This is a genomic window from Anabaena sp. FACHB-1391 (assembly GCF_014696755.1).
GTDB classification, from domain to species: Bacteria; Cyanobacteriota; Cyanobacteriia; order Cyanobacteriales; family Nostocaceae; genus Dolichospermum; species Dolichospermum planctonicum.
Genome location: NZ_JACJQS010000016.1, coordinates 1 through 57,671, shown reverse-complemented (window position 1 = coordinate 57,671; position 57,671 = coordinate 1). Strand labels below are relative to the sequence as shown.

53 protein-coding genes, 2 tRNA genes, 2 rRNA genes and 2 pseudogenes (1 of these 59 running past the window's edge) are annotated in these 57,671 nt (G+C 36.6%); 25 read left to right on the top strand and 34 right to left on the bottom strand.

Features of this window, described 5'->3' with window-relative positions:
* The 11 genes from H6F62_RS09900 to rpsP form a co-directional block, all read right to left on the bottom strand.
* On the bottom strand, positions 1–259 hold the 5' portion of the coding sequence (locus tag H6F62_RS09900) for an RDD family protein (RefSeq protein WP_190371934.1). It extends 296 nt beyond the left edge of the window; the window shows 259 of its 555 coding nt (coding positions 1–259); its start codon is at positions 257–259; its stop codon lies beyond the left edge, outside the window.
* 76 nt (positions 260–335) lie between these two features.
* Positions 336–1,028: a DUF3800 domain-containing protein gene (locus H6F62_RS09895; RefSeq protein ID WP_190371933.1), complete on the bottom strand. Its 693-nt coding sequence runs from the start codon at positions 1,026–1,028 to the stop codon at positions 336–338.
* Positions 1,029–1,501: 473 nt separating this feature from the next.
* Positions 1,502–2,659, bottom strand: coding sequence for a GUN4 domain-containing protein (locus H6F62_RS20425; protein WP_199290873.1), 1,158 nt, complete (start codon positions 2,657–2,659; stop codon positions 1,502–1,504).
* Between the two features lie 582 nt (positions 2,660–3,241).
* On the bottom strand, positions 3,242–4,360 hold the full coding sequence (bchI, locus tag H6F62_RS09885; RefSeq protein ID WP_028083523.1) for a magnesium chelatase ATPase subunit I: 1,119 nt from the start codon (positions 4,358–4,360) through the stop codon (positions 3,242–3,244).
* Positions 4,361–4,535: 175 nt separating this feature from the next.
* Positions 4,536–4,607, bottom strand: a tRNA-Thr gene (locus H6F62_RS09880).
* Positions 4,608–4,695: 88 nt separating this feature from the next.
* Positions 4,696–4,778, bottom strand: a tRNA-Tyr gene (locus tag H6F62_RS09875).
* A gap of 158 nt (positions 4,779–4,936) precedes the next feature.
* Positions 4,937–5,713, bottom strand: a complete 777-nt coding sequence (locus H6F62_RS09870; RefSeq protein ID WP_137907632.1) for a DUF6816 family protein — start codon at positions 5,711–5,713, stop codon at positions 4,937–4,939.
* Positions 5,714–5,792: 79 nt separating this feature from the next.
* Positions 5,793–6,200, bottom strand: a complete 408-nt coding sequence (locus H6F62_RS09865) for a ChuX/HutX family heme-like substrate-binding protein (protein ID WP_137907633.1) — start codon at positions 6,198–6,200, stop codon at positions 5,793–5,795.
* A gap of 60 nt (positions 6,201–6,260) precedes the next feature.
* The gene (locus H6F62_RS09860) at positions 6,261–7,211 is read right to left on the bottom strand and encodes a PhoH family protein (protein WP_190371932.1); all 951 of its coding nucleotides are present in this window, start codon (positions 7,209–7,211) and stop codon (positions 6,261–6,263) included.
* A gap of 411 nt (positions 7,212–7,622) precedes the next feature.
* Positions 7,623–8,009 (bottom strand): KH domain-containing protein, encoded by a 387-nt coding sequence (locus H6F62_RS09855; RefSeq protein ID WP_137907663.1) that lies wholly within the window; start codon positions 8,007–8,009, stop codon positions 7,623–7,625.
* 7 nt (positions 8,010–8,016) lie between these two features.
* Complete coding sequence (rpsP, locus tag H6F62_RS09850; protein WP_137907635.1) at positions 8,017–8,277, bottom strand: 30S ribosomal protein S16; 261 nt, start codon at positions 8,275–8,277, stop codon at positions 8,017–8,019.
* Positions 8,278–8,345: 68 nt separating this feature from the next.
* On the opposite strand from rpsP, the gene H6F62_RS09845 reads away from it, so the two are divergent.
* Positions 8,346–8,534, top strand: coding sequence for a hypothetical protein (locus H6F62_RS09845; protein WP_190371931.1), 189 nt, complete (start codon positions 8,346–8,348; stop codon positions 8,532–8,534).
* A 51-nt stretch (positions 8,535–8,585) separates the two neighbouring features.
* Here H6F62_RS09845 and H6F62_RS09840 read toward each other — a convergent pair whose 3' ends face one another.
* Together H6F62_RS09840 and H6F62_RS20920 are read right to left on the bottom strand one after the other, a co-directional pair.
* Complete coding sequence (locus tag H6F62_RS09840; RefSeq protein WP_242025962.1) at positions 8,586–9,848, bottom strand: PatA/PatG family cyanobactin maturation protease; 1,263 nt, start codon at positions 9,846–9,848, stop codon at positions 8,586–8,588.
* Positions 9,832–10,011, bottom strand: a complete 180-nt coding sequence (locus H6F62_RS20920; RefSeq protein ID WP_228036437.1) for a hypothetical protein — start codon at positions 10,009–10,011, stop codon at positions 9,832–9,834. The genes H6F62_RS09840 and H6F62_RS20920 overlap by 17 nt, the downstream gene beginning before the upstream one ends.
* A gap of 68 nt (positions 10,012–10,079) precedes the next feature.
* Here H6F62_RS20920 and H6F62_RS09835 point away from each other — a divergent pair.
* The 3 genes and pseudogenes from H6F62_RS09835 to H6F62_RS09825 all read left to right on the top strand — a co-directional run.
* Positions 10,080–10,295, top strand: a pseudogene (locus H6F62_RS09835) (element excision factor XisH family protein); the annotation flags it as partial.
* Positions 10,296–10,328: 33 nt separating this feature from the next.
* Positions 10,329–10,664 (top strand): XisI protein, encoded by a 336-nt coding sequence (locus tag H6F62_RS09830; protein WP_137907637.1) that lies wholly within the window; start codon positions 10,329–10,331, stop codon positions 10,662–10,664.
* Between the two features lie 63 nt (positions 10,665–10,727).
* Positions 10,728–11,333: a hypothetical protein gene (locus H6F62_RS09825; RefSeq protein WP_137907638.1), complete on the top strand. Its 606-nt coding sequence runs from the start codon at positions 10,728–10,730 to the stop codon at positions 11,331–11,333.
* On the opposite strand, the gene H6F62_RS09820 is transcribed toward H6F62_RS09825, so the two are convergent.
* On the bottom strand, positions 11,326–12,009 hold the full coding sequence (locus H6F62_RS09820) for a Uma2 family endonuclease (protein WP_190371930.1): 684 nt from the start codon (positions 12,007–12,009) through the stop codon (positions 11,326–11,328). The genes H6F62_RS09825 and H6F62_RS09820 overlap by 8 nt on opposite strands.
* Positions 12,010–12,217: 208 nt before the next feature.
* Entirely contained in the window at positions 12,218–12,427 is a 210-nt protein-coding gene (locus tag H6F62_RS09815) for a type II toxin-antitoxin system HicB family antitoxin (RefSeq protein WP_168465420.1), read from the bottom strand.
* 110 nt (positions 12,428–12,537) lie between these two features.
* Between H6F62_RS09815 and H6F62_RS21190 the strand changes: the two genes are divergently transcribed.
* Together H6F62_RS21190 and H6F62_RS09805 are read left to right on the top strand one after the other, a co-directional pair.
* On the top strand, positions 12,538–12,729 hold the full coding sequence (locus tag H6F62_RS21190) for a cyanobactin biosynthesis system PatB/AcyB/McaB family protein (protein ID WP_347238704.1): 192 nt from the start codon (positions 12,538–12,540) through the stop codon (positions 12,727–12,729).
* Between the two features lie 14 nt (positions 12,730–12,743).
* On the top strand, positions 12,744–12,932 hold the full coding sequence (locus H6F62_RS09805) for a cyanobactin biosynthesis PatC/TenC/TruC family protein (RefSeq protein ID WP_236097104.1): 189 nt from the start codon (positions 12,744–12,746) through the stop codon (positions 12,930–12,932).
* A gap of 63 nt (positions 12,933–12,995) precedes the next feature.
* Here H6F62_RS09805 and H6F62_RS09800 read toward each other — a convergent pair whose 3' ends face one another.
* Positions 12,996–13,574: a Uma2 family endonuclease gene (locus H6F62_RS09800; RefSeq protein WP_137907639.1), complete on the bottom strand. Its 579-nt coding sequence runs from the start codon at positions 13,572–13,574 to the stop codon at positions 12,996–12,998.
* A gap of 167 nt (positions 13,575–13,741) precedes the next feature.
* Positions 13,742–14,482: a Uma2 family endonuclease gene (locus tag H6F62_RS09795; protein WP_190371929.1), complete on the bottom strand. Its 741-nt coding sequence runs from the start codon at positions 14,480–14,482 to the stop codon at positions 13,742–13,744.
* Between the two features lie 36 nt (positions 14,483–14,518).
* On the opposite strand from H6F62_RS09795, the gene H6F62_RS21185 reads away from it, so the two are divergent.
* Positions 14,519–14,644 (top strand): hypothetical protein, encoded by a 126-nt coding sequence (locus tag H6F62_RS21185; protein ID WP_277878589.1) that lies wholly within the window; start codon positions 14,519–14,521, stop codon positions 14,642–14,644.
* Between the two features lie 56 nt (positions 14,645–14,700).
* On the opposite strand, the gene ffh is transcribed toward H6F62_RS21185, so the two are convergent.
* Positions 14,701–16,146, bottom strand: a complete 1,446-nt coding sequence (ffh, locus tag H6F62_RS09790; RefSeq protein WP_190371928.1) for a signal recognition particle protein — start codon at positions 16,144–16,146, stop codon at positions 14,701–14,703.
* A gap of 236 nt (positions 16,147–16,382) precedes the next feature.
* On the opposite strand from ffh, the gene H6F62_RS09785 reads away from it, so the two are divergent.
* Together H6F62_RS09785 and H6F62_RS09780 are read left to right on the top strand one after the other, a co-directional pair.
* Positions 16,383–17,312: a DUF4351 domain-containing protein gene (locus H6F62_RS09785; protein WP_190371927.1), complete on the top strand. Its 930-nt coding sequence runs from the start codon at positions 16,383–16,385 to the stop codon at positions 17,310–17,312.
* 36 nt (positions 17,313–17,348) lie between these two features.
* A pseudogene (locus H6F62_RS09780) lies at positions 17,349–18,291 on the top strand (DUF4351 domain-containing protein).
* A 202-nt stretch (positions 18,292–18,493) separates the two neighbouring features.
* Here H6F62_RS09780 and H6F62_RS09775 read toward each other — a convergent pair.
* Entirely contained in the window at positions 18,494–19,180 is a 687-nt protein-coding gene (locus H6F62_RS09775) for a hypothetical protein (protein ID WP_190371926.1), read from the bottom strand.
* A gap of 38 nt (positions 19,181–19,218) precedes the next feature.
* On the bottom strand, positions 19,219–20,268 hold the full coding sequence (locus H6F62_RS09770) for a hypothetical protein (RefSeq protein ID WP_190371925.1): 1,050 nt from the start codon (positions 20,266–20,268) through the stop codon (positions 19,219–19,221).
* 242 nt (positions 20,269–20,510) lie between these two features.
* On the opposite strand from H6F62_RS09770, the gene H6F62_RS09765 reads away from it, so the two are divergent.
* Positions 20,511–21,875, top strand: coding sequence for an ATP-binding protein (locus tag H6F62_RS09765; protein WP_190371924.1), 1,365 nt, complete (start codon positions 20,511–20,513; stop codon positions 21,873–21,875).
* A 342-nt stretch (positions 21,876–22,217) separates the two neighbouring features.
* On the opposite strand, the gene H6F62_RS09760 is transcribed toward H6F62_RS09765, so the two are convergent.
* Both H6F62_RS09760 and psbQ read right to left on the bottom strand, forming a co-directional pair.
* On the bottom strand, positions 22,218–23,387 hold the full coding sequence (locus tag H6F62_RS09760) for an FAD-dependent oxidoreductase (RefSeq protein ID WP_190371923.1): 1,170 nt from the start codon (positions 23,385–23,387) through the stop codon (positions 22,218–22,220).
* A 203-nt stretch (positions 23,388–23,590) separates the two neighbouring features.
* Positions 23,591–24,043, bottom strand: coding sequence for a photosystem II protein PsbQ (gene psbQ, locus H6F62_RS09755; protein ID WP_190371922.1), 453 nt, complete (start codon positions 24,041–24,043; stop codon positions 23,591–23,593).
* 143 nt (positions 24,044–24,186) lie between these two features.
* On the opposite strand from psbQ, the gene H6F62_RS09750 reads away from it, so the two are divergent.
* On the top strand, positions 24,187–24,615 hold the full coding sequence (locus H6F62_RS09750) for a hypothetical protein (RefSeq protein WP_137907644.1): 429 nt from the start codon (positions 24,187–24,189) through the stop codon (positions 24,613–24,615).
* 29 nt (positions 24,616–24,644) lie between these two features.
* Here H6F62_RS09750 and H6F62_RS09745 read toward each other — a convergent pair whose 3' ends face one another.
* The 3 genes from H6F62_RS09745 to H6F62_RS09735 all read right to left on the bottom strand — a co-directional run bounded on the left by H6F62_RS09745 (position 24,645) and on the right by H6F62_RS09735 (position 26,648).
* The gene (locus H6F62_RS09745; protein WP_137907645.1) at positions 24,645–25,760 is read right to left on the bottom strand and encodes a helix-turn-helix domain-containing protein; all 1,116 of its coding nucleotides are present in this window, start codon (positions 25,758–25,760) and stop codon (positions 24,645–24,647) included.
* Positions 25,750–26,088, bottom strand: coding sequence for a killer suppression protein (locus H6F62_RS09740; RefSeq protein ID WP_137907646.1), 339 nt, complete (start codon positions 26,086–26,088; stop codon positions 25,750–25,752). Before H6F62_RS09740 ends, H6F62_RS09745 begins: the two co-directional genes overlap by 11 nt.
* 146 nt (positions 26,089–26,234) lie before the next feature.
* Entirely contained in the window at positions 26,235–26,648 is a 414-nt protein-coding gene (locus tag H6F62_RS09735; protein ID WP_137907665.1) for a DCC1-like thiol-disulfide oxidoreductase family protein, read from the bottom strand.
* Positions 26,649–26,797: 149 nt separating this feature from the next.
* Between H6F62_RS09735 and H6F62_RS09730 the strand changes: the two genes are divergently transcribed.
* The gene (locus H6F62_RS09730; protein ID WP_190371921.1) at positions 26,798–27,514 is read left to right on the top strand and encodes a pirin family protein; all 717 of its coding nucleotides are present in this window, start codon (positions 26,798–26,800) and stop codon (positions 27,512–27,514) included.
* A gap of 49 nt (positions 27,515–27,563) precedes the next feature.
* On the opposite strand, the gene H6F62_RS09725 is transcribed toward H6F62_RS09730, so the two are convergent.
* Positions 27,564–28,460, bottom strand: a complete 897-nt coding sequence (locus H6F62_RS09725; protein ID WP_190371920.1) for a cation diffusion facilitator family transporter — start codon at positions 28,458–28,460, stop codon at positions 27,564–27,566.
* Between the two features lie 231 nt (positions 28,461–28,691).
* Between H6F62_RS09725 and H6F62_RS09720 the strand changes: the two genes are divergently transcribed.
* From H6F62_RS09720 to H6F62_RS09675, 10 genes are all read left to right on the top strand, one after another.
* Positions 28,692–29,042, top strand: coding sequence for a hypothetical protein (locus tag H6F62_RS09720; RefSeq protein ID WP_028090359.1), 351 nt, complete (start codon positions 28,692–28,694; stop codon positions 29,040–29,042).
* 270 nt (positions 29,043–29,312) lie between these two features.
* A complete protein-coding gene (locus tag H6F62_RS09715; RefSeq protein WP_190371919.1) occupies positions 29,313–31,733 on the top strand; it encodes a dynamin family protein in 2,421 nt (806 codons plus the stop codon).
* 44 nt (positions 31,734–31,777) lie between these two features.
* Positions 31,778–32,635 carry a hypothetical protein gene (locus H6F62_RS09710; protein WP_190371918.1) on the top strand — a complete coding sequence of 286 codons (858 nt, stop codon included), beginning with the start codon at positions 31,778–31,780 and terminating at the stop codon, positions 32,633–32,635.
* 218 nt (positions 32,636–32,853) lie between these two features.
* The gene (locus H6F62_RS09705) at positions 32,854–33,381 is read left to right on the top strand and encodes a hypothetical protein (RefSeq protein ID WP_190371917.1); all 528 of its coding nucleotides are present in this window, start codon (positions 32,854–32,856) and stop codon (positions 33,379–33,381) included.
* A gap of 12 nt (positions 33,382–33,393) precedes the next feature.
* The gene (locus tag H6F62_RS09700; RefSeq protein ID WP_190371916.1) at positions 33,394–35,673 is read left to right on the top strand and encodes a dynamin family protein; all 2,280 of its coding nucleotides are present in this window, start codon (positions 33,394–33,396) and stop codon (positions 35,671–35,673) included.
* A 219-nt stretch (positions 35,674–35,892) separates the two neighbouring features.
* Positions 35,893–39,189, top strand: a complete 3,297-nt coding sequence (locus tag H6F62_RS09695; RefSeq protein WP_190371915.1) for a helicase-related protein — start codon at positions 35,893–35,895, stop codon at positions 39,187–39,189.
* Between the two features lie 21 nt (positions 39,190–39,210).
* Complete coding sequence (locus tag H6F62_RS09690) at positions 39,211–39,849, top strand: Uma2 family endonuclease (protein WP_190371914.1); 639 nt, start codon at positions 39,211–39,213, stop codon at positions 39,847–39,849.
* Between the two features lie 95 nt (positions 39,850–39,944).
* A complete protein-coding gene (locus H6F62_RS09685) occupies positions 39,945–43,151 on the top strand; it encodes an N-6 DNA methylase (RefSeq protein WP_190371913.1) in 3,207 nt (1,068 codons plus the stop codon).
* Between the two features lie 228 nt (positions 43,152–43,379).
* Positions 43,380–43,934 (top strand): Uma2 family endonuclease, encoded by a 555-nt coding sequence (locus H6F62_RS09680; RefSeq protein ID WP_137907657.1) that lies wholly within the window; start codon positions 43,380–43,382, stop codon positions 43,932–43,934.
* Positions 43,935–44,103: 169 nt separating this feature from the next.
* Positions 44,104–45,324, top strand: coding sequence for an FIST N-terminal domain-containing protein (locus tag H6F62_RS09675; protein WP_190371912.1), 1,221 nt, complete (start codon positions 44,104–44,106; stop codon positions 45,322–45,324).
* Between the two features lie 135 nt (positions 45,325–45,459).
* Here the strand turns inward: H6F62_RS09675 and H6F62_RS09670 are convergent, their stop codons facing one another.
* Positions 45,460–46,563 carry a metallophosphoesterase gene (locus tag H6F62_RS09670; protein ID WP_190371911.1) on the bottom strand — a complete coding sequence of 368 codons (1,104 nt, stop codon included), beginning with the start codon at positions 46,561–46,563 and terminating at the stop codon, positions 45,460–45,462.
* Between the two features lie 148 nt (positions 46,564–46,711).
* Between H6F62_RS09670 and trmB the strand changes: the two genes are divergently transcribed.
* A complete protein-coding gene (gene trmB / locus H6F62_RS09665; RefSeq protein WP_190371910.1) occupies positions 46,712–47,359 on the top strand; it encodes a tRNA (guanosine(46)-N7)-methyltransferase TrmB in 648 nt (215 codons plus the stop codon).
* A gap of 432 nt (positions 47,360–47,791) precedes the next feature.
* Here trmB and H6F62_RS09660 read toward each other — a convergent pair whose 3' ends face one another.
* From H6F62_RS09660 to H6F62_RS09645, 4 genes are all read right to left on the bottom strand, one after another.
* Positions 47,792–48,376, bottom strand: a complete 585-nt coding sequence (locus H6F62_RS09660; RefSeq protein ID WP_190371909.1) for a Uma2 family endonuclease — start codon at positions 48,374–48,376, stop codon at positions 47,792–47,794.
* A gap of 143 nt (positions 48,377–48,519) precedes the next feature.
* Complete coding sequence (gene psb27 / locus H6F62_RS09655; RefSeq protein WP_190371908.1) at positions 48,520–48,918, bottom strand: photosystem II protein Psb27; 399 nt, start codon at positions 48,916–48,918, stop codon at positions 48,520–48,522.
* Positions 48,919–49,003: 85 nt separating this feature from the next.
* Positions 49,004–50,149: a 7,8-didemethyl-8-hydroxy-5-deazariboflavin synthase subunit CofH gene (gene cofH, locus H6F62_RS09650; RefSeq protein ID WP_190371907.1), complete on the bottom strand. Its 1,146-nt coding sequence runs from the start codon at positions 50,147–50,149 to the stop codon at positions 49,004–49,006.
* A 92-nt stretch (positions 50,150–50,241) separates the two neighbouring features.
* Positions 50,242–50,841: a hypothetical protein gene (locus H6F62_RS09645; protein WP_190371906.1), complete on the bottom strand. Its 600-nt coding sequence runs from the start codon at positions 50,839–50,841 to the stop codon at positions 50,242–50,244.
* Between the two features lie 201 nt (positions 50,842–51,042).
* On the opposite strand from H6F62_RS09645, the gene H6F62_RS09640 reads away from it, so the two are divergent.
* Positions 51,043–52,284 (top strand): glycosyltransferase, encoded by a 1,242-nt coding sequence (locus H6F62_RS09640; protein ID WP_190371905.1) that lies wholly within the window; start codon positions 51,043–51,045, stop codon positions 52,282–52,284.
* Positions 52,285–52,465: 181 nt separating this feature from the next.
* Here H6F62_RS09640 and H6F62_RS09635 read toward each other — a convergent pair whose 3' ends face one another.
* A complete protein-coding gene (locus H6F62_RS09635) occupies positions 52,466–55,072 on the bottom strand; it encodes a cation-translocating P-type ATPase (RefSeq protein WP_190371904.1) in 2,607 nt (868 codons plus the stop codon).
* Positions 55,073–55,415: 343 nt separating this feature from the next.
* Here H6F62_RS09635 and H6F62_RS09630 point away from each other — a divergent pair, with 343 nt between their 5' ends.
* Positions 55,416–57,068 (top strand): glycosyltransferase family 39 protein, encoded by a 1,653-nt coding sequence (locus H6F62_RS09630; RefSeq protein WP_190371903.1) that lies wholly within the window; start codon positions 55,416–55,418, stop codon positions 57,066–57,068.
* Between the two features lie 302 nt (positions 57,069–57,370).
* Here the strand turns inward: H6F62_RS09630 and rrf are convergent.
* Positions 57,371–57,488, bottom strand: a 5S ribosomal RNA gene (gene rrf, locus H6F62_RS09625).
* Positions 57,489–57,571: 83 nt separating this feature from the next.
* Positions 57,572–57,671 (bottom strand): 23S ribosomal RNA (locus H6F62_RS09620); the annotation flags it as partial.

Genomic DNA, 57,671 nt, shown 5'->3' with positions numbered 1-57,671 from the left:
CATTTACGACTTCTAGTACCTTTAAATCAAATGCCCAACGTCCTAAACTTTGTCCCTGATTATTGTAAACTATGACGACGCGAAAAATTAGCCAAGCAAAAATAAAAACAAAGATTTGGGTAAATTGTACACCGATTTGATTATTTCTGACGATAGAACTGAGAAACCATGCGGTCAAGAAGTCAAGAGCTAAGGCCATACCCCGACGGGTAATGTCTCCTTTCTGGTAGTGTCTTTGATTTGCTTTAACAAGAGTCATACCCTTTACATCACAGGTAGTATAGGTAACGTATCATAGAATAAATCATACAAAATCAATATCAATTTATTTAATTCTATTGTAATATGTGTAAACCATGCACTATACCGCCTTCAGAATCAAATCTTTGCTGAATGATAGAAAAAAATCTACTATCTCCCTTTTCAAAATTTCTGAAAATTGCGTAAGCGAGTATATCAGCAAGTTGAATTAGTCTCGAAGCTTTTGAATCTAAAAATAACGGTACTTCAGAAAAATTTCTGATCACACCCCAACTATATCCAATGGTTCTAAAATCAGTTGCTAAAGATTGAATGGTTGTTTCATAAGTAGATTTATCGAAAATGATAATTCCTCTCTGTGTATTATCATGTTTATGAAGCCTGATCAGATATCTATCAAATCTACTAGCAAGTTGTTCAAATGCAACCTCAACAGGATCTTTTGGCGATACTAAAGTCTTTTTGATGACACTTGCGAATAGTCGGTTACTTGGGTGTGACTGTAAAAAAACTTGTAAAATATCTTCAAGTGCTTTCTCTCTATCATTTTTTGGATAGCTTCTCCACTTTCCTCTACCACTTAGCATTGGACTACCGTGTAATTCAACTGATAAAGGATCAGCAGGGTCAAATTTAGCAGCAATTTTATCAAGCTGATCAGAAATCCAATAGCCTTGACGTTCAAACATACAAAATCCAGCCAGTACAAAATATTGCTGGTGTTGGTCATGGGTAGTACCTGACTCGTCTGCATACAGCAAGTACATGGTTTTTATGTATACTTAAACAATAAAAATCAGTCAAGGGTAGACCTAGCTACCACGATCCGAAAAAGTCAGACCTCTTGACTGCTATTCACATTATAGCAGCTATTTTGTTTGTAGGATGACTAATTTTTTATATTTATACACCCGTCAAAACTTTATACACTGTTAAAATTAGAAACCTAATCATACTAATAAAATCAAGCTATTTAACCAAGATACAGCACGTTTAACTTTAACTAAAGTAAAGTACAATACTAAGTTTTTAGGTGTAATGTCTCTATATGCCTATTTAATCAAATATTTCTGTATCAGGTAATACTTTATTTTTTGTAGGTCGGGTTAAGCGACAGTGCAACCCGAGGCTCATGTTGGGTTTCATGCTTCAACCCAACCTACAAACTATGAAATCCCCAAAGCTTAATAAATCGGTTGTTTATTTTTTGATCAGAAATACTTATAATCTTGTGTAACGCTTATGGGTTATAGTCTAGAGAAGAGAAAAGAGTAACCAAAGTGGAATGGAGCGGATCCTTCCGTGGACACACACAACACCACAGTTCCACGAAACTACCTAAAACCTTAGTAGAAGGGAGGTGTCCCTGTGGTGCATCCTTATTAAAGGTGTAACTATCGTAACTGAGCCATTCATTATTTTTTCTCCAACCAACGCGATCACCTAGCTTCTTAAAAGTATCCCAGTCGGGTTCTCCACCTAACTTGCCTCCCAAGTCCAGCCAAATTTGCTTTTGTACAGAAAAACCAAATTTACCATTGCTATATTTTACCCATAATTGATCCATTTTTCGCAATTCCTGTCTGGGAAAATTTTTCACATCTTCAACTCTTAACCATCCTTGCTGTTCTCGTTTAGTTAACTTTTTCATCAACTTCCAAGTTTCTAAATCTGCATCTCGCCATTTTTTTGCTTTTAACAATGCTTCTAATTTTTGAAATATGATACTAATTAAATTCGGGAATTTTTCCGTCGGTATTCCCTGAACTCCATCTCTTGCTAACGCTGATTCACTTATGCCATATTCAGCTTTACCATAAATACCAATTACTTCCCCCTGGTCATTTAATATTGGTCCCCCACTCATCCCCGGTCTTGGACTCCCACTGAAAAATAAATCATATCCCAGATTTTCTCCCCTTCCCCTAGATGTGATTTGGGCTGTAATGAAGAAGTAATTTCGCTGTTGATTATTAGAACTAGAAGGAATAGGAAATCCAGAATTATATACCGTTGCACCTTCTTTAACTGTCCGATAATCACCAATTTTAGCAAAGGGATAATTTTTAGAACTGGTAAATCTAACTAAGGCTAAATCCAGTTTTCCCACAGTTTGAGCGCTTTCCATGGGGTATTTTTGCCCATCATGGGTGATAATTTCATAAATACCATATCCCGCTTTTTTAACCACATGATTGGCTGTCAGCACAGTGTAGGTATTACCATTTTTGGCAATAATTACTCCTGAACCCTTACCATCTAGTCCTCCAATCATGACGGTGATTGGTTTAGCAATATCATTAACCTCTACAGAGGTTAAAGCAGATACGGGTTGGTATTGTACTAAAGCTAGGGTTGTTGTCCCTAGAATTACTCCTAATCCCTGGGAAAATTTCATAGTTCTTTGTCTGTAATAATTGTTTTTTATAATACTATTATTTATAATACCCTTTCTTTCTACTTCACGCAAAGGCGCAAAGTTCTCAAGTTCATAAGTTCTAAAACCTTGTGCGGGCAAGATGCCCGCACCACAAGAGTTTTATTATTAATATCTGTACTTCATAATATCGGAAACTGCTGTAATTAGCGAGAAAGAGCTTCATTTAGCTAGGGTGTGTTAGCGACAGCGTAACGCACCATCATCAATGATTCTTATACATCTGAATATATCCAATAAGTTATTTAAATCATTTTTCAGCAAAAAAGCACAAGTACCCTATATTAGCCTATATTCTCAATAATCTTGAGAATTTTCTCAATAAGTTAACGCAAAAAGTTTATTTCAGAGCTTGCAATTCTCAACTATTTTTTGTAGAATTTTTTTAGATAAAATCTGCATGGGCTTTTTTTAAGAAAAAACATTAATTATCGTCAATGGGTTTTCAATAAATAACGACAATTTTTAACGCCAACCTACTTAATTTGTTAGTTGTTAATTAACGGTTTTAGAGACGTTCCCCAGAACGTCTCCAGATGATCACTAACGCACTCCGGCTTTCATTCCCGCACCGTTTTTTTGTGAGGAATCTTCTGGAAGTTCCACACCAAAAACCCGACAAAAGACCTTTTCTACCTTATAGCCAGTATCAATAGATTCCAAGGGGTCTTTCCGCAAACGGTGACGCAGACATAAAGTAATTACGCGACGAATATCGTCAACTGTAACTTCTGTTCGTCCTTCAAAAGCGGTCAAGGCTTTAGCAGCGCGGTTAGTGACAATATCACCCCGCAAACCATCCACATCTAATTCTGAACAAACTTCGGAAATTTTCACCCGAAAATCATAGTCTAAATTAACTTGTGGTAATAATTCCTGAGCATTGACAATTTGCTGTTGTAATGCTATTTGGGGAGTTTGGTGTTTTTCCAAATATACAGCAGGATTTTGGTCAAATTCCCCTCTTTCTTCCACAATTTGCACCCGTAAAGCTGGTTCTTTAACTGTGTGAATTTCTGCGTGCATTCCAAAACGGTCGAGTAATTGAGGACGCAGTTCCCCTTCTTCTGGGTTTCCTGAACCAACAAGCACAAACCGCGCGGGGTGACGAATAGAAATCCCTTCCCGTTCAACGGTATTCCAACCACTCGCTGCGGAATCAAGAAGAACGTCTACCAAGTGGTCATCTAACAAATTGACCTCATCAACGTACAAAATCCCTCGGTTGGCTTTAGCTAGTAGTCCTGGTTCAAAAGCTTTCACACCCTCAGATAAAGCCTTTTCAATGTCAATTGTGCCACAAACCCGGTCTTCTGTTGCGCCTAATGGTAAATCTACCATTTGCACCTTTTTATGAGCAATGGGAACTTCTAACCCTTGGGCTACTTGTTGACGCACTTCATCACTCATTAAGTCCGGGTCGTTGGGGTCGCTGTTGAAGGGGTCATTGGCAACAACAGGTATTTCCGGTAATAAGTCCGCCAATGCGCGGATAGTTGTAGATTTGCCGGTGCCGCGATCGCCCATAATCATTACACCACCAATTTTGGGGTCAATGACATTTAGTAGCAGCGCCAGTTTCATTTCTTCTTGACCAACGATGGCTGTAAATGGAAAGACCGCACGACGCGCACTCGCACTAGCTTGAGCAGTTGAAGTCACTAAATTACCTTATAATATTTTTGATGACAATTCCTTATTTTGACACATCTGGGGAGATGACGGGATGGGTATGACAGCAAATTTCCAATGGTAGATATTGTTCAAACCCTTAGGTTAACCCTTCTTCGTGGTTCATTCTTTCGCAACTCTTGGGTAAGTTATATGCTTTTTTAAAAGCCCGTGACGAGGATTGAACTCGTGACCTCACCCTTACCAAGGGTGTGCTCTACCACTGAGCCACACGGGCAAAACTGAAACAATTTGTAAATCAAGATTTATATTGCTGTGTATTTTATCATTACACAGCAATTATAATTCCTAACATCCGTAAGAGGTGGGCCGGGCTGGATTTGAACCAGCGTAGGCGTAAACCAACGGATTTACAGTCCGTCTCCATTAACCACTCGGACACCGACCCGTTTGTGTCCCACGCTCAACTATAATAGCAATAGTTTTTAAGTTTGGCAAGGGGTTAGAGAAAATATTTTTCATAAAGCCTAAATCCTTTACTCCAAGCCAGTTTTCCCAGTTGCTCACAAGTACAAGCGGGGTTAAACACCATTTTGACCTGAAACTTCAGCTGGAAGGGAAAAATTCTAAGCGATAGCGATATAATGCTACTGGTCGAGAACCTGCGGTAAAATAATCAGGATCTTGGGGGGAAAGGTAGACAGCGGTAACTTGGTCGGCTGTAATGGTTGGGGAAGAGGTGGAAAGTTTTTGGTAAGCGGTGGTTGATTCTACAGTATTCAAATAGGGACGAGAACCACCTTTAAATAATTGTTGAAAAACTTCGGAAGTGATGAATTGATGTTCTGATATTCTCTCTGTAGCGCGAGCAGTGACAATGGAAATTAATTGACGTTCACCCCGCAAAAATGTAATTTGACGATTAGGAGATTCAGGATCTACCTTGGATGATAATACAGTTTCATCTCCTAAATACGCTCTGGTTAAATTTAAACTATTAAATTCTCTATCAGCTACTAATATTGGTGTTTGATTTTGGAAATAAGCAAGAATTTTTAAACCTGAATTAGTTGGTTTAACTTTCACAAATCTGACTAAAAAACTAATTGGTTTATTTAATTGACTGCGATTATTTTCAAAGCCTGGTGTGACTATATTCGGTGCTAACGGTGCTGCTAAATCTACTAATGTACTTGTTACTTTCCACTTACCAGCTATCCAGTCAGGGTACAATAAATCTCCCTCTGCTGGTTTGACTGATGTTAATTTTTCCCATTGGGGGAATTTGGCTAAATGTTCCGCTAATTCTCCCGCTTGTGCTTCGTTATTTCCTAAAAACAATAAAAGCATTAAGCAACAACTAACAATTATTTTTGTAAACATATTCAATAATTCAATAATTCAATATTAAACCTACTCCCCCACTTATCAAATAAGTCGGGGATCTGAAAGAAACGAAAAATTACAAAATTTCTACGGGTAAAGGTTGCCAAATTTCGCCATGTTTTGCTTTTAAAACTTGCCAAGCTTCTACTTGTCCTGGTTCGTATTCTCCTGGTTTACCCCATTGCAAAAATAGGCTTAATGCAGGTTCTGATTTTTCGTCTAAAAACCGAATTGCATAAGTTGTAAAATTCCCTCTTTTGGCTTCACCTGTTTCAAATTTCACTTGGGTGATTTTGTCCATGTTTAAATGAAATTCAAAGCCTTCGGTGTGCATATTTGCATATTTACCTTTTGGTAATTCTGCGTAAAATAGCTTTTCTATTTTTCCTCTTGCTTCTAAAACGGCGGCGCTACTGGTGACAATTAACCGCAAAGTTCCTAAGCTTTCACAAGCTTCTAAAAATTCTTTCAATGTTGTTGTCATATTTGTTAATTTTTTACTAGTGAGTGTTCAATTTCAGATTGATAACCAATAACTAATTTACTACGTTTCATATTTCTCATAAGCAGCAACAATGCGCTGTACTAAAGGATGACGCACTACATCTTTCTGAGAAAATTCACAAATAGCAATCCCTTCTACGTTTTTTAAAATTTGTAAAGCCACATCTAAGCCGGATTTTTGATATGCTGGTAAATCAGTTTGCGTAATATCACCTGTAATCACCATCCGGGAATTAAAACCTAAGCGCGTCAAGACCATTTTCATTTGCGCCGGTGTAGTGTTCTGGGCTTCATCAACAATTATAAAAGCATTATTTAAGGTTCTTCCCCGCATATAGGCCAGTGGTGCAACTTCGATGATTTCCCGCTCGATTAAATTGGGGACTTTTTCCGGGTCTATAAACTCATTAATGGCATCATAAAGGGGACGCAGATAGGGATTAACTTTTTGCTGTAAATCTCCCGGTAAAAAACCGAGTTTTTCCCCGGCTTCCACTGCGGGACGAGTTAAAATCAACCGTTCAAATTGATTACTAAGTAGTGCTTGAACTGCGACAACTACAGCCAGATAGGTTTTCCCTGTTCCCGCAGGACCAATACAAAAGGTTAAATCGCGTCTGCGAAGCGCGTCTATATATTGGCGTTGGTGAAAGGTTTTAGCGCGAATTTCTAACCCTCTGCGAGTTTTGGCTAGGATATCGCGCTGTAAGTCCTGTAATTGGTCTTCTGTATTGGTATCGAGGGCTTGACGGGCTGTGAGAATATCAGCACTAGAGATATTATTACCTTTACTCCATAAATTTTCTAGCGATCGCACCAATTTCTTTACTAATTCTACCTGTTTTGGTGTCCCTGAAATTAATAATTCTTGTCCCCGCAGAACTAAATTAGCTCCTGTTTGTTGAGATAAAAACTTGATATTAGCCTCACTATATCCTGCTAAAGCGATCGCACTGGACATATTAGGCAGTTGGATCAAATCATCTGCCATATTATTCTTGAATTGGGTGAAAAATGGTTTTTAACAAAATTAATATTTTCCTATTCCATGTAAATTTAAAATTGTCTAAGTAGGTAGACAAAATTAACCATATAAATGATTTACATTTCATGTAAGGGTAGCGACCCCGTGGCTACCTCAGCGGGGCAATTTAACTTTCCGTTAGTTAATATGTTTATGATTGGGAAATAGGCTGACAACACTTGTTAATTCTTGGCTGGTAAATCCGCAATAAACACGGAATTATTAGCCAAGATTTGACAATACTGTTGTCTCCCGTCTCCAACAATCTCAACTGACTACTTGACAAAGGCGGAAATTAACCAAATACTAAAAATTTCTCAAAAGCTTATTTAATCCGCTTTTTTTAATTTTTAATATTTAATTTTCATGCAGCTGATATTACCGCAAACGTGGTTTAACAACAGGTTTGGGAATATTACTCTCTCTTTCTTTCGACTTGGGTGGTAGTGTCCGCTCTTCCTGTTCTTCATCAAAAGACATACTTTCCCGACCTGGGGAAGCACCACCGTAGATATCCAGGTATACTGATTGACCAGCTAGTTCTGCTGCGGCGGCAATTACAGAGCGAATTGCCTGGATATTGCGTCCCCCTCTACCAAACACTTTTCCTTTATCTGTACTATCAAAAGCAATGCGTACCCAAGCCCGCTTCAGGGTTTGAGATATTTCACAATCAACCTTTAAAGATTCTGGAGATTCTAAAAACGGCTGCACAAGAAACTTTACCAGCCCAACATAATTGGGACTGGTTGCTAAGGATTTAATCTCAAAACTATGATGCGGCTGTTGCACTGACCTGTTCAAAAACGTTAGCTTTTACGAGAATACGACGGACTGTATCAGTAGGTTGAGCGCCTTGTTGTAGTCGCTGCACAATACCAGGAATGTCTAATTTTACTTCATCTGTTCGGGGATTATAGAATCCTAATTCTTCTAAGGGGCGACCGTCACGACGAGCCAGGCTGTTAATGGCAACAATTCGGTAACTTGCTTCTCGCTTTTTGCCAAATCTTTTTAAACGCAGTTTGATCATGTTGAGAACTGTTTCTCCTGTTCCTAGTTAGTGAGTTTGCAACTGATTGATGAGGAAGTGACTGGGTTATGACACCCGCGTTCACAATTTCCGACACTGAAACGCTAATTTTAGCACTTCTTGGCCGTGAATGGCTATTAGTTAGTTGTCAGTTGTCAGTTGTCGGTAAGAAAGATATTCTTTTAAGCCCCCTGCTCCCGTGGTTTCGGGATAAAACAGTTGTAGCACCTCAATCTTTACTCCATTATCTGCACTAATTCATTATAAACGATTTTGATAAATTCTAGGTCTTGAGCTAGACTAGGTGCTTATTTCCGCACAGACCAAGAGCGAACTTGACCTAAAGTTACAGGAATGCGATCGCTCACGTCAATGGTAAATAGATAGACTTTTTTAGCTCTGCGGCCATTTTCCGGGTCAAAAAACTTTAATTTCACATCCCAACAATCACTATTAATGCGACAGAAAGGACTTTTTTGCACTTCAATACTATCAAGCTGCATCCCTGTAGAAATAGCTTGAGAAAAACTAGAAGCCGCTTGAAAAGCATTAGTTACAGAAAAATTCAGCGCTCGATCTTTAGCAAATTGTCCTAAATTTCGCAAATCATAGTATACTCGATTTAAGAAACTACTCAAAGCCTTTCTCATGGCCATTTCTTGGGCTGGTGGTGTAGCTTCCGTAATTACAGTTTGCATTGACATATCTACTAAACTATTGACTTTCCAGCCATACATTCCCCTAGTATTAGTTAGAGTAATTACAGGCACAACTTGACCAGAAAATAATTCCACAGTTCTATCTGTTAATCTTGCAGGAATACTTACCCGTTCCACAAAATCATCACTATCTTCTGGTTGAATTTGTCCCTCTAACATAGCAATTAGAGTTTCATAGATATCTGCGGCAAAACCACTTACAGGTTCTAAAGCATAAATAGGAGTTAATTCTTGGTTAAGAGTCCAAATTAAAGGTTTAGCTTCAGCGGGATTTTCTGATAGATAATTCACCATTTGCCGGCTATCATAGGGATTAGCAGGGATAATTGCCCCGTCCATATTCACTGCACCAGGAAGAATAGAGGGAATACACCAACATTCCCCTTTATCATTACCACCTGGGGCAACAATTAACATATTGTTATCTTGGCATTGTTTCACAGCACGGGCAAATAAATCAGGTGCTACTCCGGTTTGGGTAGGGTGACAAGCAGCGATATGGATAATATTCGCTCCCCATTGCCAAGCGGTATTAATAGCGTGGGTAAGGTTGATAGGGGAAATAAAATCATCATTAGCGAAGGAAATAGGAATATTTAATGCTGTACATAAAGGGGCAATACCAGGGGCGGGTGTGCCGTGTTGCCCTAAAATTGTGCTAGAAATGTGAGTAGCATGACTGGATAATTCAATGCGTTGTCTAATAGCTGGAGGGAAAGGTGCAAAAAATGCCTCCCGTTCTTTTTTTGCCTCTTCTTTATCGTGGTCGGGGTCGTCTTTTTTGTCTTTTTGTTGTTTGTTAAAATCTAAATATAAATTGAGATAATAATAGTATTCAACGTTTAAGTTCAATATCTTCTGCCCAGTAGGGTTTAAATTGACTAAATTTTGCCCCTTGAAAACAACTGCGTTCTAAATCAGCAGCACCATCAAGGATAGCAATTTTAATGCGAGGGTCGCCTTTTGTGCGTGTCCAAATTTGGGAGATTCCGGGGATGTCGGTAAGGTTAGGCATGATTTTGATTGTGTTGTTGTAATTGATGTTATGATTATGGGTGAAAAGTCTAATTTTTTATAAAGTTAATGCCAGCTAAAGATATTTTTCATGATGCTGTTAGGATCGGGTTAGAAAAAGACGGTTGGGTGATTACAGATGATCCTTTAAGGATAGAAGTCGGTGATGTGGAAATGTATATTGATCTCGGTGCAGAGCAAGTTTTAGCTGCTGAAAGAGAAGGAGAAAAAATAGCTGTAGAAATTAAGAGTTTTATTGGTACATCTAATATTTCTCAATATCATGATTTATGATCCAGTTCAGGAGGTAATTGTAGCATGGAAAAACTAGAACAATATCGCAATTATGTCAAACAAGTGATCACAGAATATGCTCAATTAGGTTCAGCTAAAGATGAAATTGAACAACAATTAATTTTTGATAGTTTTGGTGATCATTATCAATTGATGTATGTGGGTTGGAAAAATAGAAAACGGCAGCATGGTTGTGTTTTGCATTTGGATATTAAAGATCAGAAAATTTGGATACAACATGATGGAACTGAGATTGGTATAGCAGATGAATTAGTTAAATTAGGAGTGCCAAAATCAGATATTGTTTTAGCATTTCATGAACCTTTAGTGAGACAATATACAGGTTTTGCTGTTGGTTGATTTTCACATATATTTTACATGAATTGTACATCATTTTTGGAAATATTTACATTATGTCACATTATGTCATACAGTGATTTTACCCTCAGAAAAGTCAAGCAAACCTTTGGCATAAACACCATTGAAAATCAAAAGTTTCTGCCAGAAATCCAACCAATAGCTGCTAGTGCAACCCTGACTGATTTTTTAGCAGAAAGTTTACCATTAGCTATAGCGACAGGAAGTGAAAAAGCACGTTCTGAGTTAATCATTAGTCCGGTTTTACTAGAGGTTCGTAAGATTTTACAAAGAAAAATTAGTTTATTTTCTGGTACAGATTTTACTGTAGATTCGGCTTTAGGATTGAATGGAGTCTGTGATTTTGTTCTCAGTCTTTCAGCAGAACAGTTAGAAGTGGAAGCACCAGCAGTTATGATTGTGGAAGCTAAAAAATCAGACTTAAATCCGGGTATTGGCCAGTGTATTGCGGAAATGATTGCTGCTCAAAAATTTAATGAAATTAATAATCAACCCATTCCTACAATTTATGGTAGCGTCACTAATGGTACTGTTTGGCGATTTCTACAATTAACGGAACAAACTGTAACAATTGATTTTACAGATTATCCCCTTCCTCCTGTTGATGTCATTTTAGGAATTTTAGTTTGGATGGTAACTGCTGCTAACTAGATAATCTACTAATAAAATTCTCATGTTCTGGACTTGCTAAACCCTGCTGCAAAACAGCTAATACTCTACCTAAATCTCCTCCTAATAATGCTGTTTTATCTAACCATAAACCGGGGAATACTTGGGAACAAATTATATTATCTGCATTGGCTTGAAGTTGAATATACTCCCCTTGTTGTAATCTAAACCAATCAAATTGATAGTCATAAACTCGCCAGATTAAATATTCTTGGACTTGATTACGACGATAAACTTTGAGTTTTTCATGCACATCATAGGAAGCACTAGAAGCAGCAATTTCCACAATTAATTCTGGCGCACCTTCTACATAATCATCTTTATTTATTCTTGATTGTCCTCCTGTTTCAATTCTTAATAAAGCATCCGGTTGTGGTTCGTTATCTGTATCTATTAGCACTGTGGCATTATCGGCGAAACCTATGCCCGGTGTAGCTGCTTTATAAACTCCCAGCCAAGTCATAATATAAGCATGGGGTTCTCCATGACTTTTGATTCTTAATGGTGATGCCACGTAAACTACTCCTTCAATTAATTCGGCTTTTTTGAGATTCGGCATGGCATGATAACGCCGTTCAAATTCATGACGGGTTAATTTGTCGCCGTTTTCTAGGGGAGGAATAGTTAAGATGGGAGAAATTGCAGTAGTAGATATCATAAAATTTGCTCAAATTTTGCAGAAAATGAAATTGTCACCAATCACGATTTACGGTTACTGAGCGGAGTCGAAGTACAGGATTTCAGGATTTACAGGATGTTACCCAACATTTCGGTGATTTTGTGATTTAATGTTGTTGGGTTGCGCTGTCGCTTAACCCAACCTACATCTAACTTATAGATATCATTATTGTCAGATTATGTCTTTTTTAAGCTATATTTTGTAATATTTGGGGTTGGGGTATAGGCTTACCGATTTGATTATAGCCATACAGCAAATCTTCTAACACTTCCTTAGCATTTTCTAGAGCTTCTTCATAGCTTTCTCCGTGGGTTTTAGCATATTTTCCCCACTCAGGTAAAAAAGCAATATACGCTTGATCTTCTTGGGACCATTGAATTAGAATACTATATTTCATAGTTCATCTCCTTTTTCTAGTTGTTCAAGTTATTTGATACTTTCTATTATATCTTTCTCTTGATAGGGTTTTGCATCTTTGCTGTCTTTGCCAGGTAGAATTACAGGTTATTGTTAGTTTCTGTTGGTGGTTGTAGAAGAACTCATTTGATAATAAAGATTCAAATTTTCTATTCTTCCAGCTATTATTTCCTTGTTAGCATTCGTATGGACTTATTACATGGTGCTAATTATAATGACCCCGCCGCATTTCAAAATCGTAGCTATCAGCAAATTAAATCTTCTTGCAGTTGTGCAATTTAGGAGTTATCAAAGTTATGAGTAAACAAAAGAAAACCCCCGCAAATTCGAGTCAACCAGAACCTCAACAGTCACAAGAAATTGAACGCAAATTGTTATCTACTGGTTTGGAAGATTATGGTTTTTGGTCACAGGAAATGGCTAGACAAAAAGCCCAACAAACTGAACCTGATAAACCTTTCCGTCGTGGTCGCATTTGGTGTTAGTTGGTGGTGTTAGTTGGTGCGGTTTTCATATCTCCGACTTCTTTGAGAAGTTGGGGATATTCATTAATACACAGGAAACACTTTACTTAAATCAAGCTGTAAATCAGTAAACCAAGGTAAAGATATCACCTGAGTAGGTAAAACAATTCGCTTATTTGTATACCCAAATATCCCCTGTTTATTTTGATATGGTTCACTGTAACATTCCAAGCAATTATCTAATAAATTAAATATCCAATAATCAGGTATTCCCGCTTTTGCATAAAGAGGTATTTTCACTTTTTGGTCATAGTCTATGGAAGAATCTGCAACTTCTATGACTAACAATATATCTGTCCCTTGTGGGTGAGATGAAAAATAATCATCATCACGGTTTTTGACAATGGCAAAATCTGGTTCTGGTTCGCTTTTGGGTGGTATACTGATAGGGGCTTGAGATTGCAGAATTGCTCTATCTTCTATAAGTTTTGGAAGTTCCTTTAATAGCTTTCTTAAACAAGTTTCATGTGCCGTACCTTTTGATACCATTTCTACCAATTCTCCGTTAATTAATTGAATGTGATCATCTTCTTTTAAAAAGCCAATTTCGATGAGTTCGTGATATTCTTCTAGGGTGAAGCTTTTAACCTGAATTGTAGTCATATATGTTGCTCCTTGAGGATTTGCTATTATATATTCTAAAAATCCCAACACACTGAACCTGATAAACCTTTCCGTGGTGGTCGCATTTGGTGTTAGTTGGTGGTGTTAGTTGGTGCAGTTTTCATATCCCCGACTTCTTTGAGAATTTGGGGATATAATTCTAATTTTTAGAGATTATTGAGATCAATACCTTTAGCTGCTAATTTTGCTAATAGGTCTTGATAATTTTTGTGTTCTTGGTCGGCACGTTGTTTTTCTTGTTCAGCACGTTGTTTTTCCTGTTCAGCACGTTGCTGTTCCTGCTCGGCGCGTTGATATTCCTTTTCTGCACGTTGATTTAATTCTACAGATGTGAGAAACTTACCGCCATGAGGATAATAAATTTCTAAGTTATCTGCTGTGAGTTTAAAACGTATGTCTAAACGCGGGCTGACCCAATTATTAATATCCTCAATTGCCTCTAAACATTCTTGTTCAAGAATAAATCCTGTTAATTCAATTGTATCTGGATTATATATATAATACTCTTCTACTCCATAACGTTGATAAAAGAGGATTTTTTTGGCCATTTCTTTGGTAGTATTTCCTGGAGAAAGGATTTCAAATACCACTTGGGGAGGAATATTATTTTCTTGCCATTGTTTATAAGAACCTCTATCACCTTTGGGTCTTCCAAACACCACCATAACATCAGGTGCTTGTCGGGTTTTTACACTTCCTTCTACAGGATACCAAAGTAAATCACCAGCTATAAATACATCATCGTTTGGTGCGAATAATATTTCTAAATTTTCCTTAATTTTAACAATCCATTCATATTGTTTAGTATTATCGGACATAGGGTTGCCATCACTATCAGGGTAGATGATTTCTGGTTTGATTTCCGGTGGTATAAGTTGCTGTACCATATCTAAATCTCCATTTTACCAAAGGTAAATAAAGTTTTGAACACAAGCAGTGGCACTGATGAATATATCAACAATTATAGTAATTATAGTAATAATAGTAATTTTATGGTGATTTGCGATCGCTTTGCGTTTTTTGAGACTTTAGACAAACTCCGTAGTTAACTACCTTTGGCAAGTCCCGAATTTATGGAAAAAATCCGGGATTTTATGCTCAAATTCTAAAGAGTGCCAAAGCCTTTTTTCTTTTTCTCTTTCTTTTTCTTCGCTGGTGGTGCGCCACCGGGGTAACCACGCCAGCCCGGTGCCGGGCGATTTCCTGCGGCTAAAGGATTTCCACCCCCAAACATTCCTGGCATACCGGGGATGCCACCCTGTCCCATTTGCTGCATGAGCGATCGCATTTTTTGAAAGTCCGCCACTAGTTTGCTTACATCCGCTTCTCTGTATCCAGAACCAGCCGCTATTCTCTTTCTCCGACTGGGAGAACTAGATAATAAATCTGGATCACGTCTCTCTTTTCCAGTCATGGAATTGATCATCGCTTCACAGCGTTTTAACTGGGTTTCTCCCTGCTTTAACTGGTCATCGGAAAGCTTGTTCATACCCGGAATCATCTTCATGATTCCACCTAATGACCCCATGTTTTTCAACAACCGCATTTGCTTGAGAAAGTCAGTAAAATCAAATTTCGCTGACAGGATTTTCTCCTGCATTTTCTCCGCGTCTGCCAAATCTATCTCTTCTTGGGCTTTTTCTACTAGGGTGAGAACATCCCCCATGCCCAAAATCCGCGAAGCCATGCGTTCCGGGTAAAATGGCTGCAAGGCCTCGACTTTTTCCCCCACACCCACAAATTTAATCGGCGCGCCGGAAATTTGCCGCACAGATAACGCTGCACCACCTCGGCTATCCCCGTCCATTTTTGTCAGGATTGCCCCTGTAATACCAATTTTATCATGGAAGCTGCGCGTTAGATTTGCCGCTTCTTGCCCGGTCATTGCGTCCACAACCAGCAAGGTTTCGTCGGGTTCAACTACCTGTTTAATACGGGCTAATTCCGCCATCATCCCTGCGTCTATTTGCAACCGTCCGGCAGTATCAATAATTACTGTATTTATGCCTTCTGCTCTGGCGCGTTCCACACCCTGACGCGCAATTTCTACAGGGTCTGCCTCAATTCCCAGTTCAAAAACTGGTACGTCAATTTGCTTACCCAGAGTGATTAATTGATCAATTGCTGCGGGACGATAAATATCCGTAGCCACTAATAAGCAACTACGCTCTTGTTTGCGTAAATGTAAGGCTAATTTGGCTGTAGCTGTGGTTTTCCCTGTTCCTTGTAAACCAGCCATTAACACAACCGTGGTTTTCCCTGTAACTTCCGCTAAGGGAACATTTTCCTCCCCCATGACCCGCACCAGTTCATCATAAACAATTTTGATGAATTGTTGGTCAGGACGCACACCGCTGATAACTTCAGCCCCTTGTGCTTTGGTTTCAACTTCGCTAATAAAATCTTTAACGACTTGAAGATTAACATCTGCTTCCAACAAAGCCCGACGCACTTCCCGTAAAGCGTCTTGAATGTTAGATTTTGATATTTTATCCTGTCCTCGCAGTTTTTTCCAGGCGGATTCTAAACGGTCAGATAGTGCATCAAACATAGTTCAGTTACAATGTAGTTAGTCTGTTGAGAATATTTGGTAAGTTTTTCAGGATCTTCAATACCCAGCTTATCCGACTCTAGCAGTCCATTGATCTGGTAAACCGTAACTTTCAAAGTGTTTTATTTAGTAATAAGTATCCTCAGCTATAGAAAAAAGAACCACTTTAGACAGAGAGGATACGGAGAAGTCAGGAAAACTGCTGTATTTTACAAAGGAATCTATATGACAAAAACATGAGCGAAAAAATAGACCATGACCGCTTATTTAAAGAACTGATATCCACATTTTTCATAGAATTTATAGAACTATTCTTTCCCCAAGTTCTTAAATATCTAGATACCAACTCAGTGTCATTATTAGACAAAGAATTATTTACAGATGTTACCGCAGGAGACAAATATGAAACCGACTTAATAGCCAAAGTCCGATTTTTAGGTAAACCTTCTTACTTTCTCATTCATATTGAAGCCGAATCAGGAGCAAAACCGAAATTTAATCAAAGAATGTTCCGTTATTTTTCCAGATTACATGAAAAATTTGACTTACCAATTTATCCGATAGTCATTTTTTCATATTCTTCTCCCAAAACCTTAGCCATAAATAACTATCAAATCAGCTTTCCTGATTTAGAAGTGCTAAAATTTAATTATCAAGTCATACAACTAAATCAGCTAAATTGGAGAGACTTTTTAAATCGTCAAAATCCAGTTGCATCTGCTTTAATGTCAAAAATGAATATAGCACCAGCAGATAGAGCAAAGGTAAAAGCAGAGTGTTTAAGGTTGTTAGTAACCCTAAAATTAAATCCGGCAAAAATGCAATTGATATCAGGATTTATTGACACATATTTGCGACTGAATAAAATAGAAGAACAGACATTTAAAGCAGAAATAGGTTCATTAATACCAGCGGAAAAGGAGGAAGTTATGCAGATAGTTACTAGTTGGATGGAACAAGGTATTGAACAAGGTCGTCAAGAAGCAATTGTCAAGGAAAAAGATTTAATTGTCCGTCAAATCAAGAGAAAAGTAGGAAATATTGATACTGAATTAGAAAACCGGGTGAAAAGTTTAAATATCGAGGTAATTGAAGTGTTAGCAGAAGCAATATTTGATTTAGATACTGTGGAAGATCTACAAAATTGGTTAGATAAGCATGATTAAGTTAAAATATACCAATAACCATGATATGACAAAAACATGAGCGAAAAAATAGACCATGACCGCTTATTTAAAGAACTGATATCCACATTTTTCATAGAATTTATAGAACTATTCTTTCCCCAAGTTCTTAAATATCTAGATACCAACTCAGTGTCATTATTAGACAAAGAATTATTTACAGATGTTACCGCAGGAGACAAATATGAAACCGACTTAATAGCCAAAGTCCAATTTTTAGGTAAACCTTCTTACTTTCTCATTCATATTGAAGCCGAATCAGGAGCAAAACCGAAATTTAATCAAAGAATGTTCCGTTATTTTTCCAGATTACATGAAAAATTTGACTTACCAATTTTATCCGATAGTCATTTTTTCATATTCTTCTCCCAAAACCTTAGCCATAAATAACTATCAAATCAGCTTTCCTGATTTAGAAGTGCTAAAATTTAATTATCAAGTCATACAACTAAATCAGCTAAATTGGAGAGACTTTTTAAATCGTCAAAATCCAGTTGCATCTGCTTTAATGTCAAAAATGAATATAGCACCAGCAGATAGAGCAAAGGTAAAAGCAGAGTGTTTAAGGTTGTTAGTAACCCTAAAATTAAATCCGGCAAAAATGCAATTGATATCAGGATTTATTGACACATATTTGCGACTGAATAAAATAGAAGAACAGACATTTAAAGCAGAAATAGGTTCATTAATACCAGCGGAAAAGGAGGAAGTTATGCAGATAGTTACTAGTTGGATGGAACAAGGTATTGAACAAGGTATTGAACAAGGTCGTCAAGAAGCAATTGTCAAGGAAAAAGATTTAATTGTCCGTCAAATCAAGAGAAAAGTAGGAAATATTGATATGGAATTAGAAAACCGGGTGAAAAGTTTAAATATCGAGGTAATTGAAGTGTTAGCAGAAGCAATATTTGATTTAGATACTGTGGAAGATCTACAAAATTGGTTAGATAAGCATGATTAAGTTAAAATTTATAAAACTGTACTTGACTTATTACAGCAGTTGCCCATATTCTGAGGTACAGATATTAATGATAAAAACATTGTGGTGCGGGCATACAACGGACAAACTCAGTACAAGTCTTGCCTGTTAAAATTGTACCTCAACCTTATGGTAATCTGCTGTAATTTATTGACAATCTCAAAAAAGAATTAGATAGTCTAGTCTAATCACTTGTGGAAATTGCCAAGCGAATCTGGTTAAGTTGAGGAGTGAGATTTTCTAATAAAAGCGTTGCTGTTTCAATAGATTTTACCATATCTTTTACAGCAATTAAGTCTTCTTCAGAGGAAACTTGTTTAGAAATATTTTTCATATCCTCTCCTACAATATATGTAGATTTTCTTAAATTATTAACCGCCTTCGTCAGATTATTAATCTCAGTTATAGTTACCTCTTTATTGGGTGATATCAAAATAGACAAAACATCTGCCACCTGTTCAAAATCTTTAGTAAAAGTATCAAGTGGAATCATATTATTCTCTATCCTCTTAACTGCTTTACCTCTTTGTAATGCCATAATTGATTGTCCTTTCAGCAATTGAACAGCAGCTTCCCTAAAACCAAATTTAGATTTAGCACTTTCCGGTTTCAGGGTTTTTGGTTGCCCGGTATTGTAATTGGCATTGAAATTTGTGTTGCTAACCAAAATATTAACAGTTTTAAATATATTCTCCAATATAGGACCGATGATAGGAATAGGAATAGGAATAGGTTTAACATCAACAATTTTATCCGATTGAGATGTTTTCCCTGCTAGTACAGGCTTACCCAAAAGAGTAGTAGCAAATAATGGACTTAGAAATAAAACCATTGTAAAATTAATTTTTTGTTCCCGGAAAGAAAATTTCATGATCATCACCTTTTTATGAATTACAAAAGTTGCCAATTTTAAAATTGAAATCCGTAGCCTATGCTAATACCAAGTCTCACACCGTCTCCCGCACTACCCGTGATGTCAATAGCCGCAGGAGTAATTACAATGGGTATATTCGCAAAAGGTGCGATAGACAGCCCTACATTTAAATCCTGACCAGTCCATTCAGTAAAAACATTCATCTGGTCAATTACCCTCAAACCAGCACTACCAAAAACACCCACGGAATCAGTATTATTAAAAATTTGACTCTCCGTGCGAAACCGTCCATTACCAAGCCCAGCATTAAGATACAGCCGACTAAGGGGGTCAAACTTGCTCTGCTTGAGTTTTACAACCTTGCTGACAACGCCATAAAGACTAGTATCGGTATCAGTAGCACCCCAAACTAAAGAATTTTCCAGCCCTACAGCAGCCCTAAAATTCCCCGGTAAAACCCGATGCAACTTAAAGGAAAAACTACCCCTCTCACCAAAGGTTTGATTGCTATTAATACCTAAATCGTTGATATTAATACCGACATCAAAACCAATGGTATGATCGGGATCACCTAAACCAAAAGTTATCCCCATACCACCATCAGCAGTCTGGGTAAAACGAGTCCGACTCTGAAAACCAGCGCCAATGCCCATATTTCCAAAAGAAGCACCATAGGCGCTCGGTACGTCAAAACTATCACCAGGGGAAGAAGTCCAAATAAACTCAGGAATGTTGTTCTCTAAGACCTGTAGCCGTTTCTGTAAGTCTTGAATTTGCCTATCCAGTTCTCCTGGAGTCGGGGAGACTGCTGGTGTTGTTGTTTTGCCAGGTAAGGTATTTTCATCATTCACAACATTTTTCTGAGCCAACACCGTGGGAACTGAATCATTTTTTGTTGTTTGTGTCTCAATGTTAGAGAAAACAGGTAAAACTGAGGTATCATCAGAAATAGATAGATTCCCAGGCTGGATTATGTTTGGGTCTGATTGGTTGGTTTGGGCTAAGGCTTCAATATTATACCCATCGCTAGAATAACTCTGAGCTAAAGCCAAGCCCGGAATCAGGCAACAAAACAAGGTGGTCATAGTTCCCAACCTTTGCAGGAGGTAAAAATTGACGTGACTCATTGTTGTTTTAGTGCAGATAGGGAATTTTTATTTGATACTTTATACTTTTACTTTAATTGTGAATTTTAACAACCCAGAAAAATACGGATTTAAACGTCTCTTTTGTGAAATAATTTTAGAAGAAAAAAAACGGAAAAAATTAGAAAAAATCGGGTCAACTTTTGCTACAATACTTACAACCCTTAGTATGTATAGTTTTCATGAATGTAAACGAAATTTTACAATTTGTAGATCGGCTGGTAGTTGAACACACAGGAAAACATCTGGATGATGTGCAAAGGGCTGTGGTGGTGGGAACATGGCAAAGACAAACCTATGATGATATTGCCCAGCAGTGCAATTTTAATAAGAATTATGTAAGTGATGTGGGGGCAGAACTCTGGCAACTTTTATCATCTGTCTTGAGTGAGGATATAAAAAAATCTAATTTTTGTTCTACGATTGAAAGATTTAGACTCACTGAATCACCAGTTATTATACAAAATCATCATCAAAGTAATAATAATCAAAGTAATAATAGTTTTAATATTTGCAACTATCCCTATGCGGCAAATCATAAATGCCAAAGAAATGAGCAAGAACTAACTTATCACGATTTAAGCACCGCGCCTCAAATCTTCGAGTTTTACAACCGAGAATCTGAACTAGAAATCCTTTGCTGTTGGCTACTCAAGCAAAATAGCCGTCTCATTTCAGTTTTAGGCCTACCTGGTATTGGTAAAACTACCCTAGTAAAAAAATTAATTGACCTGAATTATCAACATTTTGAAATCATTATTTGGAGAAACTTAACTTTTCCTAAAAGTCTTGATTTACTGATTAGTGATTTGTTGAAATGCTGCAAACAGCAACTCCAGGAAACATTACATGAACAATTTCAACAACTCTTGGATCTTTTCCAGCATCAAAAATGCTTAATTGTTATAGATGATGTGCAAAATCTTTTTATACCTGGTGAATTGGCTGGCGAATACCGACCGGAATATCGCAACTATCAAACATTTTTCCAAGCAATCAGGGAAACCTATCATCAAAGCCAGATCATTTTAATCAGTCAGGAAAAATGTCCAGAAATGCAATGCTTAGACAAAGAATTGTACCCCTTTCAATGCCTGGAATTGTTAGGAATAAATAACAGAGAAATTCTGGAAAATATGGGGTTAAAAGATGAAGATAATTGGCTGAATCTGATTAAGTTATATCAAGGTAATCCCCAATACTTAAAAGATATTGCTGCTTTAATAAAAGACTGTTTTGATGCGAATATTGCTGAATTTTTAGCTGATAATAAGTTAATCATTACTAGTCAGATGAAAAGGCAGTTTAAACAATTATTTGATCGATTGTCATCTGTGGAAAAGCAACTCGTTTTAGAACTAAGCAAAACTGAAAACCCCGTGGTTCGAGAAAGTTTAAAACAGTCCCTAAATTTATCATCTATTGAATTTATTAATGGACTACAATCTCTACAACAACGCTATCTCATCATCAAAACCAAGGCAGATAAAACTCTGTTTCATTTGTCTCCTATTTTTAGGGAATATGTCAAATCACTTCTTAAATAAGTAGATTGGGACTTAGGTAAGATGTGCCTACAAACCTTATTTTTACCAAGGGTAATTCATGAATTACGCCTACTTTTGTTCTTTTTCGTGGGAATGCTAGCAACTTTGGCGGCCAAGATGCCCAGACCACAAGATTTTAATCATTCCTATTCATGAAAAAGAAAAAATTTCGCATTTTAAGAGTTAAAGGTATTGACTTGTGCTGGGGAATTTGGTATAATGGATTCTGACAAGGAAGAACTATCTTGCAGTAATTGTATTTAATTATAGAAATCGCCATACATCAGATCCCAGACTTCTTGAAGAAATCCGGGGTCTGATGGACTAGGAATATAGGAAAATTTAAGAATGAGAATCTTGGGGTAAAATCATTTCTCGAATGGCTGTGGCTGTGGCTGGGGCGAGTAAAACACCATTGCGATAGTGTCCCGTAGCCAGAAGAACATTAGTAAAACCCGGTAACTTATCAATAACTGGTGCTGGTCGTCCTTCAGGACGGGGACGCAGTCCCGACCAAGTGCGGAGAACCTTAGCGGCGGCTAAATCTGGGGTAAAAGCGATCGCTTGTTGTCTAACAGCATCTAATAATTCTTGATTTGGCGGTATTTGGTCTTGATCATTAGGAAATTCTACCGTTGCACCAACCCAATAATCACCATTGCCCATGGGGACAATATGCACATCATTACCAGTAATCACCGGTTGAAAATCAGGATTTCCTAAAGTCCGTCCTAAACTTAGATATAAAGCTTGTCCCAGTACCGGACGGATATTTACCATCTGATCTAATTTTGCAGTTAAAGCCGTTGAACCCAAACCCGCAGACATGATAAACCAATCAGCGGTGACTTTACCCTGTGTAGTTTCAATAAAATTACATTTGTGTGCTTCTGCCAATGCTTTTTTGATGTGTAAGGGTGTTGGGGGGGGAGGAGGTGGGGTTTCTGTACCCGTAACAGACACACCAAATTGAAAATTTACCCCATTGCGTTGGGCGGCATCTACTAAAGCTAAAGTTAAAGCTGTAGCATTTAATTGTAGATCTTGGGGAGAATAGACAGCCCCAATACTTTGGGGATAATTAACCTGGGGGCAATATTTTCCGAGTTGTTCTTGATCCCAAACTTGTAATTGCCAACCTTGGGATTGACGAATTTCCCGCAATTGTTCCCATTCTGAAAGTACCTCAACGCCACTTTCTAGGGGACGCTCTAAATTTTCCGATAACAACATGACGATTCCTTGCCGGTTACAGGGGATTTTCCGCCCCGTAATTGCTTCTAATTCAGGAATCAAAGTTCCATAGCGTTGGATACTACTTTCTCGCATTCGCCAAGCAATACCCTTAGTTTTACTGCTAATTACACCCATTAATACACCGAGGGCGGCGCTAGTAGAACCTTGTGCCGGTTGTTTTTGCTCAAAAACAGTGATATTTAAACCTTTAACTTGGCTCAGTTCATAGGCGATCGCCGCCCCAACCACACCACAACCGATAATTACTACATTCATGGTTTTCGCACTTGAGTCAGGGGTGAAGAATGAAAAGTCTTCCTCTCCACCCTATCACTCCATCACCCTAGCATTTTGTGATTCAAGACTCGAAAGCAGGCAGGAAGCAGGGAGTAGAGGGAGAATTATAATAAATTATATATATTTATTATTCTTTACCCTATTCCCTGTTTCCTCCTACCTGTTGCCTGTGGCCTTTTCCTTTAGCTACTTTTTTCGGGAACTAGTTCTAAGAACTTGTCAATATCCGCAAAAGCTTGTTTGTAATTACTCAAAGCCTGACTGGTATTGCCAACGGTAGCAGATTGGTCTATTTTTACTAAGTCATTCAACAAATCTTTAATGATTTGTCTTGCCTTTCCCTGGTTCTGCTGTGCCAAATTGGGGACTACATAAGTCATATTTAACTTAGCTTCCGTCATCGGTCCATGGATAAAATTGCCGACTTTTATCCATTCACCCTCAGAAATCAAGCTTTTCAGTTCCCCTTGGCGATCAATTACCGCTTTAATTCCCGGAACATACTCCTGAATTTTAGCAACTTCCGCTGCTGTATAAGATGGTGGTAAAGTAGCAACACTAGGACCACCACAACCAATCAGGAATGTTGCTAATAATACGAAAATCAGTGAGAAAATAGAACGTTGACGCACCATAAATGGAAATTAATTTTTTCTTTGGTTGCCGATGAACAGTGTTATTTTAGATCGCTATGTAATCAACCGTTACAATTAACTTAGGTTTTTCTGTCTTTATCTTCATCTTCCCTCCAGGCTAACCGAATATAGGAGATTATTGAGTGAACGCAGCCGAACAAGCCACAAACGTCGAATTTGCCAGCAAAATTGCTACGGTGGTCAATTTGTTTAAATACGAATTTCCTGATGTCAAATCTGATCTCAAACCCTGGCATAATGACCTGGAAACCAGAGAATTAGTAGATCCAGATTCCATTGACATCGGTTTTCACTTCCCAGGTGTCAGCAAATCTTGGCGCTGTCGCAGTATTTTAATTCAAATTCGATTTTATCAAGATCCCATCACTGATCACCGTCGCGCCATTGGTGTGGAAGCGGCTGGATTTGACCATCGTGGTGAAGTTTGGCGACTTTCTACGGTGGAAACCTGGAGTTTTATCGGTGATTCTGTACCTTTGGCTGTTGTTGGGGAAAAACTCAAACAGGTTTGTCGGCAAATTTTAGAGGTGTTTAATCGGCCGAGTCAGTAAAAATAACAGTAAAAATAATTAGTTTTTCTTTAGTTTTTCTGTTGATCTAACGCCCATTCCCACCTTTGCTTTAAATCATTACAGTGATTAGAGGGTAAAACTTGATCATGTTGAAGTCTACCAACGACAATTCCCGGTGCAATATCAATCTCATTAGCAAACTGGATAATATTGGTTTTACTAATTTGTGAAACTGAGTCCAGAAATCGTTGTAAATCTCCAGGAGGAATGAGTATATCCGCAGAGAATTTGTTAGCTTCCTGCTCTTTTTCTTGATCCTCAACGGAGATAATACCTGTTCCCTCAAGAAAGAAATCCCGCTTACCATGTAGTAAAATATGACCAGCTTCATGGAAGAATGTAAACCACAAATGATCATCAGTTTTATACCGCAAACTGAGTTGAATAAGGGCTTTGTCAGCATTCAACCAATGAGTTGCACCACTAGTTCGCATTTTCGGAAGTTCTGGCAGAAAAACCACAGCTACACCAGCTTCTGCGCATAATTGTATTAATTTTGCTTGGAAAATTTCTGGTGGTTCTAATGTGAGAGTACGGATTTTTTGTAGTGTCTCTTTAAACTTATTGGCATTGTAAGGAGCGCAAACAATTGCCGATGCTTCGATTTCTCCCCGACGTAACCAAGCAGATACAGCTTTAGGGTCGCTTTGAAATGCTTGAGATTGACGAAAATTTATATGATGATTCAACCATATACCCTCCCATTGTTCAGGGGAGGCGACGGCGAAAAAATTTAACACTTCCCGCAGTTGCTCTACTTTATCCCCACAGCGGCGAATCCAGCCAGATTTAATCATAGCTGTGACAGGAATTTCTTTCAGCCAGGGTACTTGTTTTGCTAAACGCTTTTTTTCTTCCTTTTGTGCTAAAAATTCCCGGTAATGTCGTTCGTGATTGTTCCAAAAACTGGCTGGGATATTGAATACCCGTTCTAGTTGCAATGCTGTTTCTGGGGTAATTGCGGCTTTACCCTTAATAATTTCATTAATTGTTTTTTTTGGTCTTCCTGTCCGTTCAGCCAGTTCTGCTTGGGTCATACCCCTATCTTCCAGCACTTCCAACAGGGTATCCCCCGGAGGTGAAACGTAATCTGGATTGTACCGATTTTGGATCTTACTTTCCATGATAATTCTCCACGCCGATTATTTTTACGGTAGTTACTTGATTCCAGTCGAGACCACCATCTAATTTGGTGGGAATTGGGTGATTTGCAGGTTCAAAGATGAGTCTGTATGGATGATCCAAGTCAAGCGCTAATTGACCTGCTCGATCATGAACTAATTCGTGGCAACGTCCAGGAACATTTCGCATATCCTCTAGTACGTTGGCGTAAAGTAAGGAATTGAGCCGTTTTTGGATGCGTTTTGCTCGATCTGCACCATGATTTTTGACTAAAAGGCGTTGGTTATTGCACTCTTCTTCAAATTTGCTATTCTCGAATACAATATCCATTATACCAATTTTTCATAAATATTGTTAACCTTTAAGGTTAAATATATTTTAGGCTTTAAATGCAAAAATAACGGCAATAGCCCAGAAAAGAGGTTTAAATTCTTACATAATAGAACTCATGTACTAAATTAAAGTCTGACTCAAAATTACTCATGATCAGCTTTGCAACTACCATCTAGACAGTATACTGATTGATAGGTTTGAGAACGCTTCCCAAACAATGTATAACGATGATCCCGAATTTGTTCATAAAACCTATCCCCTGCCCATTTCATCCCCGGTAACGCCCGATACGCATCCACAAATATACTACCCAAAGGCAATAGTCGTCCAATTTCCTCAGCAGCATTACTACCTTGCCAACGTTTCTCTGTGGCATTACTATCAATTAAAATCATCCCCTGTTGACAATCTATTGAAGTAATTCCCCATTGGCATAATGTCTCTTCATCTTGCATAGAAACGTAGCGAAACAGTTTCCCTTGGTCTAAAGTTTCCAACAATTGGACTAAAGTTACACAAAGATTACAGTTGCCATCATAGATCACGTAGTAGTTCATAAAATTATTAGCCATAGTATATTTTTGGTAAGTATCTTACTTTTTAGTGTGTATTTGGGAATTTACCTGTAACTACTTTACTATATAAACAGATGAAAAATATTTATTATCTGGTACAAACAACTAACTATTAATAGTAAGGTGGAATCATGACTCAAAATACCATTAATTATGTAATTCATGATGGCGATGCCCGTGGACATTATCATATTGACTGGCTCAATAGTTATCATACATTTTCTTTTAGCAGTTTTTATGATCCCAAGCGGATGGGATTCCGTTCTTTGCGAGTAATTAATGATGATCGCATTGCTGCTGGTGCAGGATTTCCCACTCATGGACATAAGGATATGGAAATTCTTACTTATGTTTTATCCGGTGCTGTTGAACATAAGGATAGTTTAGGCACAGGTGCGGTAATTCTTCCTGGTGAAGCACAGGTTATGAGTGCGGGAACGGGAATTATGCACAGTGAATTTAATCCTTCTCAAACAGAAGAATTACATTTACTGCAAATCTGGATTTTACCAAATCAGCAAGGACTAAAACCTAGATATGCACAAAAAGCTTTTCCTATAGAAGAAAAGCGGGGAAAACTGCGGTTAATTGCGGCTGAAGATGGACGAGATGGGGCTGTAATTATTCACCAAGACTTATCCTTATATGCGGGAATTTTAGCACCAGGTGAGGTGGTAAATTATCACGTTCAAAATCATCGTTATGCTTGGTTACAAATAGCTAAAGGTGAAGTAGTTTTTAATAATCATGAATTAAAAGCAGGAGATGGTGTAGAAATTACAGGAGAAGAAAAATTAACAATTAGCAGTAATTCAAATGGGGAAATATTACTGTTTGATTTAGGTTAAAATACAGACTAGTATCGGCGAAAGTCAAAAGTTAAACCGAAAACAGTGTTTATTCAGATTCAAAGGTTATGCGCTCAGACTGATATGCGGGTGGTTCAACATGAATTAAAATCCTGACTGGACTGAAACGTTTTTCTAGTTGTCTTTCTACTTCTTCGGTGATAATATGAGCAGTCTCTACATCGCGTGCATCTACAATTAAGTGCATTTCTATAAATACTTGACGACCGATGACACCACGGGTGGCGATATCATGACAGTTAATGACACCAGGTACGGAAACTGCAATTGTATGAATTATTTCTGGAGCGATCGCCATTTGGTCTACCAGCCAAGGTAAATTTTCTTTTAAAACTGACCAACCACTCCAAAATACCAGTAAAGCCACTGGGAAAGCCAGTAGGACATCTAACAACTGATAACCCAACCAAACCCCAATTAAACCACCAATAACGGAGATTGTTACCCACACATCACTCATGGTATGGGTAGCATCAGCGACTAAAATGGAACTACCTACTCTTCTCCCGACATTGCGCTCATAAAAGGCGACAAAAATATTTACTCCTAACACAATCAGTAATAACCACAGTTCTATAGGTGATACTCTCACAGGTTCACCACCTTTGATAATTCTTTCTACTGCACCTTGGACAATTTCAAAACAGGCTATACCTAAAAATGCAGCGATACCTAAAGCCCCCACTGCTTCAAATTTATTGTGTCCATAAGGATGCTCTCGGTCTGGTAATGGTGAAGAAAACTTAATAGCAACTAATCCTAAGACATTATTAGCACTATCTGTCACACTATGTAAAGCATCCGCTAGTAAACTTAAAGAACCTGTCCAATAACCTACAACGACTTTTAAACCCATGACGAATACATTCAGCAGGAGAGTGATAATTAAAACTTTCCTAACTTCAGTGCGGTTATCGTAAGTCATATATTTATAATTGTGATTTGTGGAAAAAAGAATAGAGAATTTATTCTCTTACTGTACAACAATAGGTATTTATTTCTAGGAATAAATATCCAGGAAATAGGTCAAAATTTGCTAATTAAGAATTAATATCTTTATTACACAAAAAGATTCTCAACTTCTTTGAGAAGTTGGGTATCTGGGAGCATCTTGAGGTAATATGGATAATTACGAATTATTTTTAATAAGTAGCTTATGTCTTTTGTACCTTTAACACTAAATCTAGTAGAAGGTTCTGTTTCCTTCAGTTTTTCACCCCAAGCAGCGCAAGAATTAAAAGCAGAAATCAATGAATTAATGAAAAGCCTCAAAGCTGTTGCTGCTAAAACCACCCCAGGTACAGGTAAAGTTAGCCCCCAACCCTCCCTGGAGTATCGTTATACTGGGGATGTATTTGTGGAGATATTTTGTAATCCTAATATCTGGCCTACTCCCTTTGCGGCTAAAGTTTTGTTAACAATTCGCAATTTAGGTATTCGGTTGACAACAGAGGCGGAACTTACCCGCGTTATTGAGGATCTTAATCAGTATTTAGAGCAGTTTTAAATTAGGTAGTAGGGAAGAAGGGGAATTTTTGCCAATAAACATCTGGTGAAAATTAAATGTGCGTATATCTCACTCTCATACAGAGTATGGGAATGAGATCACCAGATAAGTTAGCACCCCTGACTAAACTTGTCACCAAATTCCGGTGGAGCTATTGTTACTAAGCTATTTTTTGCTTGGACTTGCTTTATGAAACATTCTATGTATATACTATGTAATAGGATTTTCAACCAGACAACACCCAAAGTTACCAAGTATGGATTTGGCAATATGAGCAACTCAGTATACAAAGTATTTGCAGAAATCGAGTCTAAAGCCAAACTACTAGCTCAATATTGGGATAACTTTCATACAGAAATATCCCAGCACCTACCGGAGAGTTATCAACCGGAAATACAAGAACTTACCGATAAATTAGAAACAGCATTAAATCAATTAGTCTACGAACTACAAAATCCTACTCTCACCCTGGCCACAACGGGAACTACCAGCAGTGGTAAAAGCACTCTGGTTAATTTGCTATGTGGTGCGGAAATTGTCCCGGTTGCAGTTAGTGAAATGAGCGCTGGTGCAGTGACCATTGAGTATAGTCAAGAAAAATCTCTGATCATTCATGAAACACCAGGGGCGTTATGGGAATGTGGAGAATGGAGAGGCATTAGTGACGATAAAATTTATCAACGTCTTTATCAAGCAATGATAGGTTATATCGAAAATAGAGAAACCCAACCTAATTTAGCCTGTCCCCAATCTACAATTACTTATCCTTTTCGACTGTTAAAAGAATCTCAATTACAATTACCAAAAGCAACAAGAGTAAGAATACTTGATTTACCTGGTTTAGCTTATGTGGGTGATCAGGGTAATGCTAATGTGATTAAACAATGTCGAGAGGCTTTGTGTATAGTTACTTATAATAGTGCTGAGACAGATTCTCAGAAGGTAAAAAGTTTATTGCAAGAGGTAGTACAGCAGGTAAAAGATTTAGGTGGTTCTCCAGCGCGGATGCTTTTTGCACTGAATAGGATTGATGTTTTTCGAGCCGATAGAAGCTGGCCAGAATCAGAAAATCGGTTTGTAGAAAAAGCTATTCGTGATATTAAAAATGAATTAACTGAGCAATTAAAGGAATATACAGAAGATATTGAAAATTTAAAAGTAGTTAAACTGAGTACATGGCCTGCTTTGTTAGCTTTGCAAATTCAAAACCAAGATGATTTTTACAGTGCTGAAGCTTGTAAAAAAGCCGATAATCATTTTAATGGCTTAATTGAAGATATTTTAGAAGATTTGCCACGTAATACACAAAAATGGAATAGACACGATAAAAATAGAGTTGCTGAAGCATTATGGGACAAATCCTATGGTGAGGAATTTCAGGAAAATCTCAGGGAACATATTAATAAACATTTTCCCCAGTTAGTAATTCCCCAAATTATAGAACGTTTTAATATAGCTGCTGGAAATGCGATCGCGGAATGGGCAACACAGACAACAAATGCTATTCTTAATAGTTCGGAGGAACGGTATCAAGAAGAATGTGAAAAGATATCACAGATTAGATCATCAATTGAGCGTTTTCTGAAAATTAGCGATACAAATTTAAGAAAACCTTTTGAAAAATTAGATACAAAAGTTAAGCAAGTTCTAGCAGAGGAATTAAAAGAGGAATTAAAAGATGATGCTGTAAATCATATCAAAAAGGCAATTGCGGAATTGCAAAATGTAGCACCATATAAAGAATTGGGAGAAAAATTATCTCCCCTGTTTGGATGGCGTGATGCGTTAAGAAAAGGACTTCAGGAAGTATTAGAAGCGGTAGCCAAGTCTTTAGAAACTGGTAAGATAGACTTAAACAATCCAAATTTGAAAAAGGCAAATATTTCAGATGTAAATTTACTATCCAGAAACTTAAATCATTTAGTCAACTTGGGTTATACTGCTGCCGTTGCTAAAGAAGGTAAAACAATGGAAGCAAAGACAGAGGAAGAGAAAAATCAACTTCAAAAAATCAATGAAGAACTGAATGAATTAGCTATCCACCTCAATATTGTCATAGAGGATGTATTAAAGCAAATTTCTACCCAAGAATTAAATAGGATTTATGAAGCTGTATCTCAACTATTTCGTCACCATTTGTCTTATACTGAAGATGGATTAAATACAATTGCACCTGATATATCTATCAAGTTTTCTGATTATCAACTCAATCAAGTTGATCATCAACTAACATTCAATTTTCAGTTTACAGCAGGATTTGCGATTACACAAGGAACATGGCTAGAAGCAATAAAGATTGAAAAAAAGCGAAGAGATTGGTACACATTATGGCTTTGGGAACATACTTTTTATGAAACCCAATATGAAACCCGTTCTAGTGATAATGCTCAAGTACCTAGTGTGGAAGACTTACTAGCAGGTTGGATTATCCAATCACAAGGTGAACAAATTAAAATAGTAAATCAAATTGCGCGTTGGTTGTTAGAACAAATTGACGTTCTAAAAAAAAATGTAAATAATATTCAGAATGATATTCTTGATCGTTATCAAGAAAAACTGGATAGAGCTAACCAAGAAATTACCTTAGATTATGAAAAACAAAAAGATGTTTGGCTACCTATGCAAGCAAAAGCTCAAAATCTATCAGCAGAATTTTCTGGTTTAGAAACTTCCTGGAAATTCAAGAACTAATCTTGTAAGTAAAATAAGATCTATCCATCCAAAAATACAATGATATGAGCAACAAAAAACTAGTATCCTCCCCAGGTCAAAACTTAAAGACCCTTTATGAACAAGTTTTTGAAAAAGTTTATCCCCACATAAACGGTCATAAAAAAGGAATTCTCTTTACAGTAATACATTTAATAGTTCCAGAAAATGCCCAAGAAATTCTCTCATTATCAAATATTAGTGATAAAGCATCGGTAGAAGAGGACTTATCTATATTATCTGACATCATTGATATTTTTGTGAGTACGCCAAATGGTAAAAAACAACAGATCACAGCACAGTTCCAAGAAGTCTTTAACAACTTACTGGATTTGAGTAAATATGAAAATAATGATCTCAAGCTATTTCAAATTGTTGTGATCGGATGTTTAATTGTAGGAGTTTCTGCTTGTCTTTCATTTCTCAGAAAAGCACAACAAAGCCCTAAAAATATACCATCAAATATACCATCAAATATACCATTAGGTAACTCTTCACCACCACAAAAAAATCCTCAATCCTTGTGTTTGGTCGTACCGGCTTCGGTATTAGGCGGAAATATCAAAGAAAATTATCCCATTAATATCTCTGAGATAGGAAAATTAATAGATAATTCTGCATATTTTCTCTGTATAGAACCAGCACAAGCAGATACTATACAAAATCAGCTAGAATTAACTGAGGAAAATATTACGAATGTAAGTGAACAAAGAGAAGTTTACATCAGAATTAATATTGCTGATGCAGAAGAAATCATCGGAAAAAAATTTCCATATATTTTAAAGAGATATCTTCCTGCTAATGGAATAGGTGTGGTGAGAAAAATAGCTTGTCTTAAATATTTATCTGTATCTGGTTTAGACGAATTTAACCGCATTTTTTGAAGAAATTTATCCCGTTATCCCGACATAAAAAATGAAAAAAAGGAGTCTTAGGTTAAGTGATATATTCAATAGTTCTACAAGAATCGGCGACAAAAATTTGCTCATCATTTGGTATTGTTAGTAAAGCATTATTAAGAGATAACCTCTTGAGTCTTTTTGTGAGTACGTCAAATGATCAAAAACAACCCCCTAACAACTTACCGGATTTGAGTAAATATATGGAAAATAATGATCTCCCATTACTGATGATTGTTGCAGGATGTTTAATTGTAGGATTTGCTGCTTATCTTATATATCTTCAGCAACCACAAAGTTCTAAAACTATACCATCAGGTAAATTTTCACCACCACAAAAAAATCCTCAAACTGTATCACCTGTATCCTTGTGTTTGGTTGTACCAGCCTCGGTATTGGGAGGAAATATAAGAGAAAATTATCCTATTGATATCTCTGATTTAGAAAAATTAATAGATAATTCTGCATATTTTCTCTGTATAGAACCAGCAGAAGCAGATATGATACAAAATCAGCTAGAATTAACTGAGGAAAATATGACGAATGTAAGTGAACAAAGAGAAGTTTACATCAGAATTAATATTGCTGATGCACCAGGAATCATGGGAAAAAAAGTTCCATACATTTTAAAGAGAAATCTTCCTGCTAATGGACAAGGTGTGGTGAGAAAAATAGCTTGTCTGAAATATCTATCTGTATCTGGTTTAGAAAATTTTAACCGCATTATTTAAGGAGTATCTACAATGGATTGGAAAACAGCATCTTCCTACTATGAAACCCGTTTAACCGACGCTTTAAACATCCAAAGACACGCGGTTAATTTAGCCAACTTACCTCAAGCAGAAGTTCCCCCTAAATTAAAACAAATCCTATTACAAGAAGCACAACCCGCACGTCGTCAACTGGAAAGACTCAAAAAACGGGAATTTCGCATTGCAGTAGTCGGGTTAGAAAAAGCCGGGAAAAGCACTTTTGTGAATGCTTGGTTAGAATGTGACTTACTTCCAGCGAAGGGAGGAAGATGTACATTTACTACCACACAAATTTATTCGGTTGAACATGAATCAGAACAAAGATTAGAAGTACAAGCAAAGACAGAAGCTGAATTTATCAACTTACTCAAAGAATTAGAAAAAGCTCAAGCTCAAGAAGATATTAATACTATTCGCACCAATGAAATCACTTTACAAGAAGTGAGACAAGAAGGAAATCTAACATTTCCATTTACGAGATTAGAGGATATTCGAGAACCTTTAAAAAAGTATGTAGCAGATGAAAAATATGCTCATGCTGTGTTAGAAGCGAGACTTTATACAAACAAACTTGCACAAGCGGAAGGGATTGTATTTTATGATGTTCCTGGTTTAGATTCTGGTTTAGCAAAGCACGTTGACGAAGCTCAAGAAATGTTATCAGATTGTGATGCTGTGATATTAGTACAGCGTTTTACCAGTCTGCGAGAAAAGGAATTAGAAATCATTAAGTTTACAGAACAGGGAGATAAAAACGTCACCGTTGCTGATAAATTATTTGTATTTTTAAGTCGCATTGATTCATTAGGTAGTGCAGAAGCAATGAAAACCCACATTCAAGAAGCTGCTCAAGATTGGTTAAAACGGGCAAATTTACCAAATCATAGAATAGTTTCTGGTTCTGCTGGTGCATATTTGCTATTAAATAATATCGCTGGAGAACAAACTAAATTAGAAATAGGAGATACTCATGTTATTCAATCTCATTTGCAGAGATTAACAGGTATTGATGATGTGGAAATTCTCAAAACAGATGCTACTGGTATGCCGATAATTAAGGAGAAAATCTTTGATTATATTAATACTGAAAGAGTCGCTATTTTAAGGAAACGGTGTGAAGCTTCTCTAAATACAATTATTAGCACATCTGAAGAAATTTATCGTTTAGTTAGTAAAAATCATCCAGAAAATCCTGAACAGGCCAAGCTATTTGCAGAAAACAATCAACGGGTTTTATTTGCAGAATGGTGGAATCAAAAATGGTTAATCATTAAAGCTGATTTACAAAAATATTATGATACCTATGTTGTTAATAAAGCTGTAGAAGATTTAACTGCTAATTCCTTAACTCAAATAGAGAAGTTTCGAGAAGGATATCTGGAAATCGTTGATCAGGAAATGCAGAAACTCCGAGGGGAAACATTTAAAAAGAAAGATACTATCTTTTTGGCTAATTCTAATCCTGAATTTGATAGAATGAAAGCTAACTTTGCTTGGAGAGAGGATTTGTATAATGATATAAGTAGACTTTTATCTAATATTGCTAGACAATTGGCTTTAGAATTACAACATGAATCCTTAAACTTGGTTACATATATGACAAGTTTATTATGGGGAAGTGATCAAGTAAAAGCTAGGTTAATTGAAAATTCAGAAGATTATTTTTTAGCTAAATTGGAAAATAGTCTCAGTGTTTTATTTTTGCGGTTTGCGCGGCCTGTCGCAGAAGCATTAATTAGAGGTCCTGTTAATAGTGACACTCGCAATAAAATCATTAAAGGTCTGGGGGTAGATATTGAAATTGTTGACAATTATTATAGTGGTAAAGAACCTGCTTATAGTCTTCTGAAAAGATATGTCAAATATGGTGCAGATTTACTTTTTAACTTAGAAGTTCGTCAACAAGTATTGGGAATAACGGGAACAGTAACAGGAATAGCAACAGCAGCTATTAATAATGAAATACCACAACAAGCGGTAATTTTTGAAGTGGAAAATGATCTTAATGCTTTTGAGGAATATTTAAAGTTTGCAATTTTTAACGCTGCTAGTTTTGAATCCTATTGTATTCAAGAACTCAAGGGTTTAGTTGATAGTTTTCGAGAAAAGGAAGGTACTTGGACGGGGGTAGCTTTGAATGAATGGTTACAAGGAAATCCGCTTTTATTAGCGGAGATACCAAATAATTTAAATCATTTAAAATCACAAGCATCTAATTTAGAAGTTAGTGAAAGATTACGACAATTATCTATTGCTTTAAAAAGTAAGTAAGTGGGCGTTAAAAATTGTCGTTATGACAAAGGAACTCTTAACAGGGAACTCTTAACTGGGAACTCTTAACTGGGAAGGGGCTTCGCCGTGAGCGTCAGCCGAACGGTTTTGAGCAACTTTACTTTTCGTTACTGATGTCGGTTTTTTTCCGTTCACCTACTTAGCTTTAAAAAGTAATATTATGGAGAATGGGGGAAAGAATATCCAAAAAACATTAATATGTCAACAAAATTTTTTACTAATAGCGAAGAAAATACCCTAATTAACAAGTTTGCAGGGGTGTTTACATATAATCCTCATATTCAATATTTTGATGCTTTGGTAGGATATTTTAGAGCATCAGGTTATTTTAGGATTAGACCATTTTTAGACAAAGTTCCCCAGATTAGAATATTAGTAGGAATTAATGTTGATCAAATGCTGGCTAATGCTCAAAAATCAGGGCTGGAATTTTTTAAACATGAGGAAAGGACAAGAGCAGATTTTATTCGGGAAATTCAAAAAGATATTCAAAGTGCTAATTATGATCAAGAGACTGAACAAGGGATTTTACAATTTATTGATGACATAATTCAAAACAAAATTCAAGTCAAAGCACATCCAGAAAAAAAGATGCACGCGAAGGTTTATATTTTACGTCCTGAACCATTTAATCAACATACACCAGCTACGGTCATAACTGGTTCTTCTAATCTCACAGATGCAGGTTTGGGTGGGGGAAATTTTTATAATTATGAGTTTAATGTGCAATTAACGGAATATGAGGATGTGCAATTTGCGACTACGGAATTTGAGAAACTTTGGGTTGAATCTGTTGATATATTACCAGTTGATATTAAAGATATTACTAAAGAAACTTATTTGAATGCAGAAACCACTCCCTTTGAATTATATATAAAATTACTGAGTGAATATTTTAGTGAATATGTTGGTGATCATATTAGTTATGATGCTGATTCTATTGGTGATTTACCGGAAAATTTTAAAAAACTTTCTTATCAAGTTGATGCTGTAAATGAAGGTTTTAATATGTTGATCAAGCACAATGGCTTTATCTTAGCTGACGTGGTGGGATTAGGTAAAACGGTAATCGCAGTTATGGTAGCTAAAAAGTTTTTAATGGAAAATGGCAGAAACAATACAAAAATATTAGTTGTTTATCCTCCAGCAGTAGAAAAGAACTGGAAAAACACTTGCAAATATTTTAATATTGACAAATATACCAAGTTTATCACTAATGGTAGTCTTGATAAGATATTAACACAACATGAAGATTATTGGAACAAGGAAGAATATGATTTAGTGATAGTTGACGAAGCCCATAAATTTCGTCATCATAAAACTGGTGCTTTTCAAAACTTGCAATTAATTTGTAAAAGTCCCAGAATAAATCAGGGTTTAATTCCCGGTAATCAAAAAAAAGTAATTTTAATATCTGCGACACCTTTAAATAATCGTCCAGATGACATTTATTATCAAATTCAAATGTTTCAAGACGCTAGACAGTCAACCCTACCAATTACAAATTTAACTGCTTTTTTTAATCCTTTAATGGAACAGTATAAAAGTTTGAAACGATTTGAAGAATTAGATGTGGATAAGCTCAGAGCAATTTATGGAGAAATTAGGAGTAAGGTAATTGAACCTATTACTATTAGAAGAACTAGAACAGATTTAGAAAATATTATTGAATATAAATTAGATTTAGCAGCGCAAGGAATTATATTTCCTCAAGTAAAACCACCTCAAAAAGTGGAATATCTTATGGATGAAAAATTAAATGAGTTATTTCATAAAACTGTGATTTATCTGACTGGTAAGGAACAACTGACATATAAACTTACATATAGTCGTTATCAAGCTATTGCGGGGTTAAATCCAGAAATTCAAAGTAAGTATTATGAAAATGCGGAAACGGTTTCTAAATCTTTAGCATTTATCATGAAAACCCAATTAGTGAAAAGATTGGAAAGTAGTTTTTATGCTTTTAAAAAATCATTAACTAATTTTCAACAAGCAACTAAGAGAATGATTACTATGTTTGCTAATGATAAAATATTTATAGCTCCTGATACTAATATTAATAAGTTGTTAGATAAGGGTTGGAGTGAGGAAGAAATCGAAAAAGAAATTGAGAGACTAAGCGAAGAAAATCCTAAAAATCAAACTTTTAAAAGTACGGATTTTAAACCTGATTTTATTGAAAGTTTAAGGAAAGATGCTGAAATTTTAAGCGAATTAGTGGAAGATTGGAACGCAATTGAAAATGATCCGAAATTAGATGTATTTATTACTAAATTAAATAATCTGTTTTTTGATAAAAAGATGAATTTAGAAGGTAAATTGGTGATATTCTCTGAATCAAAGGATACTGTTGATTATTTGTCCCAGGCTTTAAAGGCTAAATTTCGCAAAGATGTCTTGGTAGTTTCTAGTGAAAATAGAAAACAGCTTTATGATACTATTGTTAGTAATTTTGATGCTAATTGTGCGGTGGATAAACAGGTAAATGATTATAGTATTATCATGACTACAGAGGTTTTAGCAGAAGGTGTAAATTTACATCGTGCTAATGTGATTATTCACTATGATACACCTTGGAACTCAACTAAGTTAATGCAAAGAATTGGCCGAGTTAATCGCATTGGGACAAAGGCCAATGCAATTTATAACTATGTTTTTTATCCCTCAGCACAGGGAGATTCACAAATTCAGTTAAACAAAACTGCTTTGATGAAAATTCAGGCTTTTCATACTGCATTTGGAGAAGATAATCAAGTATTCTCTACTGAGGAAATTTTAGATGAAGTTAAACTTTTTAGCGGGAATTATCAGGAAGAACAAGACGAAAGATTAAGATTTTTGTACTTTTTAAGAAACTTTAGAAAAAAACATCAAACTTGGTTTGAGAAAATCCAAAAAATGCCGTTAAAATCGAGAGTAGGTAGAAATTCCACTGCAATTAAAAAACCTGCTTTACAAAATGGTACAATTGCTTTTTTAAAGACAGATAAAAAATTTGAGTTTTATTGGATAGATAGTCATAACCAACCCAGAGAGATTACACCCTTAGAAGCATTTAAAATATTTGAAGCTGATGAAAACGAAAAACCTGAAGAATTAATCGCTAACCATCATGATCACATCAATAACGCTATCAAGCATTTTGAAAGGATAGAATATAACTTAGTACAATCACAAATAGATCCAGAAGCGTTCGGAGGTGTAGCCCAAAATGCTAAAAAGTTCCTGTCTCAAATTATTAATCATCCTAAAATTATGGAAAAACAAAGGGAAAATATTAAGAAAATTATCATGTTAATTGATATAGGAAAATACACTAATTTACCTGCGGATGTTGACAAATTACAAAAGAAAAAGTTAAAATTAGATGTAGCTATTTTGGAACTTGATAAAATCGCTGAAAAATATAGTCTAGATTCAACCAATTTCCTAAAAGGAGAAAAAAGAAAAGTTGAGAAACCAGTATTAATTATTTCTGAATCTTTTATATAATCATCTTACCCCTTTTCTAATATGGTGACAATACAATTAAGACAATTAACAGTACCACCAGGACATAGAATTATATTACACAAAATTTCTTGGCCGGAATTTGAAGAAATATTAACAGAATTAGGAGAAAATCGTGGGAGTAGATTAGCTTATTATCAGGGGAATTTAGAAATTAAAATGCCGTTACTTAAGCATGAAGTAGCGAAAGTTATTATTGGAGATTTAGTGAAAATTATCCTAGAGGAGTTAGAAATTGATTGTGAATGTTTTGGTTCAACTACTTTTAAATGTCAAGATATGAATAGTGGTATAGAACCAGATGATTCATTTTATATTCAAAATCATCTACAGATGATTGGTAAACAAAAAATAGATTTAACTATTGATCCTCCTCCTGATTTAGTCATAGAAATTGATGTTACTTCCAAAACACAATTAGATGCTTATTTAGCTTTAGCAGTTCCTGAAGTATGGGGATATGAAGATGATAAATTATACATTAATATTCTACAAAATGGTAAATATATAGAATCAGAAGTTAGTCCTAATTTTCCTAATTTACCAATTTTGCCAATAATTCCTCAATTCGTTCAAGAAAGTCGTATTCTTGGGAGAAGTCCTACTTTAAGGAAGTTTCGACAGTGGATAAAACAGCAATAAGAAAGAATTAAACCTGCGAATATAATTCGGTGCTACACAAACAAAGTTTACCTACGTGAACTAAGAAATGAATGTAATTAACCTATACCAAAATTATGAAAAAACAACAAATCCAAAACCTATTTAACCAACCCTACAACCAAGCTAAATGGAAACAATTTCTAGGACAAACATTTGCTAACGTACAATTATTATCAACCCCTGAAAACTTGACAGGTATTGATGATCATGTGGCTACCAATGCTCAAAAATTAGGCTATATATTACTTGACGAAAATGGTATTGATAGACAAATCGCAGTTTATGAAGTCACCCTAGCAAATGGTATTATCTTAGAACGAAATCGGGTAGGATTAAGAAATTTATTGCGTAAATATTGGCAAAATATTGATGCTGCTTTCATTGTTTATCATCATCCAGAAAATACAAATTGGCGTTTTACCTACGTTTCCGAATTAACAGGTTATGACCCAGAAGGAGAATTTATAAAAATCACCACCGAACCTAAACGCTATACTTATATATTAGGTGAGGGTGAAAGTATTAAAACTGCGGTAGAACGGTTTGAACGCATTATTAATAAAGGTAATAAAGCTACTTTAGATGATATCAAAGAAGCGTTTTCTGTAGAAAAACTTTCTCAAACATTTTTCCAGGAATATAAAAAACATTATGATATATTCTGTAAATATATCATTTCCCAACCAGGAATTTACCAAACTATCTTTAATGGTAATGAAAAAACTATTCGTGATTTTAATAAAAAATTATTGGGAAGGATTGTCTTTTTATATTTTATCCAGAAAAAAGGCTGGTTAGGTGTCCCAGAACATGAAACTTGGGGAAATGGTGATGATCATTTTTTAACTAATCAATTTCAGAATTTTACCCATAAAGAACTTTTTTATCAAGATTTTTTATCTGTGTTATTTTTTGATACTTTAAATACAAAACGTCCTCAGGATTTAATTCAACTTGGTGAAAATCAACTTTGTAGAATACCCTACTTAAATGGGGGTTTATTTGAGGAAGATAATCGAAATTATCGTAGTTTAGTTTTTCCTGACTATTTATTTGCAAATCTTTTTAACTTTTTTGATCAATATAATTTTACTATCTATGAAGATGATCCTGATGATCATACTATAGCTGTTGACCCGGAAATGTTAGGTCATATTTTTGAGAATTTACTGGAAGATAATAAAGATAAGGGTGCATATTACACTCCGAAAGAAATTGTCCATTATATGTGTCAGGAAAGTTTGATTGAATATCTGACTACTTGGTTTGAAAATCACGGTTATGAAGTTATTACTGATGCAAGTTTAGCTAAATTTGATGCATCTAAACAAATAAATAGGACATTAATTGAAAAGTTACTGAAAAATAAATTAGATGATGATGATCAAAAGTTAATTAAAAAGTATGCTGCTGAATTTAATCAAGCTTTGGATAAGGTAAAGATTTGTGATCCTGCTATTGGTTCTGGTGCTTTTCCTATGGGTTTGTTACATGAAATATTTACCGCAAAACAAACTCTACATACCTTGGAATTTGGGAATACGACTAATTTTGATGGTGCGGAAGTGAAATTAAATATTATCCAAAATAGTATTTATGGGGTAGATATTGAACGGGGTGCTGTGGATATTGCTAGATTACGTTTTTGGTTGAGTTTAATTGTAGATGAAAAACAACCCAAAGCTTTACCTAATCTTGATTATAAAATTGTGGTGGGTAATAGTTTGGTAAGTAAGTTAGGTGATGATATTATTGATATTGATTGGGAAATGAAGGATGTTAAACAAGGTAGTCTTTTAGTTGATGTTTTCCAACCGGAAGAAATTCTCAGGAAAATTAGTGAGAAACAAAAGCAGTTTTTTAGTCCTGATAGCGATAAGAAAAAATTAGCTGTGGATATCCGTAATTTGAAAGTTGATTTGTTGATAAGTCAATTGGAATTGATGATTAAAAGTAAGGGTATGGAAACTAAACCCACTGGTAGGGGTAAAGCTTTAACTAAGCAAACGGAAATTTATTTACAAACTGTTGGTTGGAAACAAAATATTCGGGAACTTAAACATTTAAAAGATCATCCTGATCTGTTTCTTAATTTCTTTGATTGGAGGTTAGATTTTCCTGAAGTCATGAATCAGCAGGTTGTGGAAAATGTGGGTTTTGATATTGTTATTGCTAATCCTCCTTATGGTGCAAAATTAAGTACATTAGATATTAAGTTTTTTCAAGAAAAATATCAAATAAAAACTTCTGAAACTGCAATACTTTTCATTGAAAGAGGTATTTTATTGACTAAAGAAAAGAGCATAAAAACATATATTCTTCCCAAATCATTCACTTTTGCATCAAATTATGCAGACATAAGAGATTTTGTTGAGAAAGAAATTTCTTTGATTGCAGACTGTGGAAAAGCATTTGAAAATGTAAAACTTGAAGTTTGCATTATTTCTATACATAAAGGTAAAATACTAAATAACTATCAATCAATCTTATTTAAAGCTGATAAATCTTTTAATTTTATGGGTAATATCCACAAAAACTTAAAGACAAAATTTGGGCTTTTCCCCAATGGAATTAATAATAGTGAACTCATTATTGGTAATAAGATTTTTGAAAAAAGTAATTTTCTCAATGATATTGCTGATAATAGTAGAGGGGAAATTGGATTACAAAAACATTTAGTTACAGAAGGTAAATATGCAGTTATAGGAGGTAAGGAAATTAATAAATATGGAATTAGAAATATTAAAGGATATATCAATGATGCCATTTTAATTAGTGAAAAAGCAAAAATTAATAGAAATTCTGTGCTTGTACAGAATATTGTAGCCCATATTAATAAACCTTATGAACATATTCAAATTATTAGCTGTATTTCTGAACAAACTGACCTAATTTTAGTAGATACTATTAATCAAGTTACCATAAAAAAAGATGAGATATCATCTAAATATATTTGGTGCTTATTAAATTCAAAACTTGTAAATTGGTATGTCTATCTTTTTATACTTGGAAAAGCAATTAAAACAATACATTTTGATAGTCCTGTAACGTCGCGTATTCCTATTATGTTAACCTGTGAAAATGTCCAAAATATATTTATTAAAAAAGCAGAAGAAATTATAACCCTCAAATCTCAAGGTAAAGATACCACTGCATTAGAACAACAAATAGACAATATGGTTTATAAACTTTATGAACTAACTTATCAAGAAGTGAAAATCATAGACCCCGAATTTGCACTAACAGAACAAGAATATGCAGAGATAAAAATAGATAAGTAAGGTGCTTTGCTACTGCATACAGCACGTTCAGATTGAGTGAGGTATACTTTATGCGGGCAAGATGCCCGCACCACAAGAGTTTTATCATTAATATCTGTGCTTCATAATGCCGGGAACTGCTGTAAATTATATCAATAAATAGATTTATAATATCTGACGCATCCTACATAGTTTGACGAAATGCTATAATATCGAATCATCACAAATATCACTGGAGATGAAAATTATATGACTCTGACAATTGACAACGTAGAAAAAATAGAACAAATATTAAAAGATGATGATAACGACTATCAAATAGAACTACAAGAAGGGAATATTTTAATTATGGGTCCATCGGATATAGAATCTAGTGAAATTGGTGCTGAGTTCATATATTTGCTAAAATTATGGACTAATCCTCGTAAATTAGGGAGAATATTTGACTCCAGTGGTGGGTTTATTATGCCAAATACTGATTTACGCGCTCCTGATGTTTCCTTTGTTTCTGCTCAAAGATTAAAACGGACTGTGAGAGATTTTGGGAATTTAGTTCCTGATTTAGTGGTAGAAATTAAATCAAAAACTGATAGAGTTTCTAAATTAGAAGATAAACTCAAATTGTTTTTAGAATTAGGTGCTAAGGTAGCAATTCTTGTTAATCCTGATGAATTAACTGTTACTGTTTATCGTCCTGATGGGAAAATGACATTATTAACAGAAGATGATAAATTAACTGTAAGTGAATTATTTCCTGGTTGGGAAATTGCTATTTCTGAATTATGGCCTCCTGTATTTGAATAAGTTCTGAATAAGTGTTTATATAGCGAATCCCTGTCTAATGAAGTACACACCAATTTATTCCCTGTTCAGAGTTCCCTGCTCAGAGTTCCCTATTCCCTAATCACCAACAAAGTGACAAACTTAGTTAAAATATTCAACTAACCTCAAAACAGAAACACACCGAAAACTCATGGTAGATCAAATGCAGTGGACAAATGCTTTATCAACCCGTTCTTCTTTAGAAGCGGCTATTAACGATGTCGTAGAACAAGCTGTGGCATCTTTAACAGCACCAGCGGATTTAGGGCTGGTATTCATTTCTTCTGCTTTTATGAGTGAGTATACAAGGCTTTTACCTTTATTGGCAGAAAAACTTTCTGTACCCGTATTAATTGGTTGTAGTGCAGGGGGTGTAATTGGCAGGAAACAGACTGGAAAAACGGAAGAAATAGAAGCAGAACCTGCCCTAAGTCTGACTTTAGCCCATCTTCCGGGTGTAAAAATCCGACCTTTTCATATTTTAGCTGAAGAATTGCCAGATTCCGATAGTTCCCCCAATGCTTGGATTGATTTAGTGGGTGTACCACCGTCACCAGTACCCCAATTTATTCTCTTGTCCAGTCCTTTTGGTTCAGCAACTAATGATCTATTGCAGGGGTTAGATTTTGCTTATCCAGGTTCGGTGGTGGTAGGAGGACAGGCCAGCAGTGGCTTTATAAATGGTCCTGTGGGTTTATTTTGTAATGATAAGTTATGTCGAGAAGGTACGATAGGTATAGCTTTAACTGGCAATATCGTCTTAGATACTATTGTTTCCCAAGGTTGTCGTCCCATTGGTCAACCATTACAGGTCACTAAAGCGGAACGGAATATTATTTTAGAGTTGGATGAAAAAGTGCCTTTGATGGTATTGCGAAATTTAATTAGTAGTTTGAGTGAAGAAGATCGAACTTTAGCACAACATTCTTTATTTGTCGGTTTAGCAATGGATGAATTTAGAATGAATTTACATTCGGGGGATTTTTTAATTCGGAATATTTTGGGGGTAGACCCTAAAGCTGGGGCGATCGCTATTAGCGATCGCATTCGTGCCGGTCAAAGGTTACAATTTCACTTGCGGGAAGCGGAGGCTTCGTCCCAAGATTTAGAAAATCTACTCCAAGAATATCAAAATGAAAATGAAAATACTAGTCAACCGTCTCCCGTCGGGGCTTTAATGTTTACCTGTTTAGGACGAGGGATAGGACTTTATGGCCAACCTAATTTTGATTCCCAACTTTTTAGCCGTTATCTGCATGATATACCCGTGGGTGGCTGTTTCTGCGGTGGTGAAATCGGTCCTGTCAGTGGTAGAACTTTCCTGCATGGTTATACTTCCGTATTTGCCATTTGTCGTTCTCTTGAAGAATAGGTGACAGGTGACAAGGTGACAGGTGACAGTAAAGAGGTGACAGTAAAGAGGTGCTACGCCACGGGGACAGGTGACAGGTGCTACGCCACGGTGACAGGTGACAGTAAAGAGGGGACAGGTGACAGTAAAGAGGTATTAATGACCAATTAAAAGCGTACTGTGATTATCAATGAAAGCTGTGTTCCCACCATTAACCGCGCTATATTCTTCGATGTAACGACGGACATGAATGGGGAAGTGTGGATATTCTAGCATAGCATCACCATCGGCAATGGTCGCCCAAAAATCCCGTAAACCGGGTGCTAGTGTTTGTGCCTGGTCTAATGGTAAACTCAGGGGAGGTAAAGTTAATAATTTGAGTACAAACGGATAGGAGCGATCGCCCATCCATTTTCGTGATAGTGTTTGTAAATTGGGAAAATCTGGTAATGATTCTACACGATGAGAAACAATTTGTAAAGATTCCCTACCTAATTCGTCACGGTTAAATTCCAATACCCGATAGGGATGAGGATAGCTGACTAAAGAACCAGTTGTAATATCATATATCCCTTGGGAACAGGCGATATCTTGAACGTGCAAATGTCCTGTAAATACTAACTTAATTCCATAGTCTTGTAATAATTGCCTCAGTTCTGCTGCATTCTCTAGCATATAACGATTCGCCATGGGATGACAAGACTGATTTGGTAAATGTTCAACCACATTATGATGAATCATTACCAAAACTAAATCATCCCCAATTGCTGCTAATTCCTTTTTTAACCATTGAAGTTGTTGATTATCTAACCTGCCTATTTGCTGACCTTGATCATTAAATGAGTTAGAATTAAGACCGATTAATCTCACTCCTGGGAATATCTGACGATTATAATAATGTTGTTGAGGATTTTCATAACCAAATTGTTGATAATAATAGGGAAAATCTGCAAAACCAATGGATTGTTCATTAGCCATCAAAACAGGTATATCATGATTACCAGGAATCACGTAAGATGGAAAAGGTAATTGAGATAATCTATTTTGTAACCATTTGTGATTTACTGATTCACCATGTTGGGTTAGGTCTCCAGGGATCAACAAAAAATCTAAATCTAATTGGGTTAAATGTGCTAAGACACTATCAAAAGCCGGAACACTTACCTCTACCAAATGAAAACGACTAGGGTGATCCCAAATAGTTTCAGGAAGCGCAATGTGTAAATCGCTAACTATAGCAAACCGAAAATTGAGTTTCATTGGGTTAAGAAAATGTTAAAAATCTAGTTGGAAAAAATTATTATTCTCAAAGTATAACCTTGACTGTGTATACTAGTGTGGGAATATTTAGACTTAATAATATTTGTATACATTTGTTAAAGATTTTTATTTTTGAGGAGAGTAAATTTTGTCACCTGTTCGAGTTCGTCAGCACGTTAACCCCCTTGCGAGTAAATTTCAAACCCCAACCGCTTCTCCAGACTGGGAAAGTATTTATACACAACCAAACCTACCACTACATTTAGATATTGGTTGTGCTAGGGGTAGATTTGTGTTGAAAATGGCGCAAATAGAAGCAAATTGGAATTTTTTAGGCTTAGAAATTCGAGAACCGTTGGTAGTAGAAGCCAATAGAATCTGTGAGGAAATGGGGTTAAAAAATTTACATTATATGTTTGCGAATGTGAATAACTCCCTAGTTTCCTTGTTATCCAATTTACCTCCAGGAAGATTACAAAAAGTGACAATTCAATTTCCTGATCCTTGGTTTAAAAATCGTCACGCGAAACGTCGGGTAGTCCAACGGGAATTGGTAACAGAATTAGCCAATTATTTAGCTGTGGGTGGTGTTGTTTTTCTCCAATCTGATATACAATTTGTAGCAGAGGAAATGTGCGATCGCTTTGACGAACATCCTGCATTTGAAAAGCTAGGAACAACAACATGGTTAGCAGAAAATCCCTTTCCAGTTCCCACGGAACGGGAAATAGCCACCTTCAATAAGGGTGAACCAGTATATAGGGCTTTATTTAGAAAAAAGATTACTAATGATTAATATCTGTACTTCGCGTTTCTTAATGATGTCAAACACATCATAGCCTCCTCCTCGCTTGCGGGGAGGAGGTTGGGGGTGGGGTTTGAAACTTACAGCAAGTAGCTTTGAGTGAGGTACACCTTGTGCGGGCAAGATGCCCGCACCACAAGAGTTTTATTATTACAGCAGATTTCATCTTCATGAGGTAGGCTTTTAGCGGGCAAGATGCCCGCACCACAAGAGTTTTATTATTAATATCTGTACTTCGCGTTTCTTAATGATGTCAAATACATCATAGCCTCCTCCTCGCTTGCGGGGAGGAGGTTGGGGGTGGGGTTTGAAACTTACAGCAAGTAGCTTTGAGTGAGGTACACCTTGTGCGGGCATCTTGCCCGCACCACAAGAGTTTTATTATTAATATCTGTACTTCATAAGATCGGGAACTGCTGTAAATTAACGAATTAAACCAGCACGTTGAAAAATGGTATGAGGAGTTATTTCTAATCCTGGTAATATTTCATGAGTGATAATTTGATGTTCTCGAAAAGTCACAGGAAGAGAAGATTGTGTAAAAACAGTGATAGTTTGAGATATTGTATCTACTATCCACACTAATAAAATCCCCCCTTGGAGATAATAAGTGGCTTTTTCAATCATATCTCCAAAAGTCTGACCAGGAGAAATAATTTCCATCACTAATTCTGGTATAACAGGACAAGCTTCATCTTCAAGCCAGTCAGCAGCAAGACGGTGGTAGGAAACATAAGTTAAATCAGGGACGGGTATCCAAATTTGTTGATTTTTAGTTAATTTGATAGCCCATTCCACAACAACACGACCTTTTGCTTGCGCCCATGTAGATAATAATATAAATATTATAAATAATGCTCCTGTGGTTGAGCCATGAAAAAATTTAGGAGACATTTGCTGATTTTTATATTTAGGTATAGCTTCACCGTCAACAAACTCATAAGTAGTATCATTTTCAGGAAGTGCGAGAAATTCTTCAACGGTCAGTTTAATTTTTAGTTGAGTCATTATGGGACTCCTATTTGATTTTTGAAAGTTAGGAATTTCATATTCCCGACTTATTTAAGAAGTCGGGGATATTGTTGTTAACAAATTATTGAGGATTCCTATATTTAATTTTAGTTATCAAAAAACAATCCTCGCAGTTTAAATTAAGCGCCACGTTTTAGTGATGCTTCTACTTTTTTAAATTCTGCATCTAGGCGTTTTTTGAGTTTTTCAGGAACGGGACGGTTAGGATAAGAACTATAATGTCCCGCAAGGGAGTTGAGGGCTGTTCTCATGGTTGTAAAAGAGCTAAGACTCGCAACAGCGCTATTTCTCTGGTAACGGGCTGAAAAATCGTTAATTTTTAGACGGGCTTCTGTTTGTAGGGCGGCCTGTTCAGGAGAACCTTGTGGTAATTCTATAGCTTGTCTCAAGGTATTGACCACAGCTAAGGTATCTTGACGATAATCCCCAGTTAAACTATCAAGACTACCACTACAACCAATTAAGCCGATAACTAAAACTAACACTAAAGAAAGCAGACGCGACCAATAGCTTTTCATAAGCATTAAGTAAAACAACTAAATCAACGTCTATCCTATCTTGAATCGGTATAGTTACTAAAAATTATTAGTTCTCCCCAATTGTCTATTTTCCATTTTCCATGACTCGATATAAAGTATCTCGTTGTTGGTAAGGTCTGTTTATAGATGCTATGGCGTTCTGTAAAGTTTCTACTTCCATACAAGTACCACCTATAGCCCCAGCCATGGTGGTAATATGTTCTTCCATTAAAGTCCCACCAAGATCATTACAACCCCAATTTAAGGCCGTTGTAGCCCCAGCCAGTCCTAATTTTACCCAACTTGGTTGATGATTGGGTATATAATTTCCCAGGTAAATTCTGGCGACAGCGGTTAACAGCAGGGAATCAGTTAACACTGGTTGATCCCTTCCTACCCGTCTGCGTAAGGATTTGGGCGCTTCTTGTCCCACAAATGGTAAAACAATAAATTCCGTAATTCTAGCAGGATATCCTGTTTCTATTGCCTTTTGTTGGAGCGATCGCAGTTTTTGTAAATGTCCAATTTGTTGTTCTGGAGTTTCAATATGTCCAGATAATATGGTACTGGTAGTAGGTACACCTAATTGATGGGCTGTACTGACAATTTCTAACCAAGTTGCTGTATTAATCTTTTCTGGACATAATACCCGTCTCACATCATCATCTAACACTTCTGCGGCTGTTCCGGGCATAGAACCGACACCAGCATCCCGCAAAGCTATAATGACATCAGTATAGGAAATTCCGTCTAATCTGGAGATAAATTGGATTTCCTGGGGTGAAAAAGCGTGTAAATGTAAGTGAGGAAATTCGCTTTTGATGGTTTCTACCAGTTTCAGATAGTAAGGTAAAGACTTGTCATTTATTCGCGCTTCTGGGTGTAGTCCTCCTTGCATACAGATTTCAGTTGCTCCTCGACGCACTGCATCTGTAGTTTTTGACAAAATCTGCTCCCAGTTTAACCAGTAAGCATCTGGATCACCATCATCCCGGCGAAATGCACAAAAACTACAATGTTGTTCACAAATGTTAGTAAAATTAATATTTCGGTTAATAACGTAAGTAACCGTATTTCCAGCCTGTTTTTGTCGTAATTGGTCTGCTGTAGCTTGAATTTGTGTAATTGCTTCTAGACTGGTCTGTTTTAATAAAAATACCGCATCATTCGGGGTTATATCTTTATCTGTTAAAGCAGACTCAAGAATAGAATCAACAGTTATATTAGTCATTGGTGATCAATTAAATATAAACGACTTATTTAAGTTTTATAATAAATTGAAAGGAGAACCAATATCAATAGATAATATTGATGAAGTGAAATTTAACCCAAAACTCCTTGACACAAAATACCTAAGATCTTGTTTAACTCCTGAATATAATAATTATTCAAATCAATAAATATATCAGTCCCTTGCAACTTTAAGAATTTCCAAATATCTCCTGTTGTCACCGCCCCATAAATAGTTTTAATTTCATTACCTTCCTGTTCATTAAACAACTGTGCTGCTAACATTGCTGCTGCACATTGACCCAAACCACCTTTAATATTTTCATTTTTAGCTTCTACAATAATTAGTACAGGAGCATTAATTGTTAACTGTTCCTTAGAACGACTGATAACAAAATCACAATAACCATTTAAACCTCTCTCAATATCAACATTAAAATCTGTACCAGAAAATAAACTAATTTGATAATTAGCTTTACGCCTTACTTCTAATAAAATTGGCGTAATAATCATTTCTGAGCGTGCTTTTTCCGTATTTATTGCTAACGCGAGTTCTGTAGTTTCTTCTAAAGTGTTAGTCAACTTTTCGCTGATTTCTATAGGTTCTACGGTAGCAAATAAATCAGCTTCTTCATTAATTGTAATATGAAAATTATTCCTAAACTTAGTTAAGCTAAAATCACTATAAGCCATTGCTCTTACCTAATTATTTTCAACAGGTTATCTAAAATTTAAAACTTCTTTAATTATAGCAGTATACTTTTCACCGAATAGGTGCATCTTTACCCTTAATCTCAATATCCCTTTGTTTTGATCATATTAAGTGTATGATACTCTATGGAAAATTAAGCTTTATACAGACAATTTGGCAATTTAAGATTTACCACGTAGCTTATGAATACAAACTCATCAAATTCCCTATTATCAGTTCCCTGCGGTGCATTGAGAATTTCCGAACTGACACCAGACCCTAAGAACGAAAACAATATCATGCTGCTATCTGTAGTAATTCCTACCTATAAAGAGCGTGATAACATTGAAAATGTAGTTAATATCTTGAGTGGGTTATTAGATCAGACTATTCCTGGTAATTATGAACTAATTGTAGTGGATGATGATAGCCCAGACCGCACTTGGGAAGTAGCGGAAAATCTCATCCCAGATTATCCCCAATTGCGGGTCATGCGTCGTCAAGAAGAACGGGGACTATCTTCAGCGGTAATTCGTGGCTGGCAAGCGGCCAAAGGGAGTATATTAGGTGTAATTGATGGAGATTTGCAACATCCTCCAGAAGTGCTAACACAATTATGGCAGAAAATTGAACAGGGAGCAGATTTAGCAGTAGCTAGTCGTCATGTCGAGGGTGGTGGTGTGAGTAGCTGGAGTGTAATTAGACGCTTTTTATCCCGTGGGGCGCAGGTATTGGGACTAGTAATTTTACCAGAAGTTGTGGGTAGAGTATCTGACCCAATGAGTGGTTATTTTATGGTAAGACGAAAGGCGATCGCTAATACTACACTTAATCCCATAGGATATAAAATTCTTTTAGAAGTCATTGGCCGGGGACAAATTGGGGAAATTGGTGAAGCTGGTTACATTTTCCGGGAACGCACAGAAGGAGAAAGCAAAGTCACTTGGAAACAATATGTAGACTATATTCAACATTTAATCAGATTACGGTTATCTACTGGGAGAATAGGAAAAATTAGTCAAAAAGTCAACTTTCCTGTTGGGCGATTTCTTCGTTTTGGTGCAGTAGGATTGAGTGGCGTATTTGTGGATATGTTAATACTTTATTTACTAAGTGACCCCACAACCCTAGCCTTACCATTAACACGCAGCAAAATTTTAGCAGGTGAAATTGCTATTTTCAATAATTTTCTGTGGAATGATGCTTGGACATTCGCTGATGTTTCTATACAGCAGAAGGGCTGGAAACCCCGGATCAAACGCTTTATTAAGTTCAACGTTGTTTGTTTGGCTGGGTTAGTTTTGAATGTGCTGATATTGAATTTAGTGTTTAATTATCTGATTCTTAATCGCTACATTGCTAACTTTATAGCGATCGCAGTGGCGACAATTTGGAATTTCTGGGTTAACCTAAAACTAAGCTGGCGAGTTACAGAAGTCAAGTAAATCCATTAGATATCTGCGGTTATCTGCGGTTATCTGCTGTTATCTGCGTTCAATAATTCTTCAATTTGTAGACTTAACTTTTTGCTTTTGATTAAACAAACCGGACATACTCATACCCGTCACCAACAAATTAAACAATCCCAAGCCATTTAAAATTGGATAAGCGGATGATTATTAATGATTATGAATATCTGCGTCGCCAAACTTTGAGTCCTTCAAACCACAAAATACTAAACACCCCAGAAATAAGACTAACTAATAAATCATCAAAATGCAGAAAAGAGAACCGAAATAAATGGCGTAACAAAGGAACATAAAGCACCAGTCCCATAAACACCACACCACCACTCAATACCCACCAAAGTGCTGCATTAGGAGTGTGTAACATTTCGGGAATAGTCCGCGACCAAGAACGATTAGTTAATATCATACTCAAGTTAGAGACAATGAGAGTAGTAAAAGCTAGAGTGCGGGCATCAAATTCTCCATGTCCAAAATAAAAAGCCACAGCAAATACAACCAGTAGCACCACCAACACACTTACCCCTTGCAGGAGTGCCAATTTCAAAGTCCGACGGCTAAATAAGGACTCTCTAGGATTACGTGGTGGACGGTGCATGATATTGGTTTCTTCTGGCTCGGCCTCAAATACTATAGTACAAGCGGGGTCAATAATTAAATGTAGAAAAGCAATGTGAATAGGTAGTAGCACCAGCGGCCAATGAAATATGACCGGAATTAGAGACATCCCTGCAATGGGGATATGAACGGCCAAAGTATAAGCCATACCTTTTTTCAGGTTATCAAATACTCGCCGTCCCAGCCTGACAGATTGGACAATGGCAGAAAAATCATCATCTAGCAATACTAAATCCGCAGATTCACGGGCGACATCTGTTCCCCGTTCACCCATAGCAATGCCAATATTTGCGGCTTTTAAGGCTGGGGCATCATTTACGCCATCTCCGGTCATAGCGACGATTTCACCGCAGCGTTTCAGGGCATTGACAATCAGTAATTTTTGTTCTGGAACGACCCGGGCAAAGATATTCACGGTTTGAATTTGAGAGAGTAACTCAGCTTCTGGCATTTTTTCCAGTTCTGCCCCGGTAATCACTTCTGTGGCAGGTTTTAGCCCAATTTGGCGGGCAATATTTTGGGCTGTGGCGGGGTAATCTCCTGTAATCATCACTACTCGTATACCAGCGGTGTAGCATTCGGCAATGGCCGGGGCTACAGTTGGGCGCACGGGGTCGGCCATACCTAGCAGTCCCAAAAAGGCAAATTCAAAGTCATGTTGGGCTTGGGGAAGAGACTTGAGGGTTTTGTTTTTTTGATGTTGTCCAATGACTTTTGCTACACCTAAAACACGCAAACCAGCCCTGGCCATTTGATTAATCTGCTGTTGCAGGTCTTGGATTTGTTGGTCATTAAAATGACATAAATCTGCGATCGCTTCGGGAGATCCTTTAGTAGCAACTATTAATTTATCCTCTGGTGATTGCCACACACAGGACATGGCCAATAATTGACCTGTGAGGGGATATTCCCGCAGTATTTCCCAGTCTTGATGTAAATGTTCTGTTCTGGCTAAATAGTCATCACCCACTTGTTTCAGGGCTTTTTCCATGGGGTCGAAGGGGTCTTTGCGACTGGCTAAAATGCCAAATTCAATTAATTCATGGAACGTTTCTGGTAGCGCTTCTTGTTCATGGAGGGCAACATCGTAAAATTGCGGTGTTAAGGTTGTAGATTCATATACAAATAACTGCTGAACTGACATCCGGTTAAAAGTCAGGGTTCCGGTTTTATCTACACAAAGAACAGTCGCAGAACCCAGTGTTTCTACCACAGGGACACGCCGAGTTAAAACCCTAGCTTGGGAAAATCTCCAAGCCCCCAAAGCCAGGAAAATTGCCAATACTACGGGAATTTCATTAGGTAAAATTGCCATAGCCAGTGCCAAACCTGCCAAAACTCCCTGTAGCCAATCGCCCCTAGATGCACCGTAAATAACGATCACAGCCACGCAGATAGCGATCGCTACAAAGGTCAATTTACTCACAATTCTGCGAGTTTCCCGTTGCAGAACCGTGTCTTCCTGTGTTACAGTTTGCAGGGCTTTACCAATTTTCCCCATTTCTGTCTGCATACCCGTAGCATAGACTTGGGCAATTCCTTGACCTTGAACTATCAGGGTTCCCGAATAGACAAAAGGCAAATCTTCACCACCGGGACGGTGCTGTGTGGTGCTTCTGATAGTGTTTTCTAAATCTGTGGTATCCCTGACAGATTGCTTACGAACAGGTAAAGATTCCCCAGTTAATAAGGATTCATCAACACTCAAATGGGTAGACCATATCACCACAGCATCTGCTGGAACTCTATCACCTTCCGACAAAACAATCACATCTTCACGAACTACTTCCCGTCCCGCAATGCGTTGACGTTTTCCATCACGAATGACTAATGCACGGGGACTAGAAAGATCCCGTAGTGCTTCCAGTGATTTTTCTGTTTTTTGTTCTTGGTATAAGTTAATGCCGACAATAAAAAAGATGAAACCTAACAAAATTAAAGCTTCCTGAGCATCACCCAAAAATAAGTAAATGATACCACAGCCTAATAAAAGCAGAAAAATTGGCTCTTGAAAGATTTCCAGGGCAATTTCCCAGATTTGACGATGTTGGGTAGATGGTAACTCATTATATCCTTCTTGTTTGAGGCGATTACCTGCGGTGAGTGCAGATAATCCCCTAAGAGATTGAACCTCAATTTTATGAGTCATGATAAAAGCTGATGATCATGCTGCGCTATTAAAGACGATACCAATATCAGTATCCGCTACTTCCATAACTACAAAATCATCCCATGTCAGGATTTTTATCGTGACTAGAATGCCATTAGACAGATATTGTAAAAGACATTTGGAGGCCAGAGATGGGAAATTAAATATGCGTTGCCTATAAAGCTTAAACTAGGTTGATATGTGCTTGACGTTAAATCATCACAGCAAAATTACCAAATCATGATCATTTTATAATCCTTCCAACTGAGATTTTTTGTCGGTAGACTGGTATCATAAGTATGCCAAGCCTGCACTCAAGCAAGGATCATATTAACAAAAGATAATGGTTAATTTTGCGAAAATCTCTATCAAACCCACAAATTGGCATTTTTTAGGATTAGTTATCTGGATAGTACCATTACTGATTTTTAATAATGGGGAACACAGTCTCATCGCTCATGATGAAACTACTTATGCTATACGCTCTCGATGGATGCTAGAGTCTGGAGATTGGATCACACCTCAATCTTGGTCAGAACTTGCCTATGAAAAAACACCAGGATTTTATTGGATTTTGGCATCTATTTACAGAGTATTTGATATTAATGAGGTCACATCTCGACTACCTTCCCAAGTTGCTTCTGTTTTAAGCACTTTCCTAGTTTATGAAATAGCAGCAATATTGTTAAATAAACCCATAGCTTGGTTGGCTTCGGCAATTTTATCTATATCTTTTCTGTGGTTACAAGTTAGTAGGTTAGTTGCCCCAGATATTATTACTATTTCTATTGCTCTTTTTGGGATTTACTGTTTACTAAAAGCAGAATTAAATCCTAAATATCGTTCTTATTGGAGTTTTGTGACAGGATTTAGTTGGGCATTAGGGTTTTTAATCCGAGGTCAATTAATATTTGTACCGATAATCAGCCTACTACCTTATTTAATTTGGGAGCATCGCCGTCATAAACATCTTTCCAGTCCAATGTTATATATAGGATTTGCCATCGGTTTAATTCCTACAATAACTTGGTTTTGGTTAAGCTGGCAACATCATGGATCAATTGTTTTTGAACAATTCTTTGCTTTGGTAACTAGGATAGCTACAGAAAAGCGTAATGATCATTCGCCTTTATATTATTTATGGAACATACCTCTTAAAGCGTTTCCTTGGCCGTTATTTAGTATTTTAGGAATATTTTTAGTTAGCAGTCTTCCTGTGGCTCGAAATCGGTTAATATTAGTTATTTGTCCTCTAATTATCTTAACTGAAATTAGCCTAACCTCTACTCGTTTACCTCATTATGCACTTATGCTCTATCCTTGGTTATCAATACTAGCAGGATTTGCATTTGATTGGCTAAGTAAGATTTATAACCAGAATATCAAGACTACGAAATATGCCTTTTTACCTCGCAATTTAAGTTATATATTTGGTGGATTAGGTGGATTAATCTTGATCATTGGCATAATATTTTATATAGGTATTTTGCCAATTAGTGTTAGAGATGGAGCAGAGATTAGAAGCTATGCTCCAATAGCTTTAGTCTTAGGAATAGGTTGGTTAACATTACCAATAATTTGGATTACTCGTCATCATTTTGGTCAGAAATTTCTCACAGCTAATTATTGGTTAGCTAGTTGGTTAGTTCCGACTTGGCTTGCTCTAGCTGTGGCTGGTAGTCAGGGTTTATTAAGTAACTATAGTCCTGATGTTAAATTATTTTTGCAGCAGCCAGAAGTTAAATCTGTACTAGAAAATAATTCTATTAATTTTGTAGTGCAAACAACAGAAACTATGACAACTGGGGGTGATAAAGCTCTATTATTACTAACTTTCTATACACCTCATTGGGGACAGCGATTTAAAAAAATTTCCGAAGTGCCTGAAGGAAATTATAGCTGGGCAAGTCCAGAACCTTCCATAGGGTTATCTGCTATGGAAACTCAGATAGCCACTTTTCGGGATTGGAAATTAATTCAATTAGGTAACAATTAAAATAAAGTCGGGGAGGAGATTTGGTTTCTCAGGAAGTTTGTATATAAGAATAAATTGCTGGTAAGTACCTGGGCACTGTTGCACATTTGGGAAAACAATAGAAATCTCTGTATCTCTTGTCTGTCACCTTTCCTGAATATGAAATTTATTTTGCACGACTACTTATATTCCGAGAATCATTAATTCCCCGATGATGTGTCCCTTGCTATGCTGCTTATTCAGCAACCTTTTTAACTTCTTTGTCGCCCAAAACAAAACCCCCACTAAATAAATAGAGGGGGTGATGTGGTTGTAAAAAATAAACCTGGCATCGAGCTATTTTGACATGGGGCTACCCCCAAACTATCGTCGCCGCAGCAGCGTTTCACCTCTGAGTTCGGGAAGGGATCAGTGTGGTTCCACCGCGCCATAGACACCAGGAAAGCCTATTGGGTCCTTCTATCAACAGATACCCTGAAGACTGCATTTAAGAACGAGAAATCACAATAAGAATTAAGAATATAGAGGTCAAGCCCTCGGTCTGTTAGTACTCCTTTGCTACATACATTACTGTACTTCCACATAGAGCCTATTAACGGGTGTTCTGCCCGTGACCTTACCTAC

Coding starts and splice junctions, on each gene's coding strand:
- H6F62_RS09870 (WP_137907632.1), bottom strand. CDS start 5,713: ATGTTTACAAAAATAATTGTTAGTTGTTGCTTAATGCTTTTATTGTTT.
- ffh (WP_190371928.1), bottom strand. CDS start 16,146: ATGTTTGATGCACTATCTGACCGTTTAGAATCCGCCTGGAAAAAACTG.
- H6F62_RS09720 (WP_028090359.1), top strand. CDS start 28,692: ATGTCTTTTGTACCTTTAACACTAAATCTAGTAGAAGGTTCTGTTTCC.
- H6F62_RS09740 (WP_137907646.1), bottom strand. CDS start 26,088: ATGGATATTGTATTCGAGAATAGCAAATTTGAAGAAGAGTGCAATAAC.
- H6F62_RS09765 (WP_190371924.1), top strand. CDS start 20,511: ATGAATGTAAACGAAATTTTACAATTTGTAGATCGGCTGGTAGTTGAA.
- cofH (WP_190371907.1), bottom strand. CDS start 50,149: ATGACTAATATAACTGTTGATTCTATTCTTGAGTCTGCTTTAACAGAT.
- H6F62_RS09670 (WP_190371911.1), bottom strand. CDS start 46,563: ATGAAACTCAATTTTCGGTTTGCTATAGTTAGCGATTTACACATTGCG.
- H6F62_RS09895 (WP_190371933.1), bottom strand. CDS start 1,028: ATGTACTTGCTGTATGCAGACGAGTCAGGTACTACCCATGACCAACAC.
- H6F62_RS09865 (WP_137907633.1), bottom strand. CDS start 6,200: ATGACAACAACATTGAAAGAATTTTTAGAAGCTTGTGAAAGCTTAGGA.
- H6F62_RS09730 (WP_190371921.1), top strand. CDS start 26,798: ATGACTCAAAATACCATTAATTATGTAATTCATGATGGCGATGCCCGT.
- H6F62_RS09715 (WP_190371919.1), top strand. CDS start 29,313: ATGAGCAACTCAGTATACAAAGTATTTGCAGAAATCGAGTCTAAAGCC.
- H6F62_RS09640 (WP_190371905.1), top strand. CDS start 51,043: ATGAATACAAACTCATCAAATTCCCTATTATCAGTTCCCTGCGGTGCA.
- H6F62_RS20425 (WP_199290873.1), bottom strand. CDS start 2,659: ATGAAATTTTCCCAGGGATTAGGAGTAATTCTAGGGACAACAACCCTA.
- H6F62_RS09830 (WP_137907637.1), top strand. CDS start 10,329: ATGGAAAAACTAGAACAATATCGCAATTATGTCAAACAAGTGATCACA.
- H6F62_RS09800 (WP_137907639.1), bottom strand. CDS start 13,574: ATGACTACAATTCAGGTTAAAAGCTTCACCCTAGAAGAATATCACGAA.
- H6F62_RS09745 (WP_137907645.1), bottom strand. CDS start 25,760: ATGGAAAGTAAGATCCAAAATCGGTACAATCCAGATTACGTTTCACCT.
- H6F62_RS09710 (WP_190371918.1), top strand. CDS start 31,778: ATGAGCAACAAAAAACTAGTATCCTCCCCAGGTCAAAACTTAAAGACC.
- H6F62_RS09680 (WP_137907657.1), top strand. CDS start 43,380: ATGACTCTGACAATTGACAACGTAGAAAAAATAGAACAAATATTAAAA.
- H6F62_RS09795 (WP_190371929.1), bottom strand. CDS start 14,482: ATGGTACAGCAACTTATACCACCGGAAATCAAACCAGAAATCATCTAC.
- H6F62_RS09685 (WP_190371913.1), top strand. CDS start 39,945: ATGAAAAAACAACAAATCCAAAACCTATTTAACCAACCCTACAACCAA.
- H6F62_RS09645 (WP_190371906.1), bottom strand. CDS start 50,841: ATGGCTTATAGTGATTTTAGCTTAACTAAGTTTAGGAATAATTTTCAT.
- H6F62_RS09695 (WP_190371915.1), top strand. CDS start 35,893: ATGTCAACAAAATTTTTTACTAATAGCGAAGAAAATACCCTAATTAAC.
- H6F62_RS09845 (WP_190371931.1), top strand. CDS start 8,346: ATGACACCCGCGTTCACAATTTCCGACACTGAAACGCTAATTTTAGCA.
- H6F62_RS09760 (WP_190371923.1), bottom strand. CDS start 23,387: ATGAATGTAGTAATTATCGGTTGTGGTGTGGTTGGGGCGGCGATCGCC.
- H6F62_RS09635 (WP_190371904.1), bottom strand. CDS start 55,072: ATGACTCATAAAATTGAGGTTCAATCTCTTAGGGGATTATCTGCACTC.
- H6F62_RS09860 (WP_190371932.1), bottom strand. CDS start 7,211: ATGGCAGATGATTTGATCCAACTGCCTAATATGTCCAGTGCGATCGCT.
- H6F62_RS09770 (WP_190371925.1), bottom strand. CDS start 20,268: ATGACCACCTTGTTTTGTTGCCTGATTCCGGGCTTGGCTTTAGCTCAG.
- H6F62_RS09735 (WP_137907665.1), bottom strand. CDS start 26,648: ATGAACTACTACGTGATCTATGATGGCAACTGTAATCTTTGTGTAACT.
- psbQ (WP_190371922.1), bottom strand. CDS start 24,043: ATGGTGCGTCAACGTTCTATTTTCTCACTGATTTTCGTATTATTAGCA.
- H6F62_RS09785 (WP_190371927.1), top strand. CDS start 16,383: ATGAGCGAAAAAATAGACCATGACCGCTTATTTAAAGAACTGATATCC.
- H6F62_RS09690 (WP_190371914.1), top strand. CDS start 39,211: ATGGTGACAATACAATTAAGACAATTAACAGTACCACCAGGACATAGA.
- H6F62_RS09725 (WP_190371920.1), bottom strand. CDS start 28,460: ATGACTTACGATAACCGCACTGAAGTTAGGAAAGTTTTAATTATCACT.
- H6F62_RS20920 (WP_228036437.1), bottom strand. CDS start 10,011: ATGCCTAACCTTACCGACATCCCCGGAATCTCCCAAATTTGGACACGC.
- H6F62_RS09705 (WP_190371917.1), top strand. CDS start 32,854: ATGGAAAATAATGATCTCCCATTACTGATGATTGTTGCAGGATGTTTA.
- H6F62_RS09775 (WP_190371926.1), bottom strand. CDS start 19,180: ATGAAATTTTCTTTCCGGGAACAAAAAATTAATTTTACAATGGTTTTA.
- H6F62_RS09815 (WP_168465420.1), bottom strand. CDS start 12,427: ATGAAATATAGTATTCTAATTCAATGGTCCCAAGAAGATCAAGCGTAT.
- H6F62_RS09700 (WP_190371916.1), top strand. CDS start 33,394: ATGGATTGGAAAACAGCATCTTCCTACTATGAAACCCGTTTAACCGAC.
- H6F62_RS09630 (WP_190371903.1), top strand. CDS start 55,416: ATGGTTAATTTTGCGAAAATCTCTATCAAACCCACAAATTGGCATTTT.
- H6F62_RS09660 (WP_190371909.1), bottom strand. CDS start 48,376: ATGACTCAACTAAAAATTAAACTGACCGTTGAAGAATTTCTCGCACTT.
- H6F62_RS09675 (WP_190371912.1), top strand. CDS start 44,104: ATGGTAGATCAAATGCAGTGGACAAATGCTTTATCAACCCGTTCTTCT.
- H6F62_RS09805 (WP_236097104.1), top strand. CDS start 12,744: ATGAGTAAACAAAAGAAAACCCCCGCAAATTCGAGTCAACCAGAACCT.
- H6F62_RS09825 (WP_137907638.1), top strand. CDS start 10,728: ATGTCATACAGTGATTTTACCCTCAGAAAAGTCAAGCAAACCTTTGGC.
- psb27 (WP_190371908.1), bottom strand. CDS start 48,918: ATGAAAAGCTATTGGTCGCGTCTGCTTTCTTTAGTGTTAGTTTTAGTT.
- rpsP (WP_137907635.1), bottom strand. CDS start 8,277: ATGATCAAACTGCGTTTAAAAAGATTTGGCAAAAAGCGAGAAGCAAGT.
- H6F62_RS09820 (WP_190371930.1), bottom strand. CDS start 12,009: ATGATATCTACTACTGCAATTTCTCCCATCTTAACTATTCCTCCCCTA.